The following is a 57,671-nucleotide window of genomic DNA, read 5'->3' on the forward strand; positions in this document are numbered from 1 at the left end:
TTTTAAAGAAAAGTCTAAACATCGCTACAAGATAGAAGCTAAAAATGCGGAGCTTAAACACAGACATGGTCTTGATGTGGCTAGGGCATCAGGTCTTTTCAACATGGAGTTGCAAGCCGCCACAACCATATTTGTGGTTAATATGAAAAGGATTGTGGCTCTAATAAATCAAAAATAAGGAAAAGCAAAGAGGAATCTCCCCAATTATGAGATAGATTCCTCTTTTTTCATTTCAGTCAAACTGTAGAACTTTGACTTTTTCAGTGGGCTCCCAATTTGATTTTCTCTTTTTAAGTTTTTAAATCATCATTATGGTTAACGATTAAATAATCTTAGGGAGATAATTAATGTTTTTCTGTAATCTCTCAGATTGGTTCTCTCTTTTGTTGTGTTCAAAGCAAGATAAATCCGTTTTTTGAAGTTTTCAAAGTTCCTAAATCCAAAAGCATTTCGCTCAATGACTTTAATAAGATTGTTGGTCGCCTCTAGTTTGGCGTTGGAATAAGGTAGTTTCAGGGCATTGATAATCTTCTCTTTGTCTTTTAGAAAGGTTAAAAAGACGGTCTTGAAGATGGGATGGACACGATTGATGGTATCAGAAATGGGTTCGAAGAAGTATTTCTTCTCAAAAGTGATGTTAGCGTCTTTAATGTTGAGCGAATCTTTGATATCATCTAGTCGTTCCATATGAGTCTTTCTAATGAGTTGGATAGAGCTTTTCATTATAGGTCATATGGGACTTTTTTCTACATTCAAAAAGACTCCATAATCTCCGATGTGAATTTACCTACTACAGAAATTATAGAGGCGAATTTTTTGCACTATCTTTTGTGTTTTTTCAAATAAAAACACCTCAGAAAAGTATTGCCAAATAGCCATACTTTCATTGAGTATGAGTAGGGCAAGTTGAAAGTGACCATGTCTCAAAGTTAATTCAAAGGACTATATATTTTCAAATCAAGAAAAAAGTCTAGTAGAATATTGAGTTTATTGCCTTTTAAAAAATTTGAAAAATTCAGAAAAAAAGTATTGACAATTTTCTGATAATTCAGTATTATTATGTAACATACTTGAAGGAGACAATTTTATGAAGAAAAAATTAACGTTTGCAGTTGTTGCTTTGATGAGCACAGCCGTTCTTGTAGGTTGCGGATCTGCCCCTGGTAGTTCAAGTTCAAATGCAGAAGGAACTAAAGTTGGTGAGACGCTGAAAGTTGGTTTGAACTTTGAGTCAACTGGTGATGTTTCTGCTTATGGTAATGCTGGTAAAAATGGAGCCCAGTTAGCGATTGATGAAATTAACAAAGATGGCGGTGTTGATGGTAAGAAAATCAAAGTTTTTGTTAAAGATAATAAATCTGATAACTCAGAGTCAGCTACGGTTACAACTAACTTGACAACTGAAAATGAAGTTAATGCTATCGTTGGTCCAATGGTATCATCAGCCGTTGCCTCAGCTAGTCCAAATGCTGAAAAAGCAGCAGTGCCGTTGGTAGCACCAGCAGCGACACAAGATGATTTAACCGTCACAAAAGATGGAAAGACACGCCAGTACATGTTCCGTACGACCTTTGTTGATAGTTATCAAGGTGAGGTTCTTTCGAAATTTGTTAGCAATGATTTAAAAGCTAAAAAAGTAGTGCTTTATTATGATAATTCGAGCGATTATTCAAAAGGCATTGCAAAAGAGTTTAAGAAGAAATATAAAGGTGACATTGTCAGTGAATCAACCTTCCAAGCCAAAGACACTGATTTTCAATCAGCTCTGACAAAATTCAAAGATGCTGACTTCGATGCTATCGTAATGCCTGGTTACTACCAAGAAGTTGGTACAATCATCAAGCAAGCTCGTGAAATGGGAATTGATGCTCCTATCGTTGGTCCTGATGGATTTGCAGATGATAAACTTGTTGAATTGGCGGGAACTAAGAATGCTTCAAATGTCTACTACGTTTCAGGCTACTCAGCTAAGACATCTGACAAAGCAGCAGAATTTGCGAAAGCCTACAAAGAAAAATATGGCGAAGAACCATCAATGTTTGCGGCTCTTGGTTATGATTCTGTTTATATGGTAGCAGATGCAGCAGAAGGTGCTAAAAACTCTGCTGAAATTGCTAAAAACCTTGCTAAAACAAAAGATTTTGAAGGCGCTACTGGTACAATGACCATTGATAAGAAGCACAATCCGGTGAAATCCGTATCAGTTGTTGGTCTTACAGATGGTAAGGAAAGTTCAGCTACTGTTGTTGAAGCTGACAAATAATATCTAGAATCCATGGTAGTGATATGTTTAATGAACATGGCTACCTGAGTTGTTTTATAGTCTTTTGAATTAACTTTGAGACATGGTCGCTTTCGACTTGCCCTACTAATACTCTTCGAAAATCAAAAGCAGACGTCGTTGACTTGATTTGATGACCTTCAGTTCTATCTGCTATCTGTGTCGCCTAGTCTGCTTTTGATTTTCATTGAGTATCAAGTACTGTCCGCGCCCTGCGTTCCTTGTTCTGAAAGTCAATTCATTTGACTATAGAATTAAAACACAAGATAACATCTGGGGAGTAATCCTTCTCAGATGTTCTTATTTTGATAGAAAGTTTGGTAAACTCTTATGTTACAACAACTTGTCAATGGTCTCATTTTGGGAAGTGTTTACGCACTGTTGGCGTTAGGTTATACCATGGTTTATGGTATCATCAAGTTGATTAACTTTGCACACGGTGATGTCTACATGATGGGAGCTTTTGTCGGTTATTATCTGATTTCAACCTTCCATATGAACTTCTTTGTTGCCCTTATTTTAACCATGATTATCACGGCAGCGATTGGTGTCATCATTGAGTTCTTGGCTTATCGACCACTTAGGAATTCAACGCGTATTTCAGCTTTGATTACGGCGATTGGTGTCTCATTTCTTTTGGAATATGGGATGGTTTATTTAGTTGGTGCAGAAGCGCGTGCCTTTCCACAAGCTATAAAAACGATTAAATATGATTTAGGTCCCATTAGTGTGACCAATATTCAATTGATTATCTTAGCGGTATCGATTATCTTAATGCTTGCGCTTAACTTCATTGTTAAGAAAACGAAGATGGGGAAAGCCATGCGTGCCGTCTCTGTTGATAGTGATGCAGCACAGTTAATGGGAATTAATGTTAACTCAACGATTAGTTTTACCTTTGCCCTTGGCTCTGCCATGGCTGGGGCGGCTGGAGTTTTGATTGGTCTTTACTATAATACGATGAATCCTCTCATGGGGATGGCACCCGGTATCAAGGCCTTTGTTGCTGCTGTTCTCGGTGGGATTGGAATCATTCCTGGTGCAGCCGTTGGTGGATTTATTATCGGGATGTTGGAAACACTGTCGACAGCAATCGGTTTATCAAGCTACAAAGATGCCGTTGTTTACGCTATTTTGATTATTATTCTCTTGGTTCGTCCAGCAGGTATTCTTGGTAAAAATATTAAGGAGAAGGTATAAGCAAATGACAAAAAATATCAAATCAATTCTAGCTTGGCTAGGGCTCATAGTAGTCGCTTTTCTTGTCCTCAATATCCTAGTTAGTGCAGGTGTTTTGGGTCTTTATCATGTCCAGATTTTAATGGGAATTGGGATTTCCATGATTATGGCTATGGGAACCAACTTGGTTTTAGGTTTTTCTGGACAATTCTCACTTGGACAAGCTGGATTTATGGCTATTGGTGCTTATGCGACAGCTATTATGACACAAGCTAATCCAACGTATGCAGGTTTTTACCTGTCAATGCTTGTGGGTGCGATTGTCGCAGGTGTCATTGCAGTGGTTGTTGGTTTTCCGACGCTTCGTCTTAAAGGTGACTACCTTGCTATCGCAACACTTGGTGTGGCGGAAATCATCCGTATCGCTATTGTTAATGGTGGTGACTTGACCAACGGCGCAGCTGGTTTGACAGGGATTCTTCCTTATACAACATGGCAAGTTGTTTTCGTCTTCGTTGTGATTATTGCAGTGCTTTTGATGAACTATCTACGAAGTGCTACAGGTCGTCAAGTTATTTCTGTGCGTGAAGACGAAATTGCTGCGGAGTCAATGGGAGTTAATACAACAAAAGTAAAGGTGATTACCTTTGCCATCGCTGCGATGACAGCAGCTATCGCAGGTTCTCTGTACGTTGGTTATATTGGAACCATCGCACCTAAAGACTTTACGATCATGCGTTCTATCGACTACTTGATTATTGCTGTTTTAGGTGGGCTTGGTTCAATGACTGGAACTATTGTTGCAGCGATTGTTTTAGGAATTCTTAACATGTATCTGCAAAACTTTGCTGATTTGCGTATGATTATCTATTCTTTGGCCTTAATTTTAGTGATGGTGTTCCGTCCAGGAGGGCTTTTGGGAACTAAAGAATTGATTTTCTCTAAATTCTTTCAAAAAAATAAAGGGGGCAATAACTAATGGCCTTACTTGAAGTTAAAAATTTAACCAAACATTTCGGTGGTTTGACAGCCGTTGGCGATGTTACCATGGAACTTAATGAGGGTGAATTAGTCGGTCTTATCGGTCCTAATGGTGCCGGAAAGACAACTCTCTTTAACCTTTTAACTGGGGTTTATGAACCTTCTGAAGGGACGGTAACCCTTGATGGCACCTTGTTAAATGGGAAAAAAACATACACCATTGCGTCGCTTGGCTTATCTCGTACCTTTCAAAACATTCGTCTTTTTAAAGATATGACGGTTTTGGATAATGTATTGCTTGGTATGAGTAATACAAATAAGTCGCATTTCTTGTCTTCTGTGTTACGATTACCAAAATTCTATGCTAGCGAAGACAAATTGCGCCAAAAAGCTATAGAGTTGTTGGCGATTTTTGGGCTTGATGGCAATGCAGATAATTTAGCAAAGAACTTGCCTTATGGACAGCAACGCCGTCTTGAAATTGTGCGTGCCCTAGCTACTCAACCGAAAATTCTTTTTCTAGATGAACCTGCTGCAGGGATGAACCCACAAGAAACAGCTGAGTTGACAGCGCTCATTCGTCAGGTCAAGGAGCAATTTGGAATTACCATCATTTTGATTGAACATGATATGAGTTTGGTTATGGAAGTGACAGAACGCATCTATGTGCTTGAGTATGGTCGCTTAATCGCACATGGTACACCAGATGAGATAAAAAATGACAAACGGGTTATTGAAGCCTACCTTGGAGGTGACGTCTAATGGCTATGTTAAAGGTAGAAAACCTCTCGGTCAGCTACGGAGCTATTGAGGCGGTAAAAAATGTTTCTTTTGAAGTTAATGAAGGAGAAGTTGTTTCTTTAATTGGTGCCAACGGTGCCGGTAAGACATCTATTCTTCGGACTATTTCTGGCTTGGTTCGTCCTAAGGAAGGTAAAATAACTTTCCTTGGAAATGAGATTCAAAGAGTACCTGCTCGTAAAATTGTATCTGATGGTTTATCACAAGTTCCTGAGGGACGCCATGTTTTCTCTGGATTAACGGTCATGGAAAATCTTGAGATGGGTGCTTTCTTGAAAAAAGATAAGGATCAGAATCAGAAAAACCTGAAGCGTATTTTTGAGCGTTTCCCACGTCTTGAAGAACGTAAAAATCAGGATGCAGCCACATTATCAGGTGGTGAGCAGCAGATGCTTGCAATGGGGCGTGCCCTTATGAGTCAACCCAAACTCTTGCTTCTTGATGAGCCATCAATGGGTTTAGCGCCAATTTTTATTCAAGAAATTTTTGATATTGTAAAAGACATTCAAAAACAGGGAACAACAGTTCTTTTGATTGAACAAAATGCCACCAAAGCTCTCTCAATAGCAGATCGTGGCTATGTGTTAGAAACAGGAAAAATCGTCTTATCAGGAACAGGACAAGAACTTCTTGAATCAGATGACGTTAGAAAAGCCTATCTGGGTGGCTAAAATAGCCTATGAATAGGCTATTTTAGGTTGGAAATAAAGGTTGCTTTAGCAACCAACATTATAAGGTCCAGTGTACCTTTTTAGGTTGTGGATAAGGATTGTGCAATAATCCTTCGTGCTTTTCCAGTGGACAATGTTAATCGGGAAATGAACATTGCGTTAGCAATGGATAATACAGCTAGATCTACTTTTCAAAATAGTAGATAAAAAACGACGATTTTTTATCCTCAAGCTAAATGATTGGATATTTTAGATCGTGGCAAGTCAACGTTTTAGTCTTTCCTAGCTATTCGGTGGTAATGGTAATGTTAGCAGGAAATGCTTCATTACAATTTTGCTAATTATTCTTTGATTTATTGTCTTGTTGACTATATTAAAACCTTGATCACGTTTAAGGAGGGCTCTTATGGCCGTTAAAGATTTTATGACCTCAAAGGTCATCTACGTATCACCAGATACAACAGTTGCGCATGCTTCTGATAAGATGAAAGCGCAAGATTTGCGTCGTTTGCCTGTTATTGAAAATGACCGCCTGGTTGGATTGGTAACAGAAGGAACCATGGCTGATGCAACACCATCAAAAGCAACAAGTCTCTCAATTTATGAGATGAACTACTTGTTAAATAAAACAAAAATTCGTGACATTATGATCCGCGATGTCATAACCGTTTCACAAGATGCTAGTCTTGAAGATGCTATCTATATCATGATGAAACACAAGATTGGCGTTCTACCTGTTGTGGATAATGATCAGCTTTATGGTATTATCACGGATCGTGATATTTTCAAAGCCTTCCTTGAAGTATCTGGTTATGGGGAAGAAGGGCTTCGTCTCAACATTCTCTTAAATGATACTATTGGTAGTTTGGAAAAAGTGGTTCGTGTGATTAGTGAGGCAAATCTTAACATTCATCGTACCGTTGTTGCTAATCATAAATCAGGAAAAATCTTGGTTGAAATTCAGATTCAAGGACAAACAGATACCCAAACTTTACAAAAAGCATTGGAAAATCAAGGTATCACTGTTATGAGTATCACCAAAACAGAGGCTAAGGCTGGTTTTTAGAAGGGAAAAAGACGGCAAGAATCCTTGTTCTTTTCAGTCGAAGAAAATTGTTCAAGAGGCTCTTTTTTCAAGCTTTTTCGTTTTCTTGGAAAAAGAAAAACTCTCAGAAAGGTTACTAATACTCTTTGCAAATCAACTTCAGCCCTTGTTGACTTAATTTGACGGACTTTAGATCTATCTGCATCGGCGTTGACTAATCTGTTTTGGTGGTCATTGAGTATAGAACAACATTTTTAAGAGTTTGTCTTATTGACACTGGAATCTTACATTTTCAATTTCTCTATATTGTTTAGAGAGGGTGACTGCGTTTTGAGACGGCAAGAATTCTTGTCGTTTTTTTTGATAAATTCTGCTAAAATAGAAGTACTATGACTAATGGATTTTTGATTTCCTTTGAAGGACCTGATGGTGCTGGGAAGACGACTGTTTTAGAGCAAGTTATTCCCAGATTACAAGAATTATTTCATCAGGATATTATCGCCACTCGAGAACCTGGTGGTGTTGATATCGCTGAAAAAATTCGTGATATTATTTTAGATGTTAACCATACGGCGATGGATGCTAAAACAGAGCTCTTGCTTTACATTGCGGCACGCCGCCAACACCTGGTTGAAAAAATTCTCCCAAATCTTGAAAATGAGGCTATTGTATTGGTTGACCGATTTATTGATAGTTCCGTAGCCTATCAAGGTTATGGGCGTGGGTTAGAGGTGGATGATATTACTTGGTTGAATGCTTATGCAACAGACCATCGCCAGCCAGATTTGACAGTGTATTTGGATGTTACTTCAGAACTTGGATTGGAGCGCATTTCCAAAAGTGTCAATCGCGAAGTTAATCGCTTGGATTTGGAAAAATTGGAGATGCACCAAAAAGTTCGTCAAGGCTATTTGACACTTCTGGAGGAAAACGCTGAGCGTATTGCTTTAATTGACGCAAGTCAACCTGTGAATATGGTTGTGGACGACGTCTTGGCTGCCATTATAAAGAAATATAAGGAATTAAAGCATGTCTAAAAATCCTTTAACCACGTTATTGGAGCAGCAGCAACCCCAATTATTAAATGAGATGCGACGGATTTTAGAGAGGAATAAGCGCAGTCATGCTTATCTGTTCACTGGTGGCTTTGCATCGTTGGAAATGGCTATCTGGATGACACAGTATCAATTCTGTGAAGACTTTAATGGCCATGAGCCATGTGGACAGTGCCGTTCTTGTCGCTTGGTTTTAGACGATGATTTTGCAGATTTGGCAATCTTGGAACCAACTAATGGCTTGATTAAAACAGATGATGTGCGTTCTTTATTAAGCCGTTTTTCTAGTTCCAGTTATGAAGGTAAGGAGCAGGTTGTGATCATTCGCGGAGCAGATAAAATGCATGTCAATGCTGCTAATAGCCTTTTGAAGGTTATGGAAGAGCCTCAGAGTCAGGTTTATCTGATTCTATTGGTTGAGGATGATAATCAGCTCTTAGCAACGATTAAAAGTCGCTGTCAACAGTTTCATTTTCGGAAAAATAAGCAGGTTATTATGACTGATTTGGAACAAATGGGCTTGCTTCGCAATCAAGCAGCGCTTCTTTCAGATGTCGCTTCATCTGTTGGTGAGGCTCGACGTTTAGCAGAGGATACCAAAGTTTTACAATACTTAAATTTACTGGAGCGATTTGTAAATTTATTAGTGACAGATAAAGGAAAAGCCTACCTAGAAATAAGCCGTCTAGCAAGTCAATTGACAGATAAAGATGCTCAAGCTTTAGCATTCCAATTGCTGGTTTCTCTTTTGGGACAAGATTTGAAGAATCAAAAAGGACTTGAGTATTTGGATAGGCTTGTTCTTGCTAGAAGGATGTGGCAATCCAATGTCAGTTTTCAAAATGCTTTAGAATATATGATTTTACAGGCATAATGAATGAAGGTTCATGAGGAGGTAGCCGTGGTGGCTAAAAAAGATTTATTTGATGCATTTGATGGGTTTTCACAAAATCTCATGGTTACCTTAGCCGAGATTGAAGCCATTAAAAAGCAAGTACAGGATTTGGTGGAAGAAAATACGCAATTACGCTTGGAAAATAGCAAGTTGCGAGAACGTTTAACACAGGTCAGTGAGCAACATTCTGAAAAAACTCAACATCAAGCAAAACAACACTTAGATACTATTTACGAAGATGGCTTTCATATTTGTACAGATTTTTACGGTCAAAGACGTGAAAATGATGAACAGTGTGCCTTTTGTTTAGAGTTACTTTATAGGGAGTAATCATGCAAGTTCAAAAGAGTTTTAAGGGGCAATCTTTCTATGGTACACTATTTTTAGTTCCAACACCGATTGGTAATTTATCCGACATGACGTATCGTGCTGTTGAAACTTTGAAGTCTGTCGATGTGATCTGTGCTGAAGACACTCGTAATACAGGATTATTGCTTAAGCATTTTGACATTGAAACGCGTCAGATAAGCTTTCATGAGCATAACGCTTTTGAAAAAATCCCAGATTTGATTTCTCTATTAAAGGAAGGAAAGTCCTTAGCTCAGGTGTCAGATGCAGGTATGCCTTCCATCTCTGATCCGGGGCATGATTTGGTAAAGGCAGCAATTTCAGAAGACATTTCAGTGGTGGCCTTACCAGGAGCTTCAGCCGGTATCACCGCTCTGATTGCTAGTGGACTAGCTCCCCAACCTCATATTTTTTATGGGTTTTTACCGCGTAAATCTGGACAGCAACACGCCTTCTTTGTTGAGAAATTAGCCTATCCAGAAACGCAGATTTTCTATGAGTCACCTTATCGTGTTGTGTCAACTTTGAAAAATATGCTAGACGTTTACGGCGACCGACAGGTGGTCTTGGTGCGAGAATTAACCAAGCTTTATGAAGAATATCAACGAGGTGCCATCACTGAATTGTTGGCTTACTTGGCTGAACATCCTTTGAAAGGGGAATGCTTGATTATTGTGTCTGGGAACGATGGTTCTGCTATGGTTGACAATTATGAGACACTCTCCCCCGTTGAAGATGTGAAACGTCGCATAGAAGCAGGCGTTAAACCCAATCAAGCGATTAAAGCTGTTGCCAAAGAACGTGGTCTTAATCGACAAGAGATTTACAATGCTTTTCACGAGATCAGTTAAGACATAGTCTAGAGCAAGCGTTTGCAAAAGAATAGTCTAGACCTGTTGTGTTAATGCATTTTATCTGTTAGAACAAAATGGAATGGTTCTTCTTACTAAATGAACAATAAATTTTCAAAAGAGTTTTAGGACATGTTATGGCAGAAGGAGAAGTTTTGGTTTATTCCATACTATGAGTCATTTATGGTTTTATTTTTCTTATCTTAATGATTTCTGCTTTGCTTTCTTTGATTGGAAATTGGAGATTGTTTCCAAAAGCAGGTCAGAAAGGTTAGTATTCTCTGATTCCTTTCTATGGTGGTTTTGTTAAATATAAAATCACATTTGGAGAGTCTGATAAATGGTATTACTTTATCGGCTGGGCGATAGGCTTGTACTATCTATACACTCAATTTTGTTATGTTAGGGCTTTTGGTGGTTCGAAGGGGCTTGTTGTCCTAAGTCTATTTTTCCCAGGCATTACTACGCTAATTCTTGCCTTTGGAAGAGCCTTTCAAGAAGATAACTATCGTACCGTTCCCCACATGCTAGGGTAAAAGAGAACCTGTCTTAGAATTGAATAGAAAATAAAAAGAGGGACCATGTAACTATTACAATTGCACGGTCTCTCTTCTTTATTTTATTTACTATATCAACTGTGTCCCATGAACTTGCTTAGCTCCTGTTAGTTCAACTAGTTCTTCGAAATTGTCCTTAGTCACTCCTCCGCCGATTTGGATGTCAATGCGACCAGAGGCGTGTTCAACCAAGGCTTTTAAGTGCGTAAGGTTGTTAAAGATGTCCGACTTGCCGTCAGGATTGCCATGAGTAAGGATGCGAGTAAAACCATAGCCAATCAAGTCCTCCATAGCTTGAAATTGGTCTTTTTGAGGGATTTGGTCAAAAGCCATGTGGAAAACAAGAGGAAGGCCTTGTGTGGAAGGCAAGAGTTGTTCAATGCCTTCCTTATCTAGTTGATTGTCCTGAGTCAATAATCCTAAAACGAGGGCATCAGACTCTAGCTCAGCTGCACGAAGAATATCTTCTTCCATGACACGAAGTTCGAGATCGTTATAGATAAAGTTTCCACCACGAGGGCGAATCATAATAGCTGTGGAAATATTTTTTTCATGGAGGTATTGATTGGCCTCTTTGATGACACCGTATGAAGGCGTTGTTCCACCAACAGCTAAATTATCGCACAGTTCAACTCGAGTGATGTCTGGACTGTTTAGTTTATGTAAATCGGCTAAATTTTCAGCGCAAAATTCTTTGGTAATCATTTTAATCCTTTCAAGGTGAGATGATTTTATTATATCATGATTGGTCGTGTTTTCCTTGGGAGAGTATTACTAGGAAAAATTAAGTTATTATACAAAAATTCTGATAATATTGTGCAATTTTGTGATATAATGAATTAATTTTTATTTGGAGGTTTACCTATTATGACAATTTATAACTTCTCTGCAGGTCCTGCAGTTTTGCCAAAAGAAGTGCTTAAGCAAGCACAAGCTGAATTTTTGGATTATGCAAACTCGGGTATGAGTGTTATGGAATTGTCCCATCGCTCCAAAGAATTTGATAAGATTATCAAGGGTGCCGAGCAACTGTTAAGGGATTTGATGCAGATTCCAGATAATTATAAGGTGCTTTTTTTACAAGGTGGTGCTTCAACCCAGTTCTCCATGTTGCCGCTAAATGTGGCTAGAGGTAAAAAGGCTTATTATGTGGTTGCAGGGTCTTGGGGTAAAAAAGCCTATACTGAAGCTGTTAAACTGTCTAAGACAATTGCTTTTGAACCAATTTGTTTAGCATCTTCTGAGGAAACAGGTTTTGACCATATTCCAAATGTTGATGCTAGTCTTATTGATCCAGAAGCATCTTATGTTCATATCACAAGTAACAATACTATCGAGGGAACTAGTATTTATGAATTGCCTGATACAAATGGAGTGCCGATTGTTGCGGATATGTCATCTAATATTTTAGCTGTTGATTATAAGGTATCAGATTTTGCTATGATTTACGCCGGTGCTCAAAAGAATATAGGCCCAGCTGGTGTGACCATTGTTATTGTTCGTGATGATTTTTTAAATGATGAGCCTGCTCTTTCAAGTATGTTGGACTACCGCATTCAATCAGATAATCATTCCCTTTACAATACCCCACCGACTTTTGGTATTTACATGGCAAAATTAGTTTTTGAACATGTTAAATCTTTGGGGGGAGTTGCTAAAATGGAAGAACTTAATCGTCAAAAGTCAGGTCTTCTTTATGATTTTATCGATGCTTCGGATTTTTATCAAAGCCCAGTTAAATTTGCTAAGGACCGTTCACTAGCTAATATTCCTTTTGTGACGCCAAGTGAGGAACTAGATAAGGCTTTTAATGAAGCAGCAGATGCGGCAGGATTTAAAAATATCAAAGGTCACCGCAGTGTTGGTGGTATGCGAGCTAGTCTTTACAATGCCTTTCCTCTAGAAGGGGTAGAAGCTTTGATTACTTTTATGAAACAATTTGAGGAGGAACATCAGTAATGGAGTTGCGTTTAGCACATCCCAATGAAGTCGATACAATTATGGCCATTATCGAAGAGGCACGAGCTTTTTTGAAAGCATCTGGAAGTGATCAATGGCAAGGTAAATACCCTGAAGCTAGTGACATTATTGATGATATTTTACAAGGTCAAGCTTGGGTTGGATTGATTGATGGAGAAATTGTAGCTTATGCGGCAGTTATTGTAGGTCAAGATCCTGCCTATGAAAAAATCACAGATGGCAAATGGAAACATGCTAACCCCAAATACACGGTTTTCCACAGAATTGCTGTATCTAGGAAAGCCAGCGGGCAAAAAGTAGCACAGACTTTCTTGCAAGGGTTGATTGAAGGTCATAAAGGACCGGATTTCCGCTGTGATACTCATCCTCAAAATCTCATCATGCAACACATTTTGGAAAAGCTTGGTTACGTTTATTGTGGAAAAGTTATGTTTGAGGGGGAACGATTGGCTTATCAAAAAATTAAGAGCCAGTCTGAAACAGCAGACTATCAAGAAGTTGACGAAGGACTTCGTTACGATTTTTAGAGCTTTGAAAACCACTTATTCGAAAGAATAAAGTGGACAAAGTCAGTTTAAATTAAGTAAGATTAAAGGAGACTAGTATGGTCTTTAGCGTAAAGACATTCAATAATATTAACAAAATCGGTTTGAAAGAATTGGGCAATGCTTTTCAAATTGATGGTGATTTAGCGGAGAATCCGGATGCCTATATTCTACGAAGTCAGAATTTGCACGACGATAATTTTCCAGATAATCTTAAAGCTATTGCGCGTGCAGGTGCGGGAACTAATAATATCCCAATCGATAAGGCGACAGAAGCAGGTATCGTTGTCTTTAATACACCGGGAGCTAATGCCAATGCAGTGAAAGAGGCTGTCTTAACAGCCATTCTGCTATCAGCGCGAGATTACCTGTCAGCCAATGCATGGGTTAATCACTTGTCTGGTCACGATGTGCCTAAGCAAATAGAAGCTGGTAAGTCTCAATTTGCTGGAACGGAAATTTCTGGTAAAACCCTTGGGGTTATTGGACTTGGTGCCATTGGCGCTAGAATTGCTAATGATGCTCGTCGTTTAGGGATGAATGTGCTAGGCTATGATCCCTATGTATCAATTGAAACGGCTTGGAATATTTCTAGTCATGTGAAACGAGTTAATGATTTAAAAGAGATATTTAGTCAGTCTGACTACATCACGGTTCATGTTCCCTTAACCGCTGATACTAGGCATACATTTGACAGCAAAGCATTCGCGCAAATGAAAAAAGATACCGTCATTATCAACTTTGCCCGTGCTGAGCTTGTGGATAATGTCGCTCTCTTTGACGCTCTAGAAACTGGAGTTGTGAGACAATACTTAACTGACTTTGGAACAGAAGAACTCCTCAATAAAGAAGGTGTTACAGTTTTTCCACATATGGGCGGCTCAACGCAAGAAGCGGAGCTTAACTGTGCGATTATGGCGAGTCAGACGGTTCGTCGCTTCTTAGAAACAGGTGAAATCACCAATTCCGTTAATTTTCCCAACATGCATCAGGTGCAGGATGCCCCTTACCGCATTACCTTGATTAATAAGAATGTGCCTAATATTGTGGCGAAAATTTCAACAGCAGTTTCAGATTTTAACATCAATATTGACAACATCCTCAATCGCTCAAAGGGGGATTATGCCTATACCCTTCTTGATTTGGATGAAACAGATGCCACTAAAATCGAGCAGTTGGTTGAACTTTTTGAAGCCAGTGAAAATATTCTTCGCGTACGTTTGATTCCTTTGGCAAAATCCTAAACCTTTGAAAGTGTTTTCAAATAGTGTTATACTAGAACTTGATAAGGGGGTATGCAGATGACGAAAGATATGAAACATCGTTTTGACTATATTCCAGCAACTTCTGGTGCTTTTGTCATTGTCGACAAAGAAACCGGCGTAGAGTATTATAAAAATGGTGTTCACATGATTGCCTTGGTGGATGCGGATGGCAAGCCAAAAATAAACAAAGATTGGTACGACAGTCACTAAAGCAAAGCCGCTCACTCGAGTGGCTTCTTTGCTTACTGGAGATAGTATGGAAATTCGAAAAATAACTCTAAGGGATCAAAGGGCTTTTCTAGAGTTTGAAGATGAATTATTAGAAGATAAACGAAGCAATCCATTTGTGGAATGGTGGCCGGTTGAAGATTTTGAGGATTTTGTAGCCAAAAGTGATGCTTCTGAGGTCAAGCAGTCTGGGCAAACGTATTCAACTTATACCCGTTATTTTGCTTTTATAGAGGGTGCGATTGTAGGATTTGTCATTTGCTTTTGGGAAATGAATCATCCAGATTGTTTGAAACTAGGGCATCTTGGTTATATGGTAGCTCCCTCTTTTAGGCATAGAGGGATTGCTCAAGCCCTAGTAGTCTTTGCTTTAAAACAGTATCGTTGTCTAGGAATTGAGCATATCCTTATTGCAGCGCATGAGGAAAATCATGCTTCTCGTCAATTAATTGAAAAATTAGGCGGTCGCTTAATAGCCTTAGAAACGGTCAATCATTTGGGCAAAAAACTTGAGACGGCTAGGTATGAATTGAGGGTTGGTCGCCCTTAGATTGTGATTGATGAAATAATGAAATGAAAGGAAATCTATGTCATTTGAATCTGAATTTTTTAAGAAAAAAAGTGTTCGCCTTGACCAACTAGAGAAGTTTGGTTTTGTCAAAGATGGCGGAGCCTATGTCTATCGAGAAAATTTTTTGGACGAACAATTTCAGGCGGTTATCAGGATAAAAACTGATGGAGATGTTTTCGGTCAAGTTTTAGATTTAGATTTGGAAGAAGAGTATGATGCCTTTCGTGCGAGTACAGCCCAAGGAAATTTTATTGGTCAGGTTCGTGATGCCTACGGTCAGATTTTGACGCGGATTGCCAAGGAGTGTTTTGAGACTAAACGCTTTCAAAATCCCCAAACTAATCGCCTAGCCAATTATTTGATAAATACTTTTGAAGATAAAACAGATAATCCTTTTGCGAAATTTCCAGGTTTTACAGTCTTTAGACATCCTAGCAACTCAAAATGGTACGGGTTGGTAGGAACAATAAAAAGAGAAAAATTACAGCTGGGTACAGAAAAGTGGTCTCAAAAAGCCCTGCATGAAGAAGTTGAAATCATCAATATCAAGGTTGAACCAGAACGTTTGTCCGATTTGCTGAAGATTTCAGGTATTTATCCATCCTATCATATGTCTAAGAAGACATGGATCACTATTGTTCTAGATGATAGACTATCAGATGAGGATTTGTTTGCTTTGGTTGAGAATAGTCGTACTCTTGTGGCTCCTAGAACCTTGTCAAATCCGAATGGAGCGGATTACTGGGTGATTCCAGCTAACCCCAAATACTATAATATCGATGCTGAATTTGCAGAAAATCCTGAAATTCTTTGGACACAAAAAGCCAGCATTAAGGCTGGCGACTGGGTATTGATTTACATGACTAGCCCAATTAAGGCTATTCGCTATGCTTGCAAGGTTTTAGAGACCGATATTGATAATAAAGGACACAGGGACAATCCCAAAATCAAACAGTTGATGAAGTTATCGTTAAAACAGACTTTTTTGGATGATCAACTGCCTCTTGAATTGATGGCAGAAAAAGGTGTCAGAGCAGTCAGGGGACCTAGACGCTTAAGTAAAGATTTGGTTGATTACCTAAACAAAGCATTTCCTCTATTAAAAAAATCTTAAATCTTAACTGCACCAACTTAGAAAGTTGAATGATAGCCTTTTGAATTAACTGTGATACATGGTCACTTTCAACTTGCCGTATTCCTACTCAATGGAAAGCAAACTTAGACTAGGCGATACCGATGCAGATAGAACTGAAGGTTATCAAATCAAGTCAACAAGGTCTGCTTTTGATTTTCGAAGGGTATCATGTACTGTTTGGCGTCTTTCTGTTCCTTGTTCGAAAGCTAATTCATTTGGTTATAATAAACATTGTAAGGATTTCGTTCTATATCGTATAGGGCTAGTTCTTTTTTTGATAGATTTGTTATTGTAAAAAATACAATCTGTCATGGCTTATTTAAGTGTATCAAGAGGTTAATTAGTTTGTCATATCCGGTGCAGATCCTAGATGTCGACTTTAGTTCTGTAGGTTAATGGCATTTAAAAAGCCCCCTAGTTGTTAGAGTAACGCTTTAACTTTTAGGAGACTTGTTTAAAAGTAGATGGCAGTTTAAATAGGTGCCGTTTAAAAGGAGTTATTTTTTGGGAACGATAACAGTAATAGCTTTTGGAAGCATCTGGATAAGGACAGGTAATTTGCCAGCAACATCGCCATCAATACGGACGTTGGGATTGTTTTTATCTTTTTTTCGAACATTGATTAAACGCAGTTCAGAAGCTTGAAAAGAATCCCAGTGTCTAAAGTGATTAAACTTGCCAATGCGGAAAAAGAAGTAAAAAAAGAATCGGATGAAGTGGGTTTTTCTTAGCGTGTAAACGGTGAAAAGGCCATCGTCTACCGTGTCTTTTTGATTAAAGCCAGGAAGTCCTGCAACGGTATTGCTCATGGTAATTAAGAGTAATTTTGTTTTGAAATATTGTTTTTTCTGATCCGATATGGCTTGTACACGATAAGAACGTCGTCGCAGAAAAATTTTCCAACCAGCTTTGATAAAGGCTAGCGCACCGTAACGACGTTTATGCTCTGGTGTGACACTAAGAGCCATGTCAGCCATCAGGCCTAGGGTCAGGCTAGAAATCATGTATTGATCGTTAACTCTAGCTATGTCAATGGCTAATTCTCGTCCAGAAAAGAGATTTTCCAAAGCCTTTTTTGGATTTAAGGGGATGTTTAGAGATTTGGCTAAATTATTGACGGTTCCGGTTGGGATTAACCCCAAGCGAGAGTAACCGCCACCTTCATAAATACCCGCACAAACCAGTTTGATGGTACCGTCTCCTCCTAGAGGAATGATAACATCAATCTTATCTAGGCAGGCCTCCTTAGCCATCTCCCTGGTTTCATCGGCAGATGCTGGGTAAAAGTATAGGATATTTTTTTCAGGGATATTTTTTTCGATTAAAAAGTTTTTGATGGTTTCAATCAACTGGTCTTTTTCACGTTTTCCAGATTTTTGATTGATTATTAGTGCAAATGTTGTCATGTTTTTCCTTGTTATCAAAAATTTAAGACTTATTATAGCATTTTTTAGGAGAATTATCTCAAAGAATTTTGCTATAATAGGAAACAATATGAGAGTAGTAGCAGGTGAATTTGGCGGACGTCCTTTGAAGACGTTGCCCGGTAGAACGACACGCCCCACAACGGATAAGGTCAAAGGGGCTATGTTTAATATGATTGGTCCTTTTTTTGATGGTGGTCGGGTGTTAGACTTGTATGCTGGTAGCGGCAGCCTGGCTATCGAAGCCATTTCACGTGGCATGGATGATGCTGTTTTGGTTGAAAAAGATCGCTCAGCCCAGACCATTATTCAGGAAAATATCAAGATGACTAAAGCCCAGAGGCAATTTCAACTCTTGAAGATGGACGATAAAAGAGCCATCAGTCAGCTTTCGGGACAGTTTAATCTTGTCCTTTTGGATCCTCCCTATGCTAAGGAACAAATTGTATCGGTAGTGACAGAGTTGGAAGATAGGGGCTTGCTGGTTGAGGATGTCATGATTGTATGTGAGACCGACAAGATGGTAGATTTGCCTGAAGAAATTTCCGCCTTTGGCATTTGGAAGCAAAAAATTTACGGAATTAGTAAGGTGACGGTTTATGTCAGATAAGAAAATTGGCTTATTTACTGGATCTTTTGATCCGGTAACGTTAGGGCATGTGGATTTGATTGCGCGTGCTAGTCAGCTATTTGACCAACTTTATGTTGGTATTTTTTACAATAAGGAAAAAGCAGGTCAGTTTAGTATCGACCAGAGGCGCAATATGCTTGAAGAAGCAGTGGCTAATCTTGATAATGTCAAGGTTATTACGGCAAATAATAGTCTAGCTGTTGATATTGCAGCCAAGCTTGAAGTGACCCATCTCGTGCGGGGACTGCGTAATGGTAATGATTTGACTTATGAAGCTAATTTGGAATTTTTCAATAAGCATTTGAATGATAGCATTGATACTATTTATCTCATGTCAGCTAATCAGTGGCAGGAAGTCAGTTCCAGTCGTATCAGAGAGTTGATTTTTTTCAAGGCTGATATTTCAGATTTTGTACCCGAATCAGTTGTTAAAGAAGTGGAGAAAAAACGTGAACAAACAAGAATTTAAGATGAAAGAGGAAAACTTTAAAAAGAAATCACCCTTAAAATGGTGGCTATTGGGAATTGGTACAGCGGTTCTCTTAGCAGTTACTTTTTTTCTTCCGCTTCCTTATTATATCGAAATGCCTGGCGGAGCCTATGACATTCGAGAGGTTCTAAAGGTTGATAAAAAAGAAGACAAGGCAAAAGGATCTTATAATTTTGTAGCTATTTCCCAAGTACAAGCAACCCCTGCAGCTCTTCTCTATGCTTGGGCGACACCCTTTACCGATGTGTCAACTGCTAAGGAGAGTTTGGGAAACTATACCGAGGATGAGTATATCCGTCTCAACCAATTCTACATGGAAACTTCTCAAAATGAAGCCATTTACCAAGCTTTTAAATTAGCTGAGAAATCTGTGGATTTAAAATACTTAGGCGTCTATGTTCTTGACGTTGCTAAAGATTCAACATTCAAGGGGATTTTAAGTCTTGCGGATACTGTTACAGGTGTCAATGGCAAAACCTTTGAAAGTTCTAAGGAACTCATCGATTATGTTGCCAAGCAAACTATTGGTGACAAGGTAACGGTGCAATACCTATCTGATGATAAGAAAAAAGAAGCCTCAGGAAAAATCATTAAACTTAAAAATGGAAAAAATGGTATTGGAATTGGGCTTGTGGATCATACCGAAGTGAAAACAAAAACGCCAGTTCAATTTTCAACAGGAAATGTTGGTGGACCAAGTGCAGGTCTTATGTTTACCTTAGATATTTTGGATCAAATCAATAAAGAGGATTTGAGAAAAGGTCGTATGATTGCAGGTACTGGTACAATTGAAAAAGATGGTTCCGTCGGTGACATTGGGGGAGCTGATAAGAAAGTGGTTTCGGCGGCTAAGGATAATGCGGAGATTTTCTTTGTGCCAAATAATCCTGTTCCTAAAGCTTACTTGAAGGAACACCCTCAGGCAAAAAACAACTATCAAAAAGCTAAAGAAGCAGCCAAACGTATCAAGACAAAAATGAAAATTATTCCAGTTAAAAATGTGCAAGATGCCATTGACTATTTAGAGAAAACGTCTTAATAAATTGAAAAGTAATTTCGATTGAATCGGAATTGCTTTTTGTTTAAAAAGTGATTGACAAAATTTTAGAAAACGGTTACAATTTAATTGTGAGAACGGTTCCATATCAGGAAAGGATGGTTTTTTTGGTAACAATAAAAGAAGTTGCAGAAGAAGCAGGCGTTTCAAAATCAACGGTTTCCCGCTATACTTCGCAAAAAGGCTATGTTGGGCAAGAAGCTCAAGAAAAGGTAAAACAAGCCATCAAAAAATTGAACTATGTTCCAAACGTTTTGGCACAGTCTCTAAAGTCGCAGCGCAACCAATTAGTAGGGCTCCTACTCCCTGATATTTCTAACCCATTTTTTCCTCGCCTTGCTCGAGGAGCAGAGGAATTTTTAAAAGAAAAGGGCTACAGGGTCATGTTAGGAAGTATTGGTGAAGAAGGTGCTGTAGAAGAGGATTACTTGAATGTTCTTCTACAAACTAAGGCAGCTGGTATTATCACAACCCATGATTTTACAAAAACACATCCCAATCTAGATATTCCTATAGTTGTTGTCGATCGTGTTGATCAGGAGACGGAGTATGGCGTTTTTTCGGATAACCAGGCTGGTGGACGCCTAGCTGCCGAGCAAATTGTTCGAGCAGGTACTGATAAGGTGTTACTAGTTCGTGGTCCTTCTGATAATGCACAAAGTATTAATCAGAGATTTGAAGCGGGTCTTAGTTATTTAAAAAATCAACAAGTAGACGTATCAATCTCCGACAGTCACTCTTTTGACTTTGATGTGATTCAAAAAGAAGCCATGGTGATGCTAGATAAAAATCCCGATTGTGATAGCATTATTGCCCCTTCTGACGTGCATGCCATAGCTTACATTCATGAGATTCTAGCTCGTGGGAAAAAAATACCTGAGGATATTCAAATTATTGGGTACGATGACATCTTGGTGAGTCGGTTTATTTATCCCTCTTTATCAACCATTCATCAATCCTCATATAGACTTGGAGAAGAGGCCGCAGCATTGATATACAAGATTACGAATCATTTACCTATTGAAGAAAAAAGGGTGCAACTACCTGTCAGATATATTGAAAGGGAAACTTTAAGGAGGTCACATGAGTAAAATAGTCATTATAGGCAGTATTTCCATGGATTTAGTCATGGAGACAAATCGGCTTGCGGAAGCAGGAGAAACTGTTTTTGGTAGTCAATTTTCGATGGTTCCCGGTGGAAAAGGTGCCAATCAAGCGGTAGCCATTGGACGATTAAGTTCTAAAAATGACCATGTGGAAATGCTGGGAGCTGTTGGGAATGACCAGTTTGCATCTGGTCTTTTAGAAAATTTGAGTCAAAATCAGGTTGTTTCGGAGAATGTGGGAACGATACCATATTCAACAGGAGTTGCTCAAATAACGCTTTATGACAATGATAATCGGATTATCTATTGTCCAGGAGCTAACGCAAAAGTAGATGCCAGAAATTTTGATAAAGAATGGGATATTATAGCTGATGCTGACTTGGTCGTTTTGCAAAATGAAATCAGTCACCAAACCAACTTAGCCATTGCCCAATTCTGTCATCAAAAAGGGATTAGGGTACTTTATAATCCGGCGCCATCACGCGACACAGATATTGAGATGCTTGAATTTGTAGATGTCATTACTCCCAATGAACACGAAGTAAAAGAGCTATTTCCTCATCGTGATTTAGAAGAAATAATCAAATCTTATCCTAATAAACTTTTGGTGACCTTGGGGACAAAAGGATCTATCTTTTTTGATGGCAATGACATTCAAAAAATACCTGCCATTAAGGCAAAGGTTGTTGATACAACAGGAGCGGGTGATACCTTTAATGGTGCCTTTGGCTATGCGATTTCAAAAGGATTGTCCTTTAAAGAAGCTGTATCTTTTGGAACGCTAGCTTCGCATTTATCTGTTCAAGGATTCGGAGCACAAGGCGGGATGCCTTACTTGAAAGAAATGAAGGAGAGTGCTTATTATGAAAAAACATGGGCTATTAAATAGCCAGTTAGCGAAACTTGCAGCCGATTTAGGACACACGGATCGGGTTTGCATCGGTGATTTGGGTTTGCCAGTGCCAGCAGGTATTCCCAAAATTGATCTGGCGCTAAAACGTGGTTTACCAAGCTTCCAAGACCTTCTTGATGAGTATTTGGAAAATGTTTTAGTTGAGAAGGTCATCCTAGCAGAAGAACTTAAAGCTGAAAATCCTGAGCAGTTAGCCACGATATTGGATAAATTAGACGCCAGCGTTGAGATTGAATATGTCAATCATGAAGACTTAAAAACTCTTAACAAGGATGTCAAAGCGGTTGTCCGAACAGGTGAAGATACACCCTACTCCAACATTATTTTGCAATCTGGAGTAACCCTATAGCGAGGTGAATACATGAAAATTGAAATGAGAGACATTTCAAAATCATTTGGGAATAATAAAGTTCTCGAAAAGATTGATTTGGATTTACATTCTGGACAGGTTCATGCTCTTATGGGCGAAAATGGCGCTGGAAAATCGACTCTAATGAACATATTGACCGGTTTGTTCCCAGCAACTAAGGGAAAGATCCTTATTGACAATCAAGAGATGACCTTTACCAATCCACAAGAAGCCGAAGATTTTGGTATCAGCTTTATTCATCAAGAAATGAATACTTGGTCTGATATGACTGTCTTGGAAAATTTGTTCCTAGGTCGTGAACTCAAAAATCGTTTTGGTCTGCTCGATCAAAGAGCCATGAAAGAAAAAGCTAACCAAGCATTCCAGCATTTGGGAGTATCTATCCCATTAAACATTGAGATTGGCAAGTTGTCAGTTGGTCAGCAACAAATGATTGAAATTGCTAAGTGTTTGTTATCAGAAGTTTCGATCCTCATTATGGATGAACCAACAGCAGCACTAACTGATAGAGAAACAGAAAGTCTTTTTTCAATCATCAATAGTCTGAAAGCACAAGGGGTTGGGATTGTTTACATCTCTCATCGAATGGAAGAAATTTTCAGAATAACAGATCTTATCACAGTTATGCGTGATGGACTGGTGGTTGATACTACACCAACTAGTGAAACAACTTCAGATGAGTTGGTTAAAAAGATGGTCGGTCGAGAATTAGAAGACTATTACCCAGATAAGGTGGCGGAGATTGGCGATGTCGCCTTTGAAGTAAGTCATTTAACAGGAAATACCTTTGAAGATGTATCATTTCAAGTTAGAAAAGGTGAGATTCTTGGTTTTTCTGGCTTGATGGGCGCTGGACGTACTGAGGTTATGCGAGCCATTTTTGGTATCGATAGCCTGAAATCTGGTCAGATTAAAATAGATGGTCAGGAAGTTTCGATTGCAAATCCAGTCCAAGCCATTGAAAAAGGTATTGGTTTTTTGACTGAAAATCGAAAAGATGAAGGGCTCATCTTGGATTTTTCGATTAAGGATAATATGACTTTGCCAAGTACGCGGGATTTTAGCCAATACGGATTTTTTGATAATAAAACAAGCACCGATTTTGTGAATCAGCTGATTGAGAGATTGCGTGTCAAATCTGGAACTCCCAAATTACCAGTTGGTCATTTATCTGGTGGCAATCAGCAAAAAGTTGTTCTTGCCAAATGGATTGGCATTGCACCGAAAATATTGATTTTAGATGAGCCGACACGAGGGGTTGATGTCGGTGCTAAAAGAGAAATTTATCAGTTAATGAATGAATTAGCCGAAAGAGGAGTGCCAATTATCATGGTATCGTCTGATCTTCCGGAAATATTGGGAGTGAGCGACCGTATCATTGTAATGCATGAAGGACGTATCAGTGGAGAACTTAGCCGATTAGAAGCAAATCAAGAAAAAGTGATGCAACTTGCGACAGGAGGACAATAGTGTGAAACAAGTAATGAAATATGTATCAGAATTAACAACTCTGATTGCCCTAGTAGCATTGATGGTTGTCATCACCATGCTAAATCCTAATTTCTTAACAACCAACAACTTGCTTAACTTGCTCTTACAAGTAACAGCCAATGGTTTTATTGCATTTGGGATGACTTTTGTTATTTTAACCGGTGGTATTGATTTATCTGTTGGCTCAATCTTAGCCCTATCTAGCGCAGTGTCAGCTGGTTTTATAGGCAGTGGCATGCCAGTACCCTTGGCTATTTTACTAGCCCTTCTTTTAGGAGGACTATTTGGTATGTTAAATGGTTTCTTGATTTCCTTTGGGAAATTGGCACCATTTATTGTTACTCTTGCAACCATGACAATTTTTAGAGGCGCAACCCTCGTCTACACTAATGGTAATCCAATTACGGCAGGGCTTGGTGATAGTTTTGTGTTCCAATTCCTTGGACAAGGTTATATTATTGGGATACCTTTTCCAGTCATCCTGATGTTTCTTGTTTTTATTTTCTTATATGTGTTACTTCATAAAACGGCATTTGGGAAATCTGTCTACGCTATAGGAGGCAATGAAAAAGCAGCGTATATCTCAGGTGTCAAATTAAATAAAGTAAAACTTATTATTTATACCATTTCAGGAATGATGGCTGCCTTATCAGGATTAATTATCACTTCACGTTTAAGTTCGGCTCAGCCAACTGCGGGAAGTAGTTATGAGATGGATGCTATTGCAGCCGTTGTTCTTGGAGGAACGTCTCTGTCAGGAGGAAAGGGGCGTATTATCGGAACCTTAATCGGTGCCCTTATTATTGGTGTCTTAAATAATGGACTTAACATTATTGGAGTCTCAGCTTTCTGGCAACAAGTTGTTAAAGGTATCGTTATTATCATCGCTGTGCTACTGGATCGATTGAAAGTAGCTAATCAATAAAGGAGTCAATCATGAAAGTCATTAAACAATTTGGTCGTATTCTTCTTGTTCTAAGCCTTCTTATCATTTTAGCAGCCTGTGGTAAAACAGGATTAGATAGCGGATCAAGTAAATCTGATAAAGCAGTTACCCAAAAAGAAGCTAAAGATTTAAATCTAGGTGTCTCAATCTCTACAACGAATAATCCTTATTTCGTAGCCATGAAAGAAGGGATTGATCAATACGCTAAAGATAAAAGTGTGAAGCTAAAAGTAGCAGATGCTCAGGATGATGCTGCAAGACAAGCGGACGATGTCCAAAACTTCGTTAGTCAAAATGTTGATGCTATCTTAATCAATCCTGTTGATTCAGATGCTATTGTACCAGCTATTAAAGCGGCTAATTCTGCCAACATCCCTGTTATTTTGATTGACCGTGGTAGCAATGGTGGCGATGTTCTAACAACTGTAGCATCAGACAATGTTGAAGCAGGTAAAATGGCAGCAGATTATATCATCAAAGAACTAGGAAAAAATGCTAAAACGTTTGAATTATCAGGAGTACCTGGAGCGTCAGCCACTGTGGATCGTGGTAAAGGATTTAATGACGTTGCTAACAATCAATTGGATATTTTATCAAGCCAATCAGCAAACTTCGATCGTGCTAAAGCCCTCAACACTGCTCAAAACATGATTCAAGGAAATAAAGCGGTCCAAGCAATTTTCGCACAAAACGATGAAATGGCTATGGGAGCAGCTCAAGCAGCCAAAGCAGCTGGACTAGATAATGTTTTGATTGTTGGTATTGATGGTCAGCCAGATGCACATGAATCCATTAAAAAAGGTGACATGTCAGCAACGATTGCCCAACAACCTGCTAAGATGGGAGAGATTGCCATTCAAGCAGCTATTGACTACTATCAAGGTAAAAAAATTGATAAAGAAACGGTATCACCAATATTTCTTGTGACAAAAGAAAATGTGGATGAACATAATTGGTAATTACGATTATTTATAGAGAGTGTGGGATAACAATCGGTAACTAGGGTCGTTTGATTGTTGTCCTACTTTTTTTATAGTCTTTTGAATTAACTTTAAGACATGGTCACGTTCGATTTGCCATACTCATACGCAATGAAAATCAAAAGCAGACTAGGCGACACAGATAGCAGATAGAACTGAAAGTCATCAAATCAAGTTAACAAGGTCTGCTTTTGATTTTCGAAGAGTATCAAGTACTGTTCTGCGTCTCCATTCCTTGTCTGACAGTTAATTGATTTGACTGTATGATGAAAGTTCTGGGAATATCTAAACAGACGATTGATAGTGTTATCCATTTTCTTGAAGAAAATCATTTAGTCTACGACTACTACCAACACTACAAAGTTAATAAAAATTTTTATGGGCCTTGTAAAATACATCTCACTGAATCCGTGACAGACTCCAATCAAACTCTTCTGGAGCTTGATGAAAAGCATTGAAAGATATGTTTGGTATTTTCCTCAATGTCTTGCTAGCAGAAGGGGACTAAAGGGTAAGTAGCTATAACAATTATCTGTTTTTTGAAAAAGTTTCGGACTGTTTTTGACTTTCGTTTTTTTTTTAGTTAGTGAAGAAAATGCTTTTTCAAAATATGCTATAATGGAGTCATGGTAAAAACAAGAAAAAAAACAAAAGATAAAGGCAGGAAAAAACGTCGTCCTACCAAGGCAGAAATCGCGAAACAAGCTGCTATCAGACGCATGGTTATAAGCTTTTTAGTGGCAATTATTCTTTTATTTGGAGTCACACGACTGGGAGTGTTTGGTGTAACCGTCTACAACATCATTCGCTTTTTTGTAGGAAGTTTGGCTTACCCAGCCATCTTCTTAATCCTTGCTAGTCTCTTTGGCTTTAGATGGTTTCAAAGGCATGAAGGCATTATGACAGGGTTTGTGACCCTCTTTGTCGGTCTCTTATTAGAATGGCATGCCTACCTTTATACGCAACCTTTCTTGCAAGGTCAGGAAGTTTTTAAATCTACTTCTCGTCTCATTTATAGGGATCTTAGTCATTTTAGCGTGACTCAGTTTCTGGGTGGCGGTATGTTTGGTGCTATTTTGTATAAACCGACAGCCTTTTTGTTTACTAATATAGGGGCTTTCTTTATTGGATTTCTCATTATCGCAATCGGTCTTTTCATTATTAGTTCATGGGATCTCTATGACTTATTAGAATTTCTCCGACAAAAACGTGATGAATGGATGGCTAAGCATGAAATTAACAAGCAGGAACGGTTTGTTCGCCGAGAAGAAAAACGTCAATTAGCCTTGGAGAAAAAAGAGCAGGAAGCAGCTGAAAAAGCGGAAGCTGAACGTCTAGCATCTCTTAATATTGATTCAGAAACGGGTGAAATTCTAGAGGACAGTTCCTTTAAGGCTGAAGAGAGTCAAGAAGAAAGTGCAATCCGTGATATTGAGATTGTAGGCTATGTGCCAGATGAAGCTGATGAGATTCCGACTTTTGATGAAAGTTTATTCGAGAATTCGCCAGCTAATGCTTATGAGCCTGATAATCAAGAGATGGAAATGCCAACGGAATCGATAGATTTGGATGACTTGGATAATGAACCCGAGTCACAAGTTCTTGTAGACTTCACTCCAAAACAACACCTCAATTATAAACTTCCGGGGATCGATCTCTTTGCGGCTGATAAGCCTAAGAGCCAGACCAAAGAGAAAACTATTGTCCGTCAAAATATCAAGATTCTCGAAGACACCTTCAAAAGTTTCAACATTGATGTTAAGGTTGAACGTGCAGAAATTGGTCCATCTGTTACCAAGTATGAAGTTAAACCAGCTGTTGGCGTCCGTGTCAATCGTATTTCTAATTTAGCGGATGATTTGGCGCTAGCATTGGCAGCTAAAGATGTTCGCATTGAAGCGCCGATTCCTGGAAAATCCTTGGTTGGTATTGAAGTCCCTAACTCAGAGATTGCTACTGTTTCTTTCCGTGAGCTTTGGGAGCAGTCTAGTGCCAAGCCTGAAAATCTCCTAGAAATTCCGCTTGGAAAGGCAGTCAATGGAACGGCTCGTAGTTTTGATCTTTCCAAAATGCCGCACTTACTTGTAGCTGGCTCGACTGGTTCGGGTAAATCGGTGGCGGTAAATGGCATTATCTCAAGCATTCTCATGAAAGCACGCCCTGATCAAGTCAAGTTTCTGATGGTCGATCCTAAGATGGTTGAACTTTCTGTTTATAATGATATTCCCCATCTCCTCATTCCCGTTGTGACCAATCCTCGCAAAGCCAGCAAAGCCTTACAAAAAGTGGTTGATGAAATGGAAAACCGTTATGAACTCTTTAGTCAGTTTGGCGTTCGTAATATTGCAGGCTACAATGCCAAAGTAGAAGCGTGGAATGCTAATTCGGAAGAAAAACACATCCCATTACCGCTTATTGTTGTCATCGTTGATGAATTGGCAGATCTGATGATGGTTGCCAGCAAAGAAGTAGAAGATGCCATTATTCGCCTTGGACAAAAAGCGCGTGCCGCCGGTATTCATATGATTTTGGCGACGCAACGTCCGTCTGTTGATGTTATTTCAGGACTTATCAAGGCTAATGTGCCATCTCGTGTCGCTTTTGCTGTTTCATCTGGTACAGATAGTCGTACGATATTGGATGAAAATGGTGCTGAAAAATTACTTGGTCGCGGTGATATGTTATTTAAACCGATTGATGAGAACCACCCCGTTCGTCTGCAAGGTTCCTTTATTTCAGATGATGATGTCGAGCGAATAGTGACCTTCATCAAGGATCAAGCAGAAGCTGAGTACGATGATTCCTTTGATCCGGGTGACGTAACAGAGGCTGATCTGCAAGGCTCCAGTGGCGGTGCTAGTGAGGGTGACCCTCTGTTTGAAGAAGCAAAGGCCTTGGTTTTAGAAACTCAAAAAGCGAGTGCTTCTATGATTCAACGCCGACTTTCTGTTGGTTTTAACCGAGCGACACGTCTTATGGAAGAGCTGGAAGAAGCAGGTGTTATTGGTCCGGCAGAAGGAACAAAACCAAGAAAAGTTCTACAACCCCCACAATAGGAAGGAGATAGATTATGAATTTTGATAGTATTCATCACGTAGCCATTATTGGTAGTGACTATGATAAGACGCGTCATTTCTATTGTGATCTTTTAGGGTTTGAACAGTTGGATGAGCATATTCGCCCAGAGAAAAAAGATATTCTTTTCAATGTTCGTCAAGGCAATTTGGTTTTAGAGATTTTCATCAAACCAGATTCTCCAGTAAGGCCTACCCCGCCAAATCCTGAACATCAGGGGCTTCGCCATCTAGCTTTTAGAGTTTCTGATGTGGAAGCTTGCTTGGCAGAATTTGACCGCTTAGGCATCCGTCATGAACCCTTGCGCTGGGATGATTTTGATAGAAAGAAAATGGCCTTCTTTTTTGACCCAGATGGATTGCCGCTTGAAATTCATGAATAGTTTTTGATGTTTATTGACATAATCAAAGGCAATAAGGATTTTCTTTGTTAGTTGTCTCAATGCTTATTCATAGTAGATTAAGATGTACAAGCAAAAAAGCTGATAGTAGTGGTTAAGCTACTATCAGCTTTTTTTAATCAATTAATCAATTAATTTTGCCCAGTGACTGATGCTAGCAGTTAAAAAAGCAGCACAGCCTTTTGTGGTGTCATCATAGTAAGTTGTGAAACGTTCATCAGCCGTGTATAGCTGAGCGATACCGATATGTTTTTCAACTAAGTAGTTCTTGTCTGCAATTTGTAGCCATTTTTTATGAAGTTGAACGATTTCCTTGCTTCTTTCATCTTCAACCGTCCATCCTTCCACTATCGCTTGATGAAGTAAGGTTTTAATGTCTTGATCTAGCTTTTGCCACTGTTTATAAGTTTCTTCATTCATCTGAGCAAAGTGTTGATTAGCTTTGTGGATTTCTTCTTCTCCATAGGTATTCCGGAGTTCAGTTCCATACTTTGCGTCATTTTCTGCTATCTGTTTCTCTTTAAATGCTTGAAATTTTTCTTGTGCCGTCATTGTTGATTTTCCTTTCTGTGCTTGAATAGTGTGTTCGAGGTTATCAATCATGGCTTCCAATCTCGCCTTTTTGGCTTTTAAATCTAGTAAATGGTCTTCTAAACGCGTCATAATATCAAGATTTTCTTGAATGAGTAATTCCTTAATTTGCTTGAGTTCAAAACCTCGCTCCTTATAAAAAAGGATTTGTTGCAGGATGTCGGCCTCCTTTTCACCGTAAAAGCGGTAGCCACTGTCATTTTTACGAGAAGGTAGAAGTATCCCAAGAGCCTCATAGTACCGAAGAGTGCGCGTGCTAATACCGGAGAGTTCAGCCAACTGCCCAATCGAATAAGTCATGCTTGTTTCCTCTCTATGTCATATCTTGCAAGATAATCAGTGAACGACGTTTTTTATCGTTCACTATTTTAGTATACAAATTAACGTAAGGTTAATGTCAAGTGATTTTTGAAAAAAATTTTCGAGATAATCCGATCGTCAGTTTTTTGGGAAAATCAGGAGAAAATAACTAACGAGATGTTTACGATGAAGTGATGACCTCTACTTGATTGGTAGTGCGCCAGAGAAAAGAAATACAAAGGAGTGATTGACTAAGCCGTAAGGAAACTTTAGTGGAGATTATTTGGTAATAGTTGTGATAGATGGTACTATAATCAGTCCAATGACGTTTTCGCAGAAAATGATGATTTTCTATCTGGCTTGCCTAAAAATTTTCTAAGAGGGAGCTAGTCACTTATCCCAATGCAGGTTATGGCGGCATTTTTTAGTAGCATGAAGACTTCAGTCAGAGGGCTATTGTATTTTTTAATCGGTTGTTAGTGAGAATCCTTAGATTAGTTTTTGATGTGGTGACTGGTTAATAAGTCGTGGGACATGTGACGTTAAAAAGGCAAATCCTTTGAATAGGACCTGCCTTTTTGCACAATATTAAACTCAGATTGTTCCATTAGGAAGAATGCTGAAATAGAAGAATAAGAGTAGCTAAGAAAAAAATAAAGGTCAAAAAGAAATTGAGGCGCCAAAAAAATTTGAACCATCTCTTATAAGTAAACTTTTTGCTTTTTAGGAATTGCCAGCTGGCAACGACAATCGCAAGGATGGAAATAGCTATCAAGTAATAGTAGATAAAACTGTGCTTAAAAAACTGTGAGCTCGCTACCATAATTTCAAATATATATAAAGGAATGGTAATATCTGGAAATTTGATACCAAGGCGTCCCAACTTGAAAAATTTGCAAATGATATAGGTAAAAATCGGAGTTAAAATAAGTAGACTCGCACTGAGCACTTTAAACATGAATACTGACATAAGCTTATTTTAACGATTATCTTGATTAAAGTAAATCATTTTAAGAAAAAAAGCATAAAAAACTTGAAATTTGCTTCAAAATAAGTATAATAGAAAGGTATGCTAATGGCATGCTTGTGGGAGGTAAAAATCTTTAAATTACCGACATAACCACAATAGGAGGATTTTATTCATGGCTAAGAAAGTCGAAAACATTGTAAAACTTCAAATTCCTGCCGGTAAAGCGACACCAGCTCCACCAGTTGGACCAGCACTTGGTCAAGCCGGTATCAACATCATGGGATTCACTAAAGAGTTTAACGCTCGTACAGCTGACCAAGCTGGTATGATTATCCCAGTTGTTATCTCAGTATACGAAGACAAATCATTTGATTTCGTTACTAAAACACCACCAGCTGCTGTTCTTTTGAAAAAAGCTGCAGGTGTTGAAAAAGGTTCTGGTGAGCCAAACAAAACGAAAGTTGCATCAGTTACTCGTGCACAAGTACAAGAAATTGCTGAAACTAAAATGCCAGATTTGAACGCAGCGTCAGTTGAGTCTGCTATGCGTATGATCGAAGGTACTGCTCGTTCTATGGGATTCACTGTTACTGACTAATCAGTAAGAGACCCTGAACCCGCTAAACTTCATCGTCTATTTCGATGAGTGACGTGGGAGATGAAAATCGCTATTACCACATTACAAGGAGAAATTTTATAATGGCTAAAAAAAGTAAACAAATGCGTGCTGCGCTTGAAAAAATCGACAGCACAAAAGCTTACAGCGTTGAAGAAGCTGTAGTGCTTGCTAAATCAACAAACTTCGCAAAATTTGATGCAACTGTAGAAGTATCATACAACCTTAACATCGACGTTAAAAAAGCTGACCAACAAATCCGTGGTGCAATGGTATTGCCTGCTGGAACTGGTAAAACTTCTCGCGTTCTTGTTTTCGCGCGTGGTGCTAAAGCTGAAGAAGCTAAAGCAGCTGGTGCTGACTTCGTTGGTGAAGACGACCTTGTTCAAAAAATTCAAGGTGGTTGGTTAGATTTTGACGTTGTTATCGCTACACCTGATATGATGGCAGTTGTGGGTCGTCTTGGACGTGTCCTTGGACCTCGTAACCTTATGCCAAACCCTAAAACTGGTACAGTAACTATGGATGTTGCTAAAGCAGTTGAAGAGTCTAAAGGTGGAAAAATCACTTACCGTGCTGACAAAGCTGGTAATGTTCAAGCTCTTATCGGTAAAGTATCATTTGAAGATGAGAAATTGGTTGAAAACTTTAAAGCTCTTAACGACGTTATCGTTAAAGCAAAACCATCAACAGCTAAAGGTACTTACATCACAAACTTGACACTTACTACAACTCAAGGTGTTGGTATCAAAGTTGATCCTAACTCATTTTAATCAGTAGTTTATAAAAGATGCTTACTTCGTTAAGTGTTTCAGATTGAAGGAAAAGTTTATTTTGAACATTTTTCTTCAATCTTTTTTCTTTGTATCCAAAAGTAATACTCAATAAAAATCAAAAGCAGACTAGGCGACACAGATAGTAGATAGACCTGAAGGTCATCAAATCAAGGTAATAAGGTCTGCTTTTGATTTTCGAAGAGTATCCAGTACTGTTCTGCGTCTTTTCTGTTCCTTGTTCTGAAAGTGAATTCATTTGGCTATAATTCGGAAATATCTGTTTCACGTATGTGGTGTGAGTTACAGGAGGATCGAACCTGACTTTATTTTCACTATAGATAGTTTTTGCCCGCTCGGTACGATGGCCTGTTTCAAACTTTCTTTTTGTATTGGTTATCTAACTAAACAGCGCTTGATTTTATTATGAATGCTTTGTGGCGCTTTTCCAAGCAAATCTACAAGCTAGCGATTGCTGTGTGTCCCTCTCCTATATGCTCTAGTGTTCGATGAAAGCTCTACTATCTATTAACTCTTTATCTTTTGTAGCCATCTGAATTTGCATTTCGGAGATTTTCTAACGTGTTTGTCGTAAACAACATGATATTTCTCTGAGATGTTTTTATACTCCAAACTGGCTAACCTTATTTTAGAACTGTTAAAAAGATGTATTTGCCAAAAAATACAAAAACACAGTGTAATGAGGCTACTAAATTAAGCTTCTTTATGATAAAATAGTAGAGATAATGATGTGTTATCATGTCAATTAGTATTGAGGAGAAGAACATGGTTCAACCAAAATATAAACGTGTTTTGATTAAATTATCTGGAGAAGCTCTGGCAGGTGACCGTGGTGTTGGTATTGACATCAAAACTGTTCAAGAGATGGCAAAAGAAATTGCTGAGGTTCATGCATCAGGCATACAGATTGCCCTTGTTATCGGTGGTGGAAACCTTTGGCGTGGTGAGCCAGCTGCGGAAGCTGGGATGGACCGTGTTCAAGCGGATTACACTGGTATGCTCGGTACTGTTATGAATGCCCTTGTTATGGCTGATAGCCTTCAACAAGAGGGGGTTGATACCCGTGTTCAAACAGCTATTGCTATGCACAATGTAGCAGAACCTTATATTCGTGGACGAGCTCTTCGTCACCTTGAAAAGAACCGTGTGGTTGTTTTCGGAGCTGGGATTGGTTCTCCTTATTTTTCAACAGATACGACAGCTGCTCTTCGTGCTGCTGAAATTGATGCAGATGCCATTCTTATGGCTAAAAATGGAGTTGATGGTGTCTATAATGATGACCCACGTAAAAATGCAGATGCGGTTAAATTCGACGAATTAACACATGGGGAAGTTATCAAGCGTGGTCTAAAAATCATGGATGCTACAGCTTCTGCAATCTCAATGGACAATGATATTGACTTAGTTGTATTTAATATGAATGAGCCAGGAAATATCAGACGTGTAGTTCTTGGAGAGCAAATCGGCACAACGGTATCAAATAAAGCATAAAAGGATAAGGGAAACATAATGACAAAAGAAATTATTGTAAACGCAAAAGAACGTTTTGAACAATCACACCAATCACTTGCTCGTGAATTTGCTAGCATTCGTGCTGGACGTGCTAATGCAAGTCTTTTGGATCGTATTCAAGTGGAATACTATGGAGCACCAACGCCTCTTAACCAACTAGCATCAATCACTGTTCCTGAAGCTCGTGTACTTTTGATTTCACCATTTGATAAATCATCAATCAAAGATATTGAACGTGCTATCAATGAATCTGATCTTGGTATTAACCCTGCCAATGATGGCTCAGTTATTCGATTGGTTATCCCACCACTTACTGAAGAAACTCGTAAAGAACTGGCTAAAGAAGTGAAAAAGGTTGGGGAAAACTCAAAAGTTGCTATCCGTAATATCCGCCGTGATGCTATGGATGAAGCTAAAAAACAAGAGAAAAACAACGAAATCACTGAAGATGATTTGAGAAGTCTTGAAAAAGATATTCAAGCAGCAACAGATGAGGCTGTTAAGCATATTGACAGCATGGTTGCTAACAAAGAAAAAGAACTCTTAGAAGTTTAATCTTAGATAAGCATAAAAAATAAAAGGCGGTGTGATGAAAGACCCGATCGGGGCGATTTTGTCCTACTGCCTTTTCTTAAAAAGAAATAGAGAAACAAATATGAATGAATTACTAGGAACAGTTATCAGCGGCATGGTAACAGATGAAAATGCACAATTTTATTTTGTGCAAAAAGACGGTATTACGTTTGCCCTTCTAAAAGAAGAGGGAGACCATCAAATCGGTGATATGGTCAAAGGATTTGCCTACACTGATATGAAACAAAAACCACGTTTGACAACTAAGGAAGTGGCTACGACTAGAACCAGCTATGGCTGGGGAACTGTGACAGATGTTCGTCGTGATTTAGGTGTCTTTTTAGATACCGGTGTTCCAGATAAGGAAATTGTCGTCTCTTTGGACCTTCTTCCTGAGATGAAAGAATTGTGGCCTAAAAAAGGAGACCGTCTTTACATAAAACTTGATGTTGACCGTAAAGATCGTATTTGGGGATTACCTGCCGAAGCTGAAGTTTTTCAGAAAATGGCTTCCCCAGCCTACGATAATATGCAAAATCAAACTTGGCCAGCCATTGTTTACCGTCTCAAATTATCGGGTACTTTTGTTTATCTACCAGAAAACAATATGTTAGGGTTTATTCATCCAAGTGAACGTTATGCTGAACCTCGTTTAGGTCAAGTTTTAGACGCCCGTGTCATTGGATTCCGAGAAATTGATCGTACTTTGAATTTATCGATTAAACCTCGCTCTTTTGAAATGTTGGAAAATGATGCTCAGATGATTTTGACCTATTTAGAGTCAAATGGTGGTTTCATGACACTTAATGACAAATCTAGCCCAGACGATATTAAGGCAACTTTTGGCATTTCTAAAGGACAGTTTAAAAAAGCCCTTGGCGGTTTAATGAAGGCTAAAAAAATTAAGCAGGATGCTTTAGGAACAGAATTAATTGATTAATTGTCAGTAAAAATATGAAAGAATCTCAGACAATCTGAGGTTTTTTTGTTACAATTAGAAAAAATAAGAATGAGGTATGATATGGAAAGAGCGATATTTGCAGGAGGTTGCTTCTGGTGTATGGTGCAACCATTTGAAGAACAAGATGGTATCCTGTCAGTTCGAAGTGGTTACACAGGAGGTCATATACCAAATCCAACTTATGAGCAAGTTTGCAGTCATACAACTGGTCACACAGAAGCTGTGGAAATTATCTTTGACCCTAAAAAAGTTTCTTATGAAGACTTGGTGGAACTTTATTGGGCACAGACGGACCCAACAGATGCTTTTGGACAATTCGAAGATCGTGGGGATAACTACCGTCCAGTGATTTACTATACAACTGAAGTGCAAAAAACGATTGCTGAGAAATCTAAGTCCGCTCTTCAGGAGTCAGGGCGTTTCGATAAACCAATTGTGACAACGATTGAACCTGCTGAGACTTTTTATGAAGCAGAAGATTATCATCAGGGATTTTATAAAACTAATCCAGAGCGTTATGCGGCATCTAGCGCTATCCGTCATCAGTTCTTAGAGGAGAATTGGCATTGAGAAAATCCTTTTACACGTGGTTGATGACTGAACGTAACCCTAAATCAGATGAGCCAGTTGCTGTTTTAGCCGACTTGGCTTTTGAGGACACAACCTTTCCTAAACACACAGATGACTTTGACACGATTAGCCGTTATTTGGAAGATGAAGCTAGTTTTGCTTTTAATCTTAGTCATTTTGATCAGATTTGGGAAGACTATTTAGCACACTAAGTTGCCATATACAAAATCCCTATTCTTAGGGATTTTTTGATATAATGATACTAATTTAATGAAGAAAAGGATTTAACTTTGCAAGACTATTCTGTAGAAATTACCCTCAACCATCCCGATGATGTCTTGGCTCTCTTTGGAACTAACGAACGTCATTTGCGCCTTATTGAAGAACACCTCCATGTGATTATCCATGCCAGAACAGAACGCGTTCAGATTTTGGCTGACGAGCAAGAAGCGGTAGAATTAGCACGTATTACCATCCAAGCCCTTCTCGTTCTTGTGGAGCGTGGGATGACAGTGAACACATCAGATGTGGTGACAGCACTCTCTATGGCAGAAAATGGTACCATTGATAAATTCGTGGCTCTCTATGAAGAGGAAATTATCAAAGATAGCTATGGCAAACCCATTCGCGTAAAAACACTTGGTCAAAAAGTGTATGTGGATAGCGTTAAAAAGCACGATGTGGTTTTCGGTATTGGTCCTGCTGGTACTGGTAAAACCTTCCTTGCGGTGACCTTGGCTGTAACAGCTCTCAAGCGTGGACAGGTAAAACGGATTATTTTGACCCGTCCTGCGGTTGAAGCTGGTGAGAGTTTAGGATTTTTACCAGGAGATTTAAAAGAAAAGGTTGATCCTTATCTTCGTCCTGTTTATGACGCTCTTTATCAAATTTTGGGCAAGGAGCAGACAGCTCGTCTTATGGAACGTGAAATCATTGAAATTGCCCCTCTCGCCTATATGCGTGGTCGTACGCTGGATGATGCTTTTGTCATTTTAGATGAGGCTCAAAACACTACGATTATGCAAATGAAGATGTTTTTGACCCGACTCGGTTTTAATTCGAAGATGATTGTTAATGGGGATACTAGTCAGATTGACTTGCCTCGTAATGTGAAATCGGGCTTGATTGATGCGTCTGAAAAGTTGAAGTCTATTAAGCAGATAGATTTTGTGCATTTATCAGCTAAGGATGTGGTTCGCCATCCAGTGGTAGCGGAAATTATCGATGCATATGAAACGAAACCACGCACAGAAGCTATTCAAAAACTATCTGAAGAATCAAAAGCTGCTAAAAAATCAGGCTTAACAACCTATGAAGTGATTGGAGCATTGCCTGAAGATGAGGCTAAAAAATAATTATTTAAAATGATTAGATGTTTGGGATAAAAGTCTGACACAAAACATAAAAACGAGCAAGATAGAGTTTTTCCAACAGAAAACTATCTTGTTCGTTTTTATAGTCCTATCAATCTCATATAGCTAGATAGTAAAGAATTATTAAAATGAAAATAGTTTGTCCCAGACTCGTTTTTTGAATCAAAAAATAAGCACCTCCCTATGAGATGCTTATTGGTGTTATCGCAGTTTATTTCTTGTTAAGAAAGTTTTCCAATTTTTCGAGTTGGCGGGCTGCGAAGGCTTTACCACCAAGACCAAAGGCAAGGGCAAACGCAACGGCAACAGCACCAAGGATAATTGTGAATGTTGTTTGAACGATAGCTTGAGCAATATTCAATTGATCGAGCGCCATGAAGATGGCAAGAGCGATTAAGCCGTAACGAACAACTTCACCGAGTGCTTTGCTGCTAGTAGATTTAGCAATGAAGCCAGCAAGAACATTACCAAGAACGATGGCAAGTCCAAGAATAGCTAGTGAGCTAATAATAGCAGGGAGGTATGCAATAATAGCAAGACCGATTGTGTTAAGCACTGAAAGGTTAAGGGTTGCAAGGGCTTGGACAAAGAAGAATACTAAGATGATGGCGCTGACGATGTTAGCAAGTACAGTTGAGATTTGGTATTCAGCCTGACCTTTGACGCTGAGGTATTGTGAATAGTTATCGATACCTGATGCTTTAAGAACTTTTTCAAGTAAGTTGCTAAGTAATTTGGCGATGAAGCCACCAATTGCCAAGAGAACAACAGCAACCAAGATGTTTGGAATAAAGTTAATCACTTGGTCAAGCAAGCCAACGATTGGCTCTGATAATGATTTGATTCCAAGTGTTTCAAGGGCAAGTGTGAGAATTGGGATAAAGAGAAGGACGTAAACGATGGATGCAAGCACATCAGCGATTTTGACTTCGTTGACTTTAGCTTGATCAATATCTTGATCAAAGAGTTTACTCATCCATTTTTCAAATGGCAGTTTCACCAAGAGGCTGCTGACAAGGTTCTTAACGAATTTGCAGAGGAAAACTCCGACAAAAAGGATAAGACCGGCTGCTACAGCATTTGGCAAGAAACCAAAGAATTTAGCAAACATGTTTGAGATTGGGTCAACAACACTTGATACTCCAAGACCAGAAAGAATGGCTGGTAAGAAGAACAAGATGACTAGGAAGTAGGCGAATTGACCGAAACCTTTAATAAGTGATTTCTCATCCTGAGTTGGTTTGACCAATCCCCATTTTGATAATTTAGCAACAGGAGCTAATTTAGCAAGACCTTTAACAACAAGTTTTTTGACAATGGCAGCAACAATAAGCGCAACTAGAATTAAAACGATAATACGAATTGCCCCTGGAACAGCTCCAAAGAGAGATTCGGTGAATCGTGAATATGTATCCATAATGATACCTCCTAAAAAATTTCTTTCAATACTAGGATAGCATGATGTTGCTATTTTCACAATAAAAATGATTTTATTGTCAAAGTATCTATAAGGTTGGTAGAGAGGTTAAATGGGATTTATGGTATAATGAAAGGACTATAAGAAATTGAAGAAAGGGTAAAATCTCACTTAGATATAGTGGTGATTAGTATCTAATTAATATGTATATAGAGATGATTGATGAGACAGGACAAGTCTCTGAAGAGATCAAGAAGCAAACACTTGATTTGCTTGAATTTGCAGCTGAAAAAACTGGAAAAGCTGACAAGGAAATGGCTGTTACATTTGTGACCAATGAGCGAAGTCACGAGTTAAATCTGGAATATCGAGACACAGATCGTCCGACAGATGTCATTAGTTTGGAGTACAAGCCGGAAAATCCAATTGTTTTTGATGAGGAGGATTTGGCGGAAAATCCTGAGTTAGCCGAAATGATGGAAGAATTTGACGCTTATATCGGTGAGCTTTTTATTTCTATTGATAAAGCGCGCGAGCAAGCTGAAGAGTATGGGCATTCCTTTGAACGTGAAATGGGGTTCTTAGCAGTTCATGGATTCCTTCATATCAATGGCTATGACCACTACACACCGGAAGAAGAAGTAGAGATGTTCGGACTACAGGAAGAGATTTTAAGTGCCTATGGACTCACAAGACAATAAGCAAAAAAAATGGAAAAACCGAACCTTGACAGCTAGTATGGAGTTTGCTGTGACTGGGGTGGTCAATGCTTATAAGGAAGAGCGAAATATGCGCAAGCATATGATTTCAACTCTTCTGGCAGTGATAGCAGGACTTGTTTTCCAAATTTCAGCTGTAGAGTGGTTATTTTTGCTCCTTAGTATTTTTTTGGTGATTTCGTTTGAAATTATCAATTCAGCTATTGAAAATGTGGTGGATTTGGCGAGCGATTACCATTTCTCCATGCTGGCTAAAAATGCTAAAGATATGGCTGCTGGTGCTGTTTTAGTGATTTCGGTATATGCTTTAATAACCGGTCTTATCATCTTTATACCTAAGATGTGGCAGCTGGTTTTTGAATGAACAATAATAGTCCTTAACGAATGCTCGTTAGGGAATTAGAGAATTGGAGAAAGTGAATAATATTTATGTCATTTAAAAGTGGTTTTGTGGCGATTTTAGGTCGCCCTAATGTTGGGAAATCAACATTTTTAAATTATGTTATGGGGCAAAAAATTGCCATCATGAGTGATAAGGCGCAAACAACGCGTAATAAAATTATGGGTATCTACACAACAGATACTGAGCAAATTGTCTTTATAGACACACCTGGGATTCATAAACCTAAGACTGCCTTGGGTGATTTTATGGTGGAATCAGCCTACAGTACACTTCGTGAAGTGGAAACGGTCCTCTTTATGGTACCTGCAGACGAAGAACGTGGTAAAGGTGACGATATGATTATCGAACGCCTTAAAGCAGCTAAGGTGCCTGTGATTCTAGTTATCAACAAGATTGACAAGGTGCATCCTGAACAACTTTTGGCGCAGATTGATGACTTTAAAGATCAAATGGACTTTAAGGAAATTGTACCGATTTCAGCCACGCAGGGAAATAATGTTAATCGTCTGATGGAAATCCTCAAAGATAATCTTGAGGAAGGATTCCAGTATTTCCCAGAGGATCAAATCACCGATCATCCAGAGCGTTTCTTGGTTTCTGAAATGATCCGCGAGAAGGTGCTTCATTTAACACAGCAAGAAGTACCGCATTCTATCGCTGTTGTGATTGAGTCTATGAAACGTGATGAACAAACCGATAAAGTTCATATTCGAGCGACTATCATGGTAGAACGTGATAGCCAAAAAGGGATTGTCATCGGTAAAAAAGGTGCTATGCTCAAAAAGATTGGAACCATGGCTCGCCGTGATATTGAACTCATGCTAGGAGATAAAGTCTTCCTTGAAACTTGGGTCAAAGTTAAGAAAAACTGGCGAGACAAAAAACTTGACCTCGCCGACTTTGGTTATAATGAAAAAGAGTATTAAGGTCAGGAAAGTGACCTCAATAGCCTGCTAACCTTGAAATAAGAAGGAGACGGATTGTAGGTTCAGGGAATCTTTTTAATTCGAACTTGGAAACAAGATGAACTGATATAAATCAGATTTACAAATGAAGAAACCCTGAAATTAGCTTTCTTTTCAGAAGAAGAAATTGCAAATATAGAGCTATTCAGCTCGCAACATAAGGTGATGTTGGACGAGTATTTTTTAGGAAATTTCCAAGTAGGACGTTAAAGGAGAGTAGTATGCCACGTAGTGAAGATGTCATTTTGACCAATATGTGCCTGGTTGAAGATAAAGATGGCAATTTTGTTGTTCAAATCAGGGATCCAAAACGCTACGACTGGTCTGGGGCGGTATTTCCGGGTGGCTAAAATAGTCTGGGGAGAGACTATTTTAGGTTGGAAATAGAAAAAGCGAAGCTTTTTATCTTTCGTCCGAAAAAGGAGAGAGTTTACATGAGGCTGTTGTCCGTGAAATTTTTGAAGAGACTGGGTTAAGGGTTCAACATCCGGAATTGGTTGGCATCCAACATTTTCATACACAGGGAGATGGGATTCGATATTTGGTCTTTTTGTATCGAACATCGGACTTTTCAGGGACTTTGACATCGTCGGAAGAAGGAGAAGTCAAGTGGCTATCTCGTCAGGACTTATTGTCAGGTAAGATTGACTTGGCAGATTCTATGGATGAGATGTTTCCTATTTTTTTGACAAGACGTTATCTGAACTTTTTTATGAACGTAATGTTAATGACGACTTAGTAAGGAAGTATTTTTAATATTTCCTTTTTGTATAGGTGGATAAAAGCAACTTTTTAGAAAGTAATGGATAGCTGGTGTTCATAAGTAAATACGAGCTATGGATGATGTCAAAAAGATAAATGTTACTTAGACACAGGTGTTAATGATAAGGTTAGATTGTACGGAATTGTTTTAAGGTGACATAACCTTGTTAAAAAATAAAAGGTATGTTTTTTGAATGGCTCTGCCCTAAACACCGTGCAAAAAAGCTAACTCATATTGCTCTGATTTTTAGGTTGATAGTTATTGACAAAAAGGAGTGAGCCAGTTAGTGAGCTTATACTCAATGAAAATCAAAAGCAAACTAGGCAACGCCGATACAGATAGGACTAAAGTCCATCAAATCACGTCAATAAGGTCTGTTTTTGCTTTTTGAAGAGTACTAAAAACCATCGTCAACAGACAATGGTTACAGAAAGTTAGTTTTTGATTTTGGATGAGTATTAATGGAACTCGCCTACGACACTGTGAAAAAAGATAATACTGCTTAGATGCTTGAGGCATTGTCGTCAGTATTCCTATTACAAATAAATATCATTTTAAGAAAGGATAGGGTCTTGTAAGCTGACCTAAACCCGAGCGAAAAGCTCGGAAATTAGATAGAACTTACTAGATGATGGTTTGTCACTTTAATTTATTAATTTTTTAGAAAGGAGAGCGCCGGTTAGCGAGCTTAATTGAACTCGCCTACGACACTGTGAAAAAAGATAATACTTCCTAGATGCTAGGGCATCACCGTCAGTATTCCTATTTTTCTTTGTGTCGCTTAACGGCTCTGTATCTTAATTATGCCTGAATTACCTGAGGTTGAGACGGTTCGTCGTGGTTTGGAGAAGTATGTTGTCGGTAAGCAAATCAAAGACATTCGTTTTGCTTTTGCTAAGATTGCTGTGACGGGGTTGGATTCCTTTAGACCGCTCATTGATGGTCAAATGACTATTCAAGCCATGCGTCGTCGTGGTAAGTATTTGATTTTTGAGTTTGGTGATTTGCTACTCATTTCGCATTTGCGGATGGAGGGGAAATACCTTATGTTTGACAGGCAAGAAAATGTGCCTGACAACAAGCATTTTCATGTCTTTTTTACATTTACGGATAACTCTGTCTTAGTTTATCAAGATGTGCGAAAGTTTGGCACTATGGAAATTCTGTTGCCATCCCAAGAGGTGGCTTATTTTGTATCTAAGAAATTAGGACCTGAACCTAGCAAAGAAACGTTTAAACTAGCTCCATTTGAGAGCACCTTGCTTTCATCCAGTAAAAAAATCAAACCCTACCTCTTAGAGCAAACTTTGGTAGCTGGTTTGGGTAATATCTACGTAGACGAAGTGCTCTGGGCTGCTAAGGTCCACCCTTTGCGGCTCAGTTCCAGCCTTAAAAAGACGGAAATCAAGCGTCTGCATGATGAGACCATTCGTATCTTGCAGTTGGGGATTGAAAAGGGTGGTTCAACTATTCGGACTTACCGCAATGCCCTTGGCGAAGATGGCACCATGCAGCAGTATTTACAAGTTTATGGATTGACAGGACAGCCTTGTCAACGCTGTGGGGCAGCTATTGAAAAAATACAAGTAGGAGGAAGGGGCAGTCATTACTGTCCCAAGTGCCAAAAGATATGACAGTAACAATTGGTATCACTGGTGGTATTGCTTCAGGCAAGTCAACGGTAACTAACTATATTAGAGAAAAAGGTTTTGAGGTTATCGATGCAGATGCTATCGTTCATGAGCTTCAAACAAAAGGTGGCAAATTGTATCAGGTTTTGTTGGATTTTTATGGGTCTAAAATCCTAGCTCCTGACGGAGAGCTCGATAGACAAGCGCTTTCTGAGCAATTTTTCTCGGATGAAAAAGTTCGAGCAGAAGTTTCAGCTTTGCAGGATGCGATTATTCGGCAGGAATTGCTGGCGAGAAGAGATGCTTTATTGGAAAAATATGACTTGGTTTTCATGGATATTCCTCTTCTGTTTGAACAGGATTATCAAAGCCAGCTCAATCAGGTCTGGCTTGTTTACCTTGATCCAGCGCAGCAACTACAACGTCTTATGAAGCGAAATGGTTATAGTAAAAAACAAGCTGAACAACGTATCTCAGCGCAGCTTTCTTTAGAGGAAAAAAAGAAACGATCAGATAAGGTTATTGACAATAGTGGTGATTTGTTGGATACTTATGAGCAAATCGATCGTCTATTAAAGGAAGTGAATCATGTCAAAAAGTAAAGTTATTCCGCAAATGCCTTGGACAGCTAGGGGGTTCTGGGATTTAAATCCAAAATCCTTGCTGGTTTTGGTGTTTGGTTTGGTCTTGTTTGGCTTGGGAGATGCTTGTTTAGTTCTAGCTAATATAGGCTCAACACCTTGGACTGTTTTATCTCAAGGCTTATCACAACAATTGCGTATTCAGCTGGGAGTCATGACCTTTATCATTTCTGGTCTGGCGCTTTTATCCTGGATTCCGATAAAGATTAAGCCGGGTATTGGCACTATTTTAAATATGATTATCATCGCCTGGGTTTTAGGAGCGGTTGTAGCCATGTTTGACAGTCCAGACTCACTTATGGCTCGTCTTTTTTTGGCGGTTTTAGGTATCTTTTTAGTCGGTTTAGCGTCGGCTATTTACCTAACCTGTCACATGGGAGCTGGTCCCAGAGACGGTCTAATGGTTGGTCTTTGTCAAGTAACAAGATGGCGCGTGTCGGTGGTTAGAACGGGTATTGAAGTGACTGTTAGTCTTCTAGGCTGGCTTTTAGGTGGTACTTTAGGTATTGGGACTGTTTTATTTGCTGTGAGTGTTGGTTGGGCGATGCAGATTTCGCTAAACGTTCTTTTAAAGTTTTTCGGCAATGCTAAAAACTAACCTGTCAGTCAATGTGCTAAAATAAAGGTAAGTATTATCTCATCATAGATATAGGAGAAATAGGATGGCAGAAATTCAAGTTGGTGTAGGAAAAGAACCGATTATGATGCAGTTAAATATGCTCAATCGCCACGGCCTTATTGCAGGAGCAACAGGAACTGGTAAGACAGTGACTTTGAAGGTTTTAGCTGAGCAGTTGAGTTTAGCTGGTGTGCCTGTCTTTTTGGCAGATATTAAAGGTGATTTGGCTAATATGGCTAAGGAGGGTGTCTTAACCGATAAACTTAAGAAACGTTTAGAAAAGATTGGTTATGATGGCTTTGAACCCCAAGCTTTTCCAGTAGGTCTTTGGGATGTTTTGGGGCAGGCTGGTCTTCCTGTTAGAGCGACTATCAGTGAAATGGGACCTTTGATGTTATCTCGTCTTTTGGGACTTAACGACACACAAGAAGGTATTTTAAACGTCGTCTTTAAGGTGGCTGATGAAAAAGGTTGGCTTTTAATTGATTTAAAAGATTTGCAAGCTCTTTTAAAAGAAATCTATGATCATGCCAGTGATTATTCAGCTATCTATGGTAATATTGCCAAACAGTCTGTGGCAGCTATTCAACGCAGCCTCTTGGTTTTAGAACAAGAGGGAGGAGGTGCTTTCTTCGGTGAACCTGCTTTGGAGCTGACGGATTTTATTGCACTTGATGATAGGGGGCAGGGGATTGTCAATATTCTCAACGCCACCAAACTTTTCCAATCACCAACGCTTTATGCGACATTTCTCATGTGGCTGTTGGCTGAACTCTATGAGAGCATGCCAGAAGTCGGTGATTTAGACAAGCCTAAGTTTGTGTTCTTCTTTGATGAAGCCCACCTCTTGTTCAAGGATGCGCCGAAGGCTTTTGTGGAAAAAGTAGAGCAGATGGTTCGTTTGATTCGCTCAAAAGGAGTGGGGATTTTCTTCATCACGCAAAATCCTTTAGATTTGCCAGAAACGATTTTGGCTCAGTTGGGTAATCGTGTCCAACATGCCCTTCGTGCCTACACGCCAAAGGAAATCAAGGCAGTCAAAACAGCGGCTGATACTTTTAGACAAAATCCCGACATTGATACTGTGCAAGCCATTACCAATCTTGAGGTCGGAGAAGCTCTCATTTCCTTTCTTACTCCAGATGCTCAACCGGCAGTCGTGGAACGTGCGTTCATTATTCCGCCAAAATCCAGCTTTGATACACTGTCAGCTATGGAGATGCAGGGCTTAATCAATCAATCACCACTTTATGACAAGTATGCAGAAGCTGTAGATCGCGAATCCGCCTATGAGCTTTTGGCAGCGAAAGTGGCAGAAGAGACAGCCCGAAAGACAGCGGAAGAGCAGCAAAAAATCGAGGAAAAAGCGGCTAAGGAAGCTGAAAAAGAAGCCAGACGTAAGGCTCGTAAACCTAAATCAGAATTTGAGAAGGCGCGTGACACTTTTGTTAATTCAGCAATCAGAACTGTTAGCCGTGAATTGGTGCGTGGCATTTTAGGTAGTTTACGAAAACGCTAACCTTTCGATCAAACTGTTTGCTTGATTTGAGTACTTCCTTTAATCGGTAATAATGGTTTGATTCCATCGTTTTTTTGTGATAGTTTATGATATAATAGTGAGCATTGTTATAATAAATAGAGAGAAGATGATTAGGATACCTATAGAAGTTGATTGGAAAAAGAATCTCAAAATAGCTTGGTTTGGTAGTTTTCTTGCTGGAGCAAGCTTTTCGCTTGTCATGCCGTTTATGCCACTTTATGTCGAGCAGCTAGGTGCTAAGCCAGGTTTGGTAGAATTATACTCCGGCTTGGCTGTTTCACTGTCAGCTCTAGCCTCTGGCTTATTTGCTCCCATGTGGGGGAGACTGGCTGACCGCTATGGTCGTAAACCCATGATGATTCGTGCTAGTTTTGTCATGACCTTGACTATGGGAGGTCTTGCTTTTGTTCCCAATGTTTTTTGGCTGCTGGTCTTACGCATTTTAAATGGTATGTTTGCTGGCTTCATTCCTAATTCGAATGCTCTTATTGCTTCGCAAGCGCCACAAGATAAGACGGGTTATGCTTTGGGAACCTTAGCAACCGGTGTTATTGGAGGAAGCTTGATTGGTCCACTTTTTGGCGGTTTTTTAGCAGAGTTAGTGGGTATAAAAAATGTCTTTCTCTTAGTGGGCTTTCTACTCTTGTCGGTCTGTCTTATGACGATTTTTATGATTGAAGAAGACTTTAAACCAGTTGCTCGTGTTGATGCCTGGTCAACTAAAGAATTGTTTGAGCGTATTAAAGATAAACAGATGTTAGTAGGTCTTTTTGTAACGAGCATGATTATCCAAATTTCAGCCCAGTCGGTAGCACCAATCTTAACGCTTTATATACGCCATTTGGGACAAACGGAAAATCTTATGTTTGTCTCAGGAGCCATCGTCTCAGCTATGGGCGTCTCCAGTATGATTTCAAGTTCGCGTCTTGGAAAAGCAGGGGATAAGATTGGGAATCACCGTCTGATTCTCATGGGGCTGCTTTATTGCTCAATCATTTATCTTTTCCTAGCCAGGTCTGAAACCAGTTTAGAGCTTGGAATTTGGCGCTTCCTCTTTGGGTTTGGTACTGGTGCATTGATGCCCAGTGTCAATTCACTGTTGACGCGTTTGACACCTAAGGAAGGGATTTCACGAATTTTTGCCTACAACCAGATGTTTACCAACTTTGGTCAGGTCATCGGTCCCTTTGTTGGGTCTGCCGTTGCAGCTGGCATGGGTTATCGTTCGGTTTTTTACGTAACCAGTGCTATTGTCTTTTTCAATTTTATTTGGAGTCTTGTTAACTTTAGGAAATATCTTACAAAAAAGGAAATCTAAGTGCGCGTTAAAATTAATTTAAAATGCAGTGAGTGCGGCAGTAAGAATTATTTGACTAGTAAAAATAAGGTGACGCACCCAGAAAAAATTCAGGTACCAAAATATTGTCCAAAAGAGCGTAAAGTAACCTTACACCTTGAATCTTAAGGGGAATTATGGTAATCTTGTAAGGACAGTATTGGAGGAAAAAGATGTACAATTTGCTTTTAACAGCACTCTTAGTGATTTCGGTTGTTTTGGTTATTGCGATTTTCATGCAACCACAAAAAAATCCTGGGAGTAATGTATTTGATAGTAGCGGTTCTGAGGCCCTTTTTGAACGTTCTAAGGCACGCGGTTTTGAAGCCTTTATGCAACGTTTTACAGGTATACTCGTCTTCTTTTGGCTATTAATTGCATTTTTACTTGTATTATTATCAAGTCGTTAAGAACTTTGGGCCGTGACAATTGTCAGGCCCTTTTTAAATCGTCGCTAGATGCGACAACTAAAGTAAGGAAACTATGAAAGAACAAATTTTAAAATATTTAAAGGAGCATGGGAAGTCAAACATCAATGATTTAGCAGCTAGCTTGGACATGGCTGGCGCTAAGAAATTCCCTCTTCTGATTAAAGAAATTTCCAAAATGGAAAGTAAGCGAGAGCTTCGTTTTAATGACGATGGTATGCTGTCACTTCGTAAACCACAGGAGAAGAAAGAACAGATTACCGTTCAGGGTGTTTTTCGTGCTAACAAAGCAGGTTTTGGCTTTCTCTTTGTAGATGAAAATGAAGATGACATGTTTATTGGGCGTAATGACGTTGGTTATGCTGTTGATGGGGATACTGTAGAAGTTATTGTCAAAAAGCCGGCTGATCGCCTAAAAGGAACAGCAGCAGAAGCACGTGTGGTTAAGATTGTTGATCATGCGTTAAAAACAGTTGTTGGTAAATTCATTTTAGATGATGAAAAACCCAAATACGCCGGCTACATCAAGTCTAAAAATCAAAAAATTCAACAAAAAATTTATATCAAAAAAGAACCTGTTCTTCTTGATGGTACTGAAATCATCAAGGTTGATATTGATAAATACCCTGTCCGCGGTCATGATTATTTCGTTGGGATGGTTCGTGATATTGTTGGGCATCAAGGGGATGTGGGTATCGACGTTCTTGAAGTTTTGGAATCCATGGATATTGTTTCAGAATTTCCAGAAGATGTTATGGCAGAAGCTAATGCGGTACCAGATGCTCCAAGCGACAAAGACTTAATGGGTCGCGTGGACCTTCGTAAGGAAATGACGTTTACCATTGATGGTGCTGATGCTAAGGACTTGGATGACGCTGTTCATATCAAACAGTTGGATAATGGGAACTTTGAACTAGGCGTTCATATCGCAGATGTATCATATTACGTGACAGAAGGATCCGCCCTTAATCGTGAAGCTGTGGCGCGTGGGACTTCAGTTTACGTGACAGACCGTGTGGTACCAATGCTGCCAGAACGCTTGTCTAACGGCATCTGTTCTCTTAATCCAAACGTTGACCGCTTGACTCAGTCTGCAATTATGGAAATTAATCCTCAAGGGAAAGTGGTTGATTACCAAATCTGTCAATCGGTCATTAATACCACCTATCGTATGACTTATAGCGATGTCAATGAGATGATTGCTGGTAATCAAGAACTTCTAGGGAAGTATGAAGCCATTGTGGATTCTGTTCACTATATGGCTGCCTTGCATAAGATTTTAGAAGAGATGCGTGTGCGTCGTGGTGCGCTTAACTTTGACACCTCAGAAGCCAAAATTATCGTCAATGATAAAGGGATACCTGTAGACATCGTAGTGCGTAGTCGAGGTATCGCTGAGCGCATGATTGAATCCTTCATGTTGGCAGCAAATGAATGTGTTGCGGAACATTTTTCAAAAAATGATTTGCCTTTTATCTATCGTATTCACGAAGAACCTAAGGCAGAAAAATTACAGAAATTCATTGATTACGCTAGTGTCTTTGGCGTTCAAATCAAGGGAACAGCTTCAAAAATATCTCAGTCTGCTCTGCAAGATTTCATGGCAAAAATGGAAGGGCAACCCGGCTCAGAAGTGCTCAATATGATGCTGCTTCGTTCTATGCAACAAGCTCGTTATTCAGAGCATAATCATGGTCACTATGGTTTGGCTGCCGAGTACTACACCCATTTTACCAGCCCAATTCGTCGTTACCCTGACCTCTTGGTACACCGCATGATTCGCGAATACTCTCAAGGTGCTACATCTGAAATGAAAGAGCATTTCGCCAATGTGGTTCCAGAATTAGCCACCTCTTCTTCACAACTAGAGCGTCGCGCTATTGATGCTGAGCGCGTGGTGGAAGCCATGAAGAAAGCTGAGTATATGGAAGAGCACGTGGGTGAAGAGTTTGACGGTGTTGTGGCTTCTGTGGTTAAATTCGGCCTCTTTGTTGAGTTGCCAAATACCATTGAAGGCTTGATACACGTGATAACTCTACCTGAGTTTTATAACTACAATGAGCGTACCATGTCTCTTCAAGGTGAAAAATCAGGTAAGGTTTTTAAAGTAGGACAACCTATTCGTATCAAATTAATCCGTGCAGACAAAGAAACTGGTGATATTGACTTTGAATACTTGCCAAGCGATTATGATGTCATCGAAAAAGTCGTTAAATCAGACCGCAAAGAGCGTGGGCATGGGCGTAAGCTTAAAACTGGTCGTGGTCAGTCAGATGTTAAAGAAGGTAAGGGTTCTCAGCGGGGGGCTAAATCAAAGTCTAATGGTAAGGGGCGCCATCTTGAGAAAGCTAAAAAGCCATTTTATAAGGCTGCGGCCAAACAGTCGCAGAAGAAAAAACACAAGTAGGAGGAAAGCATGCCAAAAGGTACAGGTACTAACGTCTTGGCACAAAATAAAAAAGCAAGACATGATTATAGTATTGTCGATACGATTGAAGCAGGGATTGTCTTGACAGGTACTGAGATTAAATCAGTTCGTGCAGCGCGTATTCAACTGAAAGATGGTTTTGCCCAAATTAAAAATGGAGAAGCTTGGTTGGTCAATGTCCACATTGCTCCCTTTGAACAGGGAAATATTTGGAACCAAGATCCAGAACGTACACGTAAACTCTTGCTCAAAAAACGTGAAATTGATCGATTAGCAAATGAGTTAAAAGGCAGTGGGATGACGCTTGTTCCTCTCAAAGTTTATCTCAAAAATGGTTTTGCAAAAGTCTTGATTGGACTTGCAAAAGGAAAACATGATTATGATAAACGTGAAAGCATTAAACGTCGTGAGCAAGACCGTGATATTAAACGCGTGATGAAGAGCATGAACCAAAGATAAAGTAGTAATATAGGGGAAACTCTATATTTTTTAGAATGTGTACCCACAAAAAACGATTTCACTATAGTTAGTTGTGAAATGATAAGTTTAGTACTCTTCGAAAATCAAAAGCAGACGTTGATGACTTGATTTGATGAACTCCAGTTCTATCGGCTATCTGTGTCGCCTAGTCTGCTTTTGATTTTCATTGAGTATGATATAAAACTTGACTTGATGTATGAATTTGGATATAAAATAAAAAGGAAAGGCGGTGATTGTTGGTGAAAGCAACAATGAAAGAGGTTGCAGAATTAGCCGGTGTTGGTGTAGGAACAGTCTCTCGTGTGGTTAATGGTGTTAAAGTTAAGGATTCAACCCTAAAAAAAGTTGAGGAAGCAATCAAAGAGCTAAATTACCAACCAGATGAATATGCTCGCGGTTTAAAAACAAACAGAAGTAATATTATTGCATTAATCATCCCGACGATATGGCACCCTTTTTTTTCAGAATTCGCTTATCATGTTGAAAAAGAATTGGCGAAAAGGCGTTATAAACTTTTTATTTGTAATGCTGAAGAGGACGGGCAGAAAGAATTTGAGTATCTTCAAATGCTTGAAAAAAATAAGGTTGATGGCATTATTGGCATTACGTATTCAGATATAGACCAATATGTTTCCTCCAATTTGCCATTTGTCAGCATTGATCGTCATTTTTCCGAAAAAATCCCATATGTGACTTCTGATAATTATGGGGGAGGAAAGCTAGCTGCTGAAGTGTTGATGGCAAAAGGTGCGACACGGTTTGCTTACATTGGTGGAACTAATCAATTTGAAAATGAAACAGTGTTGCGAAAAGTGGGCTTTTCTGAGACGCTTCAAAAACATGGATTAGTCGTTAAAAAATTAGACATGCTAGAGCCAATTGATAATTTGCATGACAAAATAGAAAAATTTTTAATAGACAATCCCGATATTGATGGTATTTTTACAGTTAACGACTTCATGGCTACCAATGTTATAAAAGTGAGTCAAAGACTCAATAGGTATGCACCTAAGGACTATCAAATTATTGGTTTTGATGGCTTGAAGTCTGCTGTTGATCAAAATTATTATGTATCAACTATTGCTCAGCCCATTGAACTAATGGCTAAAGAGTCAGTTGAACTCTTGATGAGAGTTATTGAAAATAATGTTGAAGAAACTAGGATTGTACTTCCAATTCGTTTTGAAGATGGCGGGACTACAAAAGTGTAACTTTTTTAAGAATTTGCTTGACAACAGGTATGAAATCGATTACAATATAGTCAAATAAAATTGAAACGTTTCCAATAATAAGCTGAAGCTTATTATTTTAAAAAATAAAATTTGAAACGTTTCCAAAATAGGAGGCCATTTCAATGACATTCAAAAGATCAGCTGTTGTAGCGGTATTGTTTTCTAGTTTACTACTTACTGCCTGTGGCAATGGAGAAAGTAGCAAATCTAGCAGTGACGGCGATAATAAAACAGTGACGCTCTGGGTTCAATATTCTAAAGAGTCAGCAGAAGGTAAAGTAATGACTCAATCAATTAAAGATTTCAATGAGAGTAATGATAAAGGTTACAAAGCAAAAGTTGAATACATTCCTAGAAGTGGCTCTGGAGGTGGTTATGAGGATAAAGTCAATGCAGCACTAACTAATAATACACTTCCTGATGTTCTAACTCTTGATGGACCTAATACTGCTGCCTATGCTAAGGCAGGAATTATAGCTCCAATTGATAAGTATGTTACAAAAAAAGATGACCTACTTCCAAGTATTGTCGATGAAGGAACTTATGACGACAAACTATATTCATTAGGTTATTCCGAGTCGGGTGTGGGTATCTATTATAATAAAAAAATGTTAACGGATGCAGGGGTAGATATTAATACTCTTCCAACTGTTGATAATCCTTGGACCTACGAACAGTACAATGAGTTATTTGCTAAATTGGCAAAACACTATAAAAAACCAGCCATTGATGTTGGATTTGATGATCATTCTGAATGGTTAATGTATGCCTTTACACCATTTATATGGTCATCTGGAGGTGATGTTGTCAATGATAAAGGCACAAAAGCTACTGGAAGTTTTGATAATTCTGGATCTGTTGAAGCCTTCACATTTATTCAAGGTTTAATTAAAAACAAGTATTCAACGATTACACCAGAAAAAAATGGTTTCCAAAAAGGTATCTATCCTTTAAAAATGTCCGGTTCATGGACCATGCAAGAAATGGATTCACAATACAAAGATATTGAATATGGTATTCTACCATTACCAATGTCACCTAAGACTAAAGAATTAGTATCTCCTACAGGTAGTTGGGCTTATGGTATGAGTGCAACAACTGAGAAAAAAGCTGCTGCGGGAGCATTGATTGATTTTCTTGGTTCTGATCAAGAAGTTTACGATATGAGTGTAGGAAATTCAGTGTTGCCATCACGAAAATCAACTTCTGAAAGACTTTCTGGAGAAGTTTCGGAACAAATGAAGGTATTGTTAGACCAAAATGCTAAGACTGGTCATGCTCGTCCTGTTTTAGTAAACTATCCGCAAATTAGTCGAATTGTACAAGACTCCGTGACAGAAGTGACCTATGTTGATCAACACAAAGATGTAAAAGCATTTCTTGAAGAAAAAGCCAAAGAAATTGATGCACTTTTGAAGTAGGATAGGAATGTATGGGGTGTTTAAACGAATGTTTAGACAACCCATATTATTTTAGGATAGAGGAGTAAGTTAAATGAATGCTAAAACAAAAGAATCAATAATGGGATATTTATTCTTATCTCCTGCAATGGTGATTTTAGGATTATTTTTATTTTTACCGACATTATTATCAATTTATTACGCATTTACGAATTACTATTTATTGACACCAGGTGCAACCACCTTTATTGGTTTAGAGAATTTCAAAAAGTTATTTAGTGATCCTTTATTTATGCAAAGTTTAAAAAATATTGGACAGTTTGTTATTTTTATTATTCCTTTACAATTAGGGTTGGCTTTGAGTTTAGCATTGTTAGTCAATAATAATAGAAAATCAACTATTTTCTTTAAGATTGCCTTTTTTGCTCCGGTGGTCATGTCACTTGTTGTTGTTTCTGTTTTATGGTTGGTTTTATTGAATCCATCTAGTGGATTAATAAATTCTATGTTAGACGTTATAGGAATCAATCCTCAACCATTCTTGACAAGTCCTAAGCAAGCTATGTATGTCATTATTATCGTGTCAGCATGGCAAGGTGCTGGTTATCAAATGTTAATTTTCCTTGCTGGATTGCAAAATATTCCATCTTCCTTATACGAAGCAGCAAGTATTGATGGCGCAAGTAAATGGAAACAATTTATTAATATTACCTTACCGATGCTGAAACCAACATCAATCTTGATTTTAACGACAACGTTAATTGACGCTTTTAAATTGGTCATCCAGCCGATGGTTATGACACAGGGGGGACCTCTCAATTCCACATTGACTCCTGTTTACTATATTTATCGAACTGGTTTTACAGACCGCTCTGTTGGATACGCTAGTTCAATAACCGTTATTTTCGGTGCGATTATCATTATATTTACATTACTTCAACGAAAATTAACAGGAGATGAAGGATATTATGAATAAAAAAGCCAGTAAAATATTGTACTTTCTGTTGACCTTACTTTTAGCTTTACTATTTATTTTTCCCTTAGTTTGGATGGTTGCTTCTTCAATGAAGACTGAACAAGCTGTATTTCAAGAATTGGGGACGTGGAAATCATTTTTACCATCGTTAAATCCTAGTGATTGGTTTAAACCATACCAAGAGGTTTCTACGCGATTTAATCTCATCCAATATATCGGAAATAGTATTTTTTATGCTACTTGTGTAACAGTTGGTTCAATTTTAGTTAATTCACTTGCAGGGTATGCTTTTGCGAAATTTGATTTTAAAGGGAAAAAGATTCTTTTTGCCCTTATGTTAGCATTATTGGTAATTCCTGGTGAGACAATAATGATTACAAAATTCTCTATCGTGCAACGTTTGGGCATTTTAAATACACGGTTAGCGGTTATTTTACCGGCACTATCAGCACCTTTGTTTATTTATATGTTTAGACAATTTTTTAAGGCGATTTCAAATGAAATTATTGAAGCTGCTAAAATTGAAGGAGCATCTCATTTCCGAATTTTTTGGAATATCATGCTACCGCTATCGAAACCTGCGATAGCTACTGTTGGGACACTTTCTTTTATAGGAAGTTGGAATGATTATATTTGGCCTTTGATGGTTTTGACAAATACAAGTGATTTTCCACTTCAAGTAGCAATTACAAACATTAACAATACGCAACCCACTTACACTAATCAAATTATGGCAATGTTGACTATCTCAACAATTCCATTAATCATCATTTATGTCTTCTTCCAGAAATATCTTGTTCAAGGATTGGGAAGCAGTGGAACTGGAGTGAAATAATCAATGACAGAAATTTACACAATTGAACGAGCAAATCGTTTTATCGAGGAACATAAAAAAGAAGTTAATAAGCAATTTAAACCTGTAAATCATTTTTCAGCAGAAATTGGTTGGATAAATGACCCAAATGGTTTTGTCTATTTTCGTGGTGAGTACCATTTGTTTTATCAATTTTATCCCTATGATAGTGTTTGGGGACCAATGCATTGGGGGCATGCGAAGACATCAGATTTTGTAAATTGGGAGCATTTACCGGTGGCATTGGCACCAGATATGCCGTATGACAAAAATGGTTGTTTTTCTGGTTCAGCGATTGTTAAAGATGATGTTTTGTGGCTAATGTATACGGGTAATATTGAACAAGAAGATGGCAGTACCCGCCAAGTTCAGAATATGGCCTATTCTAAAGATGGGATTCATTTTACAAAAATCGCTGAAAATCCAGTAGCTACAGGAGAATGTTTGCCGAAAGAATTAGTTTCATCAGACTTTCGCGATCCAAAACTCTTTAAGAAAGATGACAAGTATTATGCAGTGGTTGCTGCCAAACATCAAGATAGCATAGGAACAATTGTCTTGCTTGGTTCAGATAATTTAATAGATTGGAACTTTGAATCAATTTTCTTAAAAGGAACTCCTGAGCAAGGTATCATGTGGGAATGTCCGGATTATTTTAATTTGGATGGTACAGATATATTAGTGATGTCTCCTATGAGAATGGCACGAAACAAGTATGATTTTAGAAATATTAACGCCTCAGTAGTGATGACAGGAAAGGTGGACTGGAATGAGAAAATCTTTAAATTAGAGTCCATTCATGAATTAGATCATGGTCATGACTTTTATGCTCCTCAATCTCTGTTAGATGATAAAGGACGACGTATTATGATTGCTTGGCTACATACATGGGGACGCCAAATTCCTCCTCATGACTTGCATCATAAATGGGCTGGCAGTATGACTTTACCTCGTGAACTAACTTTAAAGAATAATCAAGTTCTTCAGAATGTCCTTCCAGAAAGCATTGAAGCTCTCCCAATGCTTGACATTGATCAAAACATAATCAAAACTGGCTTTTTCGAAATTGAAGTCAGTGGTACATTGCTGATGAGATTAGGAACGCTTGATGATTATATTGATTTTGGATTTGATGGAGAAGAAGGTGTAGTATACATAAATCGTGAACATCTTAACCATAAACTCAAGGGTGATGAAACATGGGATACGGATGTGCGTTCAGTGCCTATACAAGCTAAAAAATTATTAGTCATTATTGATTATAATAGTATTGAAATGGTTGTTAATAATGGGGAAGAGACCCTCACTTCAGCTTACTATATTGAAGGAAACCATTATTTAAATCGCATTGTCTAACGAGTCTAATAAATATTGACAAGGTTAAGAAGTTAATCTGAACTAAGCTTAATAGAATCTCCAATCAAGTGATTGGGGATTTTTCCGTATAGCAAAGGAAAATCTTAGTTTCTAATAGGATATTATTCAACCGGCATTTCAGGTATACTATAAAGTAAGCGTATACAAAAAAGGAGGTAGTGATGAAGTCAATTAAGCTTGTTACTATAGGTGGTGGGTCGAGTTATACACCGGAATTGGTTGAAGGAATGATATTAAGGCGTCACCTGTTTTCTATCTCAGAATGGTGGTTTGTTGATGTGTCAGAGGGTGAAGAGAAGCTTAATATCGTTGTAGAGCTTGCCAAACGAATGGTTGAAAAAGCAGGCTTAGATTGGAAAATAAAAGCTACTTTAAATCGTCAAGAAGCGCTAAAAGATGCTGATTTTGTGACGTCTCAATTTCGTGTTGGTGGACTGAATGCACGCTACCTTGATGAAAGCATTCCTCTATCAAGGGGGATTATTGGTCAAGAGACAAATGGAGCAGGAGGTATTTTTAAGGCTTTTAGAACTATTGAGGCTTACAAATCCATTATTGCTGATATGAAAGAATTCTGTCCAGATGCTTGGTTGATTAATTTTACTAATCCCGCAGGTATGGTGACCGAAGCTTTAATCAATAGATTAGACTGGAAGAAAACAATTGGCTTATGTAATATTCCTATCGGACAGCAAAAAGCAGCAGCAAACGAATTAGCCTTGGAAGAAAGTGAGCTGACGTTAAGGCATGTCGGTCTTAATCATTATCATTTTCATCAAGTTTGGGACAAGCAGGGAAAGAATTGGACGAGTGAGCTGATTGAGCGGTTTTATGGAAATGTAAAGCATAAAGAGCAAGAGGTTGTCAAGAACATTACCAACCTAGATTTTCCCATTAGTTTTTTAAGGGCAATCCAAATGCTTCCCTGTGAT

General features: G+C 38.7%; 57 protein-coding genes and 5 pseudogenes (1 of these 62 running past the window's edge). 56 read left to right on the plus strand and 6 right to left on the minus strand.

The window, feature by feature from the left end:
* Positions 1-178, plus strand: a pseudogene (locus tag A3IA_RS12720) (IS5/IS1182 family transposase); the annotation flags it as partial.
* Between the two features lie 137 nt (positions 179-315).
* Here the strand turns inward: A3IA_RS12720 and A3IA_RS12010 are convergent.
* Positions 316-588 (minus strand): annotated as a pseudogene (locus A3IA_RS12010) (transposase); the annotation flags it as partial.
* Between the two features lie 499 nt (positions 589-1,087).
* On the opposite strand from A3IA_RS12010, the gene A3IA_RS0108120 reads away from it, so the two are divergent.
* From A3IA_RS0108120 to A3IA_RS13480, 11 genes and pseudogenes are all read left to right on the plus strand, one after another.
* The gene (locus A3IA_RS0108120) at positions 1,088-2,263 is read left to right on the plus strand and encodes an ABC transporter substrate-binding protein (protein WP_018380831.1); all 1,176 of its coding nucleotides are present in this window, start codon (positions 1,088-1,090) and stop codon (positions 2,261-2,263) included.
* Between the two features lie 348 nt (positions 2,264-2,611).
* Positions 2,612-3,481, plus strand: a complete 870-nt coding sequence (locus A3IA_RS0108125) for a branched-chain amino acid ABC transporter permease (protein ID WP_018380832.1) — start codon at positions 2,612-2,614, stop codon at positions 3,479-3,481.
* A 4-nt stretch (positions 3,482-3,485) separates the two neighbouring features.
* On the plus strand, positions 3,486-4,439 hold the full coding sequence (locus A3IA_RS0108130) for a branched-chain amino acid ABC transporter permease (protein ID WP_018380833.1): 954 nt from the start codon (positions 3,486-3,488) through the stop codon (positions 4,437-4,439).
* Positions 4,439-5,203, plus strand: a complete 765-nt coding sequence (locus A3IA_RS0108135) for an ABC transporter ATP-binding protein (RefSeq protein WP_018380834.1) — start codon at positions 4,439-4,441, stop codon at positions 5,201-5,203. The genes A3IA_RS0108130 and A3IA_RS0108135 overlap by 1 nt, the downstream gene beginning before the upstream one ends.
* Positions 5,203-5,913 carry an ABC transporter ATP-binding protein gene (locus tag A3IA_RS0108140; protein ID WP_018380835.1) on the plus strand — a complete coding sequence of 237 codons (711 nt, stop codon included), beginning with the start codon at positions 5,203-5,205 and terminating at the stop codon, positions 5,911-5,913. Before A3IA_RS0108135 ends, A3IA_RS0108140 begins: the two co-directional genes overlap by 1 nt.
* A gap of 406 nt (positions 5,914-6,319) precedes the next feature.
* Positions 6,320-6,979, plus strand: coding sequence for a CBS domain-containing protein (locus A3IA_RS0108145; protein ID WP_018380836.1), 660 nt, complete (start codon positions 6,320-6,322; stop codon positions 6,977-6,979).
* A gap of 368 nt (positions 6,980-7,347) precedes the next feature.
* On the plus strand, positions 7,348-7,995 hold the full coding sequence (gene tmk, locus A3IA_RS0108150) for a dTMP kinase (protein ID WP_018380837.1): 648 nt from the start codon (positions 7,348-7,350) through the stop codon (positions 7,993-7,995).
* The gene (locus tag A3IA_RS0108155) at positions 7,988-8,887 is read left to right on the plus strand and encodes a DNA polymerase III subunit delta' (protein ID WP_018380838.1); all 900 of its coding nucleotides are present in this window, start codon (positions 7,988-7,990) and stop codon (positions 8,885-8,887) included. Before tmk ends, A3IA_RS0108155 begins: the two co-directional genes overlap by 8 nt.
* A gap of 30 nt (positions 8,888-8,917) precedes the next feature.
* Positions 8,918-9,238: a DNA replication initiation control protein YabA gene (yabA, locus tag A3IA_RS0108160; RefSeq protein ID WP_026217633.1), complete on the plus strand. Its 321-nt coding sequence runs from the start codon at positions 8,918-8,920 to the stop codon at positions 9,236-9,238.
* A 2-nt stretch (positions 9,239-9,240) separates the two neighbouring features.
* Positions 9,241-10,107: a 16S rRNA (cytidine(1402)-2'-O)-methyltransferase gene (rsmI, locus tag A3IA_RS0108165; RefSeq protein WP_018380840.1), complete on the plus strand. Its 867-nt coding sequence runs from the start codon at positions 9,241-9,243 to the stop codon at positions 10,105-10,107.
* A gap of 179 nt (positions 10,108-10,286) precedes the next feature.
* Positions 10,287-10,643 (plus strand): annotated as a pseudogene (locus A3IA_RS13480) (DUF5684 domain-containing protein).
* A 90-nt stretch (positions 10,644-10,733) separates the two neighbouring features.
* On the opposite strand, the gene A3IA_RS0108170 reads toward A3IA_RS13480, so the two are convergent.
* Positions 10,734-11,369, minus strand: coding sequence for a copper homeostasis protein CutC (locus tag A3IA_RS0108170; RefSeq protein WP_018380841.1), 636 nt, complete (start codon positions 11,367-11,369; stop codon positions 10,734-10,736).
* Between the two features lie 162 nt (positions 11,370-11,531).
* Here A3IA_RS0108170 and serC point away from each other — a divergent pair, with 162 nt between their 5' ends.
* The 6 genes from serC to A3IA_RS0108200 all read left to right on the plus strand — a co-directional run bounded on the left by serC (position 11,532) and on the right by A3IA_RS0108200 (position 16,367).
* Positions 11,532-12,623, plus strand: coding sequence for a 3-phosphoserine/phosphohydroxythreonine transaminase (gene serC / locus A3IA_RS0108175; protein WP_018380842.1), 1,092 nt, complete (start codon positions 11,532-11,534; stop codon positions 12,621-12,623).
* On the plus strand, positions 12,623-13,171 hold the full coding sequence (locus A3IA_RS0108180) for a GNAT family N-acetyltransferase (RefSeq protein ID WP_018380843.1): 549 nt from the start codon (positions 12,623-12,625) through the stop codon (positions 13,169-13,171). Before serC ends, A3IA_RS0108180 begins: the two co-directional genes overlap by 1 nt.
* A gap of 77 nt (positions 13,172-13,248) precedes the next feature.
* Positions 13,249-14,433 carry a phosphoglycerate dehydrogenase gene (locus A3IA_RS0108185; protein WP_018380844.1) on the plus strand — a complete coding sequence of 395 codons (1,185 nt, stop codon included), beginning with the start codon at positions 13,249-13,251 and terminating at the stop codon, positions 14,431-14,433.
* A gap of 57 nt (positions 14,434-14,490) precedes the next feature.
* Entirely contained in the window at positions 14,491-14,664 is a 174-nt protein-coding gene (locus tag A3IA_RS13265) for a DUF6440 family protein (RefSeq protein WP_018380845.1), read from the plus strand.
* Between the two features lie 46 nt (positions 14,665-14,710).
* Entirely contained in the window at positions 14,711-15,232 is a 522-nt protein-coding gene (locus tag A3IA_RS0108195; protein WP_018380846.1) for a GNAT family N-acetyltransferase, read from the plus strand.
* A 37-nt stretch (positions 15,233-15,269) separates the two neighbouring features.
* A complete protein-coding gene (locus A3IA_RS0108200; protein WP_018380847.1) occupies positions 15,270-16,367 on the plus strand; it encodes an MmcQ/YjbR family DNA-binding protein in 1,098 nt (365 codons plus the stop codon).
* Between the two features lie 518 nt (positions 16,368-16,885).
* Here the strand turns inward: A3IA_RS0108200 and A3IA_RS0108210 are convergent.
* Positions 16,886-17,794 (minus strand): diacylglycerol/lipid kinase family protein, encoded by a 909-nt coding sequence (locus A3IA_RS0108210; RefSeq protein ID WP_018380848.1) that lies wholly within the window; start codon positions 17,792-17,794, stop codon positions 16,886-16,888.
* 88 nt (positions 17,795-17,882) lie between these two features.
* Between A3IA_RS0108210 and rsmD the strand changes: the two genes are divergently transcribed.
* From rsmD to gloA2, 11 genes are all read left to right on the plus strand, one after another.
* Positions 17,883-18,422 carry a 16S rRNA (guanine(966)-N(2))-methyltransferase RsmD gene (gene rsmD, locus A3IA_RS0108215; RefSeq protein WP_018380849.1) on the plus strand — a complete coding sequence of 180 codons (540 nt, stop codon included), beginning with the start codon at positions 17,883-17,885 and terminating at the stop codon, positions 18,420-18,422.
* The gene (gene coaD, locus A3IA_RS0108220; RefSeq protein ID WP_018380850.1) at positions 18,412-18,912 is read left to right on the plus strand and encodes a pantetheine-phosphate adenylyltransferase; all 501 of its coding nucleotides are present in this window, start codon (positions 18,412-18,414) and stop codon (positions 18,910-18,912) included. The genes rsmD and coaD overlap by 11 nt, the downstream gene beginning before the upstream one ends.
* Before the next feature lies 1 nt (position 18,913).
* Positions 18,914-19,972 carry a SepM family pheromone-processing serine protease gene (locus A3IA_RS0108225; RefSeq protein ID WP_051072811.1) on the plus strand — a complete coding sequence of 353 codons (1,059 nt, stop codon included), beginning with the start codon at positions 18,914-18,916 and terminating at the stop codon, positions 19,970-19,972.
* A gap of 125 nt (positions 19,973-20,097) precedes the next feature.
* Positions 20,098-21,081, plus strand: a complete 984-nt coding sequence (locus tag A3IA_RS0108230; protein ID WP_026217635.1) for a LacI family DNA-binding transcriptional regulator — start codon at positions 20,098-20,100, stop codon at positions 21,079-21,081.
* A complete protein-coding gene (gene rbsK / locus A3IA_RS0108235; protein WP_018380853.1) occupies positions 21,074-21,985 on the plus strand; it encodes a ribokinase in 912 nt (303 codons plus the stop codon). Before A3IA_RS0108230 ends, rbsK begins: the two co-directional genes overlap by 8 nt.
* Positions 21,960-22,358 (plus strand): D-ribose pyranase, encoded by a 399-nt coding sequence (gene rbsD / locus A3IA_RS0108240; protein ID WP_018380854.1) that lies wholly within the window; start codon positions 21,960-21,962, stop codon positions 22,356-22,358. The genes rbsK and rbsD overlap by 26 nt, the downstream gene beginning before the upstream one ends.
* Positions 22,359-22,370: 12 nt before the next feature.
* Positions 22,371-23,849: a sugar ABC transporter ATP-binding protein gene (locus A3IA_RS0108245; RefSeq protein ID WP_018380855.1), complete on the plus strand. Its 1,479-nt coding sequence runs from the start codon at positions 22,371-22,373 to the stop codon at positions 23,847-23,849.
* A 1-nt stretch (position 23,850) separates the two neighbouring features.
* Positions 23,851-24,795, plus strand: a complete 945-nt coding sequence (locus A3IA_RS0108250; RefSeq protein ID WP_018380856.1) for an ABC transporter permease subunit — start codon at positions 23,851-23,853, stop codon at positions 24,793-24,795.
* 11 nt (positions 24,796-24,806) lie between these two features.
* On the plus strand, positions 24,807-25,775 hold the full coding sequence (locus A3IA_RS0108255; RefSeq protein ID WP_018380857.1) for a substrate-binding domain-containing protein: 969 nt from the start codon (positions 24,807-24,809) through the stop codon (positions 25,773-25,775).
* Positions 25,776-26,422: 647 nt separating this feature from the next.
* Positions 26,423-28,852 carry a DNA translocase FtsK gene (locus A3IA_RS0108260; protein ID WP_018380858.1) on the plus strand — a complete coding sequence of 810 codons (2,430 nt, stop codon included), beginning with the start codon at positions 26,423-26,425 and terminating at the stop codon, positions 28,850-28,852.
* A gap of 14 nt (positions 28,853-28,866) precedes the next feature.
* Positions 28,867-29,253 carry an SMU1112c/YaeR family gloxylase I-like metalloprotein gene (gene gloA2, locus A3IA_RS0108265; protein WP_017770026.1) on the plus strand — a complete coding sequence of 129 codons (387 nt, stop codon included), beginning with the start codon at positions 28,867-28,869 and terminating at the stop codon, positions 29,251-29,253.
* A gap of 141 nt (positions 29,254-29,394) precedes the next feature.
* Here the strand turns inward: gloA2 and A3IA_RS0108270 are convergent, their stop codons facing one another.
* Together A3IA_RS0108270 and A3IA_RS12735 are read right to left on the minus strand one after the other, a co-directional pair.
* Entirely contained in the window at positions 29,395-30,162 is a 768-nt protein-coding gene (locus tag A3IA_RS0108270) for a MerR family transcriptional regulator (RefSeq protein WP_018380859.1), read from the minus strand.
* Positions 30,163-30,769: 607 nt separating this feature from the next.
* A complete protein-coding gene (locus tag A3IA_RS12735; protein WP_320879096.1) occupies positions 30,770-31,132 on the minus strand; it encodes a DUF3397 domain-containing protein in 363 nt (120 codons plus the stop codon).
* Between the two features lie 172 nt (positions 31,133-31,304).
* Between A3IA_RS12735 and rplK the strand changes: the two genes are divergently transcribed.
* The 8 genes from rplK to A3IA_RS0108315 all read left to right on the plus strand — a co-directional run bounded on the left by rplK (position 31,305) and on the right by A3IA_RS0108315 (position 37,513).
* Complete coding sequence (gene rplK / locus A3IA_RS0108280; protein WP_018380860.1) at positions 31,305-31,730, plus strand: 50S ribosomal protein L11; 426 nt, start codon at positions 31,305-31,307, stop codon at positions 31,728-31,730.
* A 101-nt stretch (positions 31,731-31,831) separates the two neighbouring features.
* Positions 31,832-32,521 carry a 50S ribosomal protein L1 gene (gene rplA, locus A3IA_RS0108285; RefSeq protein WP_018380861.1) on the plus strand — a complete coding sequence of 230 codons (690 nt, stop codon included), beginning with the start codon at positions 31,832-31,834 and terminating at the stop codon, positions 32,519-32,521.
* A 786-nt stretch (positions 32,522-33,307) separates the two neighbouring features.
* Positions 33,308-34,033: a UMP kinase gene (gene pyrH / locus A3IA_RS0108290; protein ID WP_018380862.1), complete on the plus strand. Its 726-nt coding sequence runs from the start codon at positions 33,308-33,310 to the stop codon at positions 34,031-34,033.
* 18 nt (positions 34,034-34,051) lie between these two features.
* Entirely contained in the window at positions 34,052-34,609 is a 558-nt protein-coding gene (frr, locus tag A3IA_RS0108295) for a ribosome recycling factor (RefSeq protein ID WP_018380863.1), read from the plus strand.
* Positions 34,610-34,709: 100 nt separating this feature from the next.
* Positions 34,710-35,567, plus strand: a complete 858-nt coding sequence (cvfB, locus tag A3IA_RS0108300) for an RNA-binding virulence regulatory protein CvfB (protein ID WP_018380864.1) — start codon at positions 34,710-34,712, stop codon at positions 35,565-35,567.
* Positions 35,568-35,648: 81 nt separating this feature from the next.
* The gene (msrA, locus tag A3IA_RS0108305) at positions 35,649-36,158 is read left to right on the plus strand and encodes a peptide-methionine (S)-S-oxide reductase MsrA (protein ID WP_026217636.1); all 510 of its coding nucleotides are present in this window, start codon (positions 35,649-35,651) and stop codon (positions 36,156-36,158) included.
* Positions 36,155-36,370: a YozE family protein gene (locus tag A3IA_RS0108310; protein WP_018380866.1), complete on the plus strand. Its 216-nt coding sequence runs from the start codon at positions 36,155-36,157 to the stop codon at positions 36,368-36,370. The genes msrA and A3IA_RS0108310 overlap by 4 nt, the downstream gene beginning before the upstream one ends.
* 78 nt (positions 36,371-36,448) lie before the next feature.
* On the plus strand, positions 36,449-37,513 hold the full coding sequence (locus A3IA_RS0108315) for a PhoH family protein (protein WP_018380867.1): 1,065 nt from the start codon (positions 36,449-36,451) through the stop codon (positions 37,511-37,513).
* Between the two features lie 229 nt (positions 37,514-37,742).
* On the opposite strand, the gene A3IA_RS0108320 is transcribed toward A3IA_RS0108315, so the two are convergent.
* A complete protein-coding gene (locus A3IA_RS0108320; RefSeq protein WP_018380868.1) occupies positions 37,743-38,948 on the minus strand; it encodes a mechanosensitive ion channel in 1,206 nt (401 codons plus the stop codon).
* 203 nt (positions 38,949-39,151) lie between these two features.
* On the opposite strand from A3IA_RS0108320, the gene ybeY reads away from it, so the two are divergent.
* From ybeY to A3IA_RS12020, 19 genes and pseudogenes are all read left to right on the plus strand, one after another.
* A complete protein-coding gene (gene ybeY, locus A3IA_RS0108325) occupies positions 39,152-39,649 on the plus strand; it encodes an rRNA maturation RNase YbeY (protein WP_018380869.1) in 498 nt (165 codons plus the stop codon).
* Positions 39,630-40,031: a diacylglycerol kinase family protein gene (locus A3IA_RS0108330; protein ID WP_018380870.1), complete on the plus strand. Its 402-nt coding sequence runs from the start codon at positions 39,630-39,632 to the stop codon at positions 40,029-40,031. The genes ybeY and A3IA_RS0108330 overlap by 20 nt, the downstream gene beginning before the upstream one ends.
* A 65-nt stretch (positions 40,032-40,096) precedes the next feature.
* Positions 40,097-40,996 carry a GTPase Era gene (era, locus tag A3IA_RS0108335; RefSeq protein ID WP_018380871.1) on the plus strand — a complete coding sequence of 300 codons (900 nt, stop codon included), beginning with the start codon at positions 40,097-40,099 and terminating at the stop codon, positions 40,994-40,996.
* Positions 40,997-41,256: 260 nt separating this feature from the next.
* Positions 41,257-41,791: pseudogene (locus tag A3IA_RS12015) on the plus strand (NUDIX domain-containing protein).
* Positions 41,792-42,601: 810 nt separating this feature from the next.
* Positions 42,602-43,432 carry a DNA-formamidopyrimidine glycosylase gene (gene mutM / locus A3IA_RS0108350; protein ID WP_018380872.1) on the plus strand — a complete coding sequence of 277 codons (831 nt, stop codon included), beginning with the start codon at positions 42,602-42,604 and terminating at the stop codon, positions 43,430-43,432.
* Positions 43,429-44,031, plus strand: coding sequence for a dephospho-CoA kinase (coaE, locus tag A3IA_RS0108355; protein ID WP_026217638.1), 603 nt, complete (start codon positions 43,429-43,431; stop codon positions 44,029-44,031). The genes mutM and coaE overlap by 4 nt, the downstream gene beginning before the upstream one ends.
* A complete protein-coding gene (yczE, locus tag A3IA_RS0108360) occupies positions 44,018-44,668 on the plus strand; it encodes a membrane protein YczE (RefSeq protein WP_018380874.1) in 651 nt (216 codons plus the stop codon). The genes coaE and yczE overlap by 14 nt, the downstream gene beginning before the upstream one ends.
* A gap of 64 nt (positions 44,669-44,732) precedes the next feature.
* Positions 44,733-46,208 (plus strand): helicase HerA-like domain-containing protein, encoded by a 1,476-nt coding sequence (locus A3IA_RS0108365; RefSeq protein WP_018380875.1) that lies wholly within the window; start codon positions 44,733-44,735, stop codon positions 46,206-46,208.
* A 127-nt stretch (positions 46,209-46,335) separates the two neighbouring features.
* Positions 46,336-47,547 carry a multidrug efflux MFS transporter gene (locus A3IA_RS0108370; protein WP_018380876.1) on the plus strand — a complete coding sequence of 404 codons (1,212 nt, stop codon included), beginning with the start codon at positions 46,336-46,338 and terminating at the stop codon, positions 47,545-47,547.
* Complete coding sequence (gene rpmG, locus A3IA_RS12740) at positions 47,548-47,694, plus strand: 50S ribosomal protein L33 (protein ID WP_083902735.1); 147 nt, start codon at positions 47,548-47,550, stop codon at positions 47,692-47,694. It abuts the gene before it with no gap.
* 44 nt (positions 47,695-47,738) lie between these two features.
* Complete coding sequence (secG, locus tag A3IA_RS0108375) at positions 47,739-47,975, plus strand: preprotein translocase subunit SecG (protein WP_018380877.1); 237 nt, start codon at positions 47,739-47,741, stop codon at positions 47,973-47,975.
* 73 nt (positions 47,976-48,048) lie between these two features.
* A complete protein-coding gene (gene rnr, locus A3IA_RS0108380) occupies positions 48,049-50,400 on the plus strand; it encodes a ribonuclease R (protein WP_018380878.1) in 2,352 nt (783 codons plus the stop codon).
* 9 nt (positions 50,401-50,409) lie between these two features.
* Positions 50,410-50,880, plus strand: coding sequence for an SsrA-binding protein SmpB (gene smpB, locus A3IA_RS0108385; RefSeq protein ID WP_018380879.1), 471 nt, complete (start codon positions 50,410-50,412; stop codon positions 50,878-50,880).
* 260 nt (positions 50,881-51,140) lie between these two features.
* Complete coding sequence (locus tag A3IA_RS0108390; RefSeq protein WP_026217640.1) at positions 51,141-52,112, plus strand: LacI family DNA-binding transcriptional regulator; 972 nt, start codon at positions 51,141-51,143, stop codon at positions 52,110-52,112.
* Between the two features lie 143 nt (positions 52,113-52,255).
* Positions 52,256-53,554, plus strand: a complete 1,299-nt coding sequence (locus A3IA_RS0108395) for an ABC transporter substrate-binding protein (protein ID WP_018380881.1) — start codon at positions 52,256-52,258, stop codon at positions 53,552-53,554.
* A gap of 73 nt (positions 53,555-53,627) precedes the next feature.
* The gene (locus tag A3IA_RS0108400; RefSeq protein ID WP_018380882.1) at positions 53,628-54,509 is read left to right on the plus strand and encodes a carbohydrate ABC transporter permease; all 882 of its coding nucleotides are present in this window, start codon (positions 53,628-53,630) and stop codon (positions 54,507-54,509) included.
* Positions 54,490-55,344, plus strand: coding sequence for a carbohydrate ABC transporter permease (locus tag A3IA_RS0108405; RefSeq protein ID WP_026217641.1), 855 nt, complete (start codon positions 54,490-54,492; stop codon positions 55,342-55,344). The genes A3IA_RS0108400 and A3IA_RS0108405 overlap by 20 nt, the downstream gene beginning before the upstream one ends.
* Positions 55,345-55,347: 3 nt before the next feature.
* A complete protein-coding gene (locus A3IA_RS0108410; protein ID WP_018380884.1) occupies positions 55,348-56,718 on the plus strand; it encodes a glycoside hydrolase family 32 protein in 1,371 nt (456 codons plus the stop codon).
* 182 nt (positions 56,719-56,900) lie between these two features.
* Positions 56,901-57,671, plus strand: a pseudogene (locus A3IA_RS12020) (family 4 glycosyl hydrolase); its annotated part runs 138 nt beyond the window's last position; the annotation flags it as partial.

Origin of the sequence: Streptococcus thoraltensis DSM 12221, assembly GCF_000380145.1 — a bacterium.
GTDB classification, from domain to species: Bacteria; Bacillota; Bacilli; order Lactobacillales; family Streptococcaceae; genus Streptococcus; species Streptococcus thoraltensis.

Bases quoted from the DNA above. Each gene is read 5' to 3' on its own strand.
- ybeY (WP_018380869.1), top strand. From the start codon at position 39,152: ATGTATATAGAGATGATTGATGAGACAGGACAAGTCTCTGAAGAGATC.
- A3IA_RS0108410 (WP_018380884.1), top strand. From the start codon at position 55,348: ATGACAGAAATTTACACAATTGAACGAGCAAATCGTTTTATCGAGGAA.
- A3IA_RS0108260 (WP_018380858.1), top strand. From the start codon at position 26,423: ATGGTAAAAACAAGAAAAAAAACAAAAGATAAAGGCAGGAAAAAACGT.
- A3IA_RS0108130 (WP_018380833.1), top strand. From the start codon at position 3,486: ATGACAAAAAATATCAAATCAATTCTAGCTTGGCTAGGGCTCATAGTA.
- A3IA_RS0108185 (WP_018380844.1), top strand. From the start codon at position 13,249: ATGGTCTTTAGCGTAAAGACATTCAATAATATTAACAAAATCGGTTTG.
- rnr (WP_018380878.1), top strand. From the start codon at position 48,049: ATGAAAGAACAAATTTTAAAATATTTAAAGGAGCATGGGAAGTCAAAC.
- A3IA_RS12735 (WP_320879096.1), bottom strand. From the start codon at position 31,132: ATGTCAGTATTCATGTTTAAAGTGCTCAGTGCGAGTCTACTTATTTTA.
- A3IA_RS0108365 (WP_018380875.1), top strand. From the start codon at position 44,733: ATGGCAGAAATTCAAGTTGGTGTAGGAAAAGAACCGATTATGATGCAG.
- A3IA_RS0108320 (WP_018380868.1), bottom strand. From the start codon at position 38,948: ATGGATACATATTCACGATTCACCGAATCTCTCTTTGGAGCTGTTCCA.
- A3IA_RS0108395 (WP_018380881.1), top strand. From the start codon at position 52,256: ATGACATTCAAAAGATCAGCTGTTGTAGCGGTATTGTTTTCTAGTTTA.
- coaD (WP_018380850.1), top strand. From the start codon at position 18,412: ATGTCAGATAAGAAAATTGGCTTATTTACTGGATCTTTTGATCCGGTA.
- A3IA_RS0108155 (WP_018380838.1), top strand. From the start codon at position 7,988: ATGTCTAAAAATCCTTTAACCACGTTATTGGAGCAGCAGCAACCCCAA.
- A3IA_RS0108210 (WP_018380848.1), bottom strand. From the start codon at position 17,794: ATGACAACATTTGCACTAATAATCAATCAAAAATCTGGAAAACGTGAA.
- A3IA_RS0108245 (WP_018380855.1), top strand. From the start codon at position 22,371: ATGAAAATTGAAATGAGAGACATTTCAAAATCATTTGGGAATAATAAA.
- A3IA_RS0108330 (WP_018380870.1), top strand. From the start codon at position 39,630: ATGGACTCACAAGACAATAAGCAAAAAAAATGGAAAAACCGAACCTTG.
- rbsD (WP_018380854.1), top strand. From the start codon at position 21,960: ATGAAAAAACATGGGCTATTAAATAGCCAGTTAGCGAAACTTGCAGCC.
- A3IA_RS0108180 (WP_018380843.1), top strand. From the start codon at position 12,623: ATGGAGTTGCGTTTAGCACATCCCAATGAAGTCGATACAATTATGGCC.
- A3IA_RS0108225 (WP_051072811.1), top strand. From the start codon at position 18,914: ATGAAAGAGGAAAACTTTAAAAAGAAATCACCCTTAAAATGGTGGCTA.
- secG (WP_018380877.1), top strand. From the start codon at position 47,739: ATGTACAATTTGCTTTTAACAGCACTCTTAGTGATTTCGGTTGTTTTG.
- tmk (WP_018380837.1), top strand. From the start codon at position 7,348: ATGACTAATGGATTTTTGATTTCCTTTGAAGGACCTGATGGTGCTGGG.
- gloA2 (WP_017770026.1), top strand. From the start codon at position 28,867: ATGAATTTTGATAGTATTCATCACGTAGCCATTATTGGTAGTGACTAT.
- rplK (WP_018380860.1), top strand. From the start codon at position 31,305: ATGGCTAAGAAAGTCGAAAACATTGTAAAACTTCAAATTCCTGCCGGT.
- A3IA_RS0108370 (WP_018380876.1), top strand. From the start codon at position 46,336: ATGATTAGGATACCTATAGAAGTTGATTGGAAAAAGAATCTCAAAATA.
- A3IA_RS0108270 (WP_018380859.1), bottom strand. From the start codon at position 30,162: ATGACTTATTCGATTGGGCAGTTGGCTGAACTCTCCGGTATTAGCACG.
- pyrH (WP_018380862.1), top strand. From the start codon at position 33,308: ATGGTTCAACCAAAATATAAACGTGTTTTGATTAAATTATCTGGAGAA.
- A3IA_RS0108135 (WP_018380834.1), top strand. From the start codon at position 4,439: ATGGCCTTACTTGAAGTTAAAAATTTAACCAAACATTTCGGTGGTTTG.
- rplA (WP_018380861.1), top strand. From the start codon at position 31,832: ATGGCTAAAAAAAGTAAACAAATGCGTGCTGCGCTTGAAAAAATCGAC.
- A3IA_RS0108195 (WP_018380846.1), top strand. From the start codon at position 14,711: ATGGAAATTCGAAAAATAACTCTAAGGGATCAAAGGGCTTTTCTAGAG.
- A3IA_RS0108200 (WP_018380847.1), top strand. From the start codon at position 15,270: ATGTCATTTGAATCTGAATTTTTTAAGAAAAAAAGTGTTCGCCTTGAC.
- serC (WP_018380842.1), top strand. From the start codon at position 11,532: ATGACAATTTATAACTTCTCTGCAGGTCCTGCAGTTTTGCCAAAAGAA.
- yczE (WP_018380874.1), top strand. From the start codon at position 44,018: ATGTCAAAAAGTAAAGTTATTCCGCAAATGCCTTGGACAGCTAGGGGG.
- A3IA_RS0108120 (WP_018380831.1), top strand. From the start codon at position 1,088: ATGAAGAAAAAATTAACGTTTGCAGTTGTTGCTTTGATGAGCACAGCC.
- rsmI (WP_018380840.1), top strand. From the start codon at position 9,241: ATGCAAGTTCAAAAGAGTTTTAAGGGGCAATCTTTCTATGGTACACTA.
- A3IA_RS13265 (WP_018380845.1), top strand. From the start codon at position 14,491: ATGACGAAAGATATGAAACATCGTTTTGACTATATTCCAGCAACTTCT.
- era (WP_018380871.1), top strand. From the start codon at position 40,097: ATGTCATTTAAAAGTGGTTTTGTGGCGATTTTAGGTCGCCCTAATGTT.
- A3IA_RS0108140 (WP_018380835.1), top strand. From the start codon at position 5,203: ATGGCTATGTTAAAGGTAGAAAACCTCTCGGTCAGCTACGGAGCTATT.
- A3IA_RS0108125 (WP_018380832.1), top strand. From the start codon at position 2,612: ATGTTACAACAACTTGTCAATGGTCTCATTTTGGGAAGTGTTTACGCA.
- A3IA_RS0108400 (WP_018380882.1), top strand. From the start codon at position 53,628: ATGAATGCTAAAACAAAAGAATCAATAATGGGATATTTATTCTTATCT.
- cvfB (WP_018380864.1), top strand. From the start codon at position 34,710: ATGAATGAATTACTAGGAACAGTTATCAGCGGCATGGTAACAGATGAA.
- msrA (WP_026217636.1), top strand. From the start codon at position 35,649: ATGGAAAGAGCGATATTTGCAGGAGGTTGCTTCTGGTGTATGGTGCAA.
- rsmD (WP_018380849.1), top strand. From the start codon at position 17,883: ATGAGAGTAGTAGCAGGTGAATTTGGCGGACGTCCTTTGAAGACGTTG.
- A3IA_RS0108255 (WP_018380857.1), top strand. From the start codon at position 24,807: ATGAAAGTCATTAAACAATTTGGTCGTATTCTTCTTGTTCTAAGCCTT.
- mutM (WP_018380872.1), top strand. From the start codon at position 42,602: ATGCCTGAATTACCTGAGGTTGAGACGGTTCGTCGTGGTTTGGAGAAG.
- A3IA_RS0108145 (WP_018380836.1), top strand. From the start codon at position 6,320: ATGGCCGTTAAAGATTTTATGACCTCAAAGGTCATCTACGTATCACCA.
- smpB (WP_018380879.1), top strand. From the start codon at position 50,410: ATGCCAAAAGGTACAGGTACTAACGTCTTGGCACAAAATAAAAAAGCA.
- coaE (WP_026217638.1), top strand. From the start codon at position 43,429: ATGACAGTAACAATTGGTATCACTGGTGGTATTGCTTCAGGCAAGTCA.
- A3IA_RS0108405 (WP_026217641.1), top strand. From the start codon at position 54,490: ATGAAGGATATTATGAATAAAAAAGCCAGTAAAATATTGTACTTTCTG.
- A3IA_RS0108170 (WP_018380841.1), bottom strand. From the start codon at position 11,369: ATGATTACCAAAGAATTTTGCGCTGAAAATTTAGCCGATTTACATAAA.
- frr (WP_018380863.1), top strand. From the start codon at position 34,052: ATGACAAAAGAAATTATTGTAAACGCAAAAGAACGTTTTGAACAATCA.
- rbsK (WP_018380853.1), top strand. From the start codon at position 21,074: ATGAGTAAAATAGTCATTATAGGCAGTATTTCCATGGATTTAGTCATG.